The organism is Microbacterium sp. H37-C3, assembly GCF_027157935.1.
In the GTDB taxonomy this organism is placed as follows: domain Bacteria; phylum Actinomycetota; class Actinomycetes; order Actinomycetales; family Microbacteriaceae; genus Microbacterium; species Microbacterium plantarum.
The window spans coordinates 396,713-452,615 of sequence record NZ_JAPVLR010000003.1; the positions used below are offsets into that span (position 1 = coordinate 396,713).

Below are 55,903 nucleotides of genomic sequence, written 5' to 3' on the forward strand. Positions count from 1 at the left end.
CGTCGCGGCCGTGCGGAGTTGCGCGGCGGAGCGGTGACGGTCACAGGGATTCCTTGAGTCGGAGGTTCTTCTCCTCGACCTGCTGCTCGAGGCTGCGGGCGTACTCCTCCAGCCGATCGGCGAGCTCAGCGTCGCCCGCGCCGATGATGCGCGCAGCGAGGAGGCCGGCGTTCTTCGCGCCGTTGATCGACACGGTGGCCACGGGGATGCCGCCGGGCATCTGGACGATGCTCAGCAGCGAGTCGAGTCCGTCGAGGGTCGCGAGCTGCACCGGCACGCCGACGACCGGCAGCGGCGTCAGCGACGCGAGCATGCCCGGGAGGTGCGCCGCTCCCCCCGCGCCGGCGACGATGACGCGCAGCCCTCGCCCGCGTGCCTCGCGACCGTAGCGGAGCAGCTTGTCGGGGGTGCGGTGGGCCGAGACGACTTCGACCTCGTGCGCGACACCGAGGTCGGTGAGCGCCTGCGATGCGTCGCTCATGACGCGCCAATCGGAGTCCGAACCCATGACGACTCCGACGAGCGGAGCGTCCGACGAATGCAGCGGCGAGGATGTCACCGACCCAGGTTAGGCGGGCCACCTGTGGAATCCCCGGAACGGCGCGGTACCCCCGAGGGCTCAGTCGTCGAAGTTCGCCGCCACCACGCGGGCGTCGCCGACGACGGCGTCGAGGTCGTCGCCCGACAGGTTGACGTGTCCGACCTTGCGCCCGGGCCGCGGGGCCTTGCCGTAGGTGTGGACCTTCGCACCCGGGTGGGCTTCGAGAGCGGCGGGGATGCGCGCGGCGAGCGAGTCGGAGACGGGACCGCCCAGGATGTTGATCATGACCGACCACGGCGCTCGTGGAGCCGTGTCGCCGAGGGGCAGATCGAGCACTGCGCGGAGATGCTGCTCGAACTGTCCGGTCACGGCGCCGTCCTGACTCCAGTGGCCGCTGTTGTGCGGGCGCATCGCGAGCTCGTTCACGAGGAGGCGGTCATCGGCCGTCTCGAAGAGTTCCACCGCGAGCATGCCGGTGACACCCAGCCCTTCCGCGATCGCGACCCCGATGTTCTCGGCGACCTCGATCAGGCGCTGACCCGCCCGCGGAGCCGGGGCGATGACCTCCGCGCACACCCCGTCGCGCTGCACGGTCTCGACCACGGGGTACGAACGCCACGCCCCGGAGGGCCGCCGCGCCACCTGCTGCGCGAGTTCGCGCGTGAACTCGACGAGCTCCTCGACGAGCAGCTGTCCCCCCGGCTGGAGGGCGTCGAGCCAGTCAGCGGCGTCGTCTGCGGAACGGACGACACGAACGCCTTTGCCGTCGTATCCACCGCGCGGCGTCTTCACGACCGCGCGCCCGCCGTTGTCGTCGAGGAAGGCTTGCAGGCCGGTGGCATCGGAGATCGCGGCCCACTCAGGCTGCGGCATCCCGAGCTCGGCGAGCCTCGCGCGCATGCGCAGCTTGTCCTGTGCATAGAAGAGAGCGTCGGGACCGGGGTGCACGGCGACGCCGTCATCGACGAGCGCCCGGAGCACCTCCTGCGGAACGTGCTCGTGATCGAAGGTGATGACATCGACGTCGCGAGCGAAGGCCCGGACCGTTTCGAGGTCGCGGTAGTCGCCCGTCGCGGTCGCCGCGATGGCTGCAGACATGCCCGGCTCCTCGGCCAGGACGCGCACATCGAGTCCCAGCTCGACGGCCGGCGCGATCATCATGCGGGCCAGCTGCCCTCCGCCGACGATTCCTACTCGCAACGACATGGCGCCTCCTCCGGGTTCGCATCCATCATCCCGCACACAAAGACGGGGTCGCACGCGCGAGCGGGCGCGATCATGCTCAGGCGTCGGAGCCGATGATCGGCATGCTGTGCGAGTCGCGATGCGCCAGAATCTGGCTCACCTCGACCTGGTCTGCCAGCACCTCGTGGACGAGGGCGACGGCCGGGATGCTCCGCAGCCGCATGGCGGGGTCGACGCCGTTCGAGAGCGTCAGCGTTCCCGTCCCGTTCAGGCGCTGGATCGGGCCGCGCGACTCGTCGATGCCGTAACCACGGATATGGCTGAGCTCCGACCGGCGACGGACGATGAGTCCCGAGGTCTCGATGACCCGACGGGTCGTGATCGTGTACGAATGCGCGAGCCAGCGCAGGTACGGCAGCACGACGAGGAGCACGACCACCAGCCCCGCGGCCGACCACAGCATCACGTTGGTGAAGGGGTCGGGCACGTTCCCGGTGAAGTACCCCGTGACACCCGCGATGACGATGAGCAGCAGCGCCGGCAAGAGGAGCGGCCCGGCGTGCGGGCGCAACCGCGCGACACGAAGCTCGGGGGCCGCGGCACCGAGCGCGGGCGCGACGGGGCGACCGAACGAGGCTGCTGGCTGTGTCACAGCACCATCATGGCCCGCGGGTGCGACAACGCCTCGGCGGCACGCCCGGATGCCGCGAGGCCTCAGCCGACTCCGCGGACATGCACGACGTCGCCGGCTCCGACGACGCTCTCGACAGCGCCCGTCCGCACGACCAGGCGCCCGTCCTCATCGAGGCGCTCCGCCGTCCCCGTCAGCGTCTCGCCACCGGGCAGCGAGACGACGACGTCCTCGCCGATCGTGACGCACGCCGCGGCGACCCGCTCCCGGAGGGCGTCGTCGGCACCGCTCACCGCGAGGTGGGCGATGTGGTCGCGCAGGCCCGTGAGGTAGTCCGCGAGCAGTCGGTCCTCGTCGACCTCCACCCCCAGCACGGCGAAGGAGGTCGCCGTGGCGACCGGCAGGTCGACCTCGGCCATCGTGGTGTTGACCCCGGCACCCAGGATCACGTCGCCGGCCTCGCCCGGCAGGACCTCGGCGAGGATGCCGCTGATCTTCCGCCCGTCGACGAGGACGTCGTTGGGCCATTTCACACCGACCTGCCGTCCGTGCAGTTGCGCGGAGACGGCGTCGCTCATCGCGAGACCGGCGACAAGCGGGATCCAGCCGCGCGAGTGCACCGGCACAGCGCCCACGCGCAGGAGCACCGAGATCGCGAGCGCGGTGCCCGCGGGGGTGGTCCAGCTGCGATCGAGCCGGCCGCGGCCGGCGCGCTGGTCGGTCGTCAGGAGCACCGAGAGGTGCGGGTGGGCATCGGGGTCGGCCTCGACGTCGCGACGCAGGTGGGCGTTGGTCGAATCGGTGTGCTCGACGACGTGCACGCGGGGCGAGACCGCGGCCGCGCGGGGATAGCCGTTCTCGGGGATCGTCATGGCGTCACCCTACGATGCCGGATCGCGGCTCGGCGAGGGGTTGCGCCCGAGGGTTTCCACAGGCGATCGCCGTCGTCGTTGTGGGTGTGCTCCAACGGCTGCGGGGCCGCGCTGGATAGGGTGGAACGCGTGACCGACCAGCCCGACCTGTCCACGACCGCCGGCAAGATCGCCGACCTCCGCGCCCGCTACCAGACGGCCGTCGTCGACGCCGAGACCGCGGCACGCGAGAAGCAGCACAAGAAGGGCAAGCTCACCGCCCGCGAGCGCATCGAGATGCTCGTGGACCCGGGGTCGTTCGTGGAGCTCGACGAGTACGTGCGCCATCGCACCACCGCGTTCGGCATGGACCGGTCCCGCCCCTACGGCGACTCCGTCGTCTCGGGCGTCGGCACGATCCACGGCCGCACCGTCGCGGTCTACTCGCAGGACTTCACGACGTTCGGCGGCTCGCTCGGCGAGTCCGCTGGCGAGAAGATCATCAAGGTCATGGAGCTCGCTCTGCGCGGCGGGATGCCGATCATCGGCATCCTCGACTCGGGTGGCGCCCGAATCCAGGAGGGCGTCGTGGCGCTCGGCAAGTACGGCGAGATCTTCCGCCTGAACACCGCGGCGTCGGGAGTGATCCCCCAGATCTCGCTGATCATGGGGCCCGCCGCGGGCGGCGCGGTCTACTCCCCCGCCCTCACGGACTTCGTCATCATGGTCGACAAGACGAGTCAGATGTTCGTCACCGGCCCCGATGTCATCAAGACCGTCACCGGCGAGGACGTCGGCATGGAGGAGCTCGGCGGCGCCCACACCCACAACACGCGTTCGGGTGTCGCGCACTACCTGGCCCAGGACGAGGACGACGCGATCGACTACGCCCGGTCGCTCCTGAGCTTCCTGCCCGACAACAACATGTCGGACGCCCCGGTGTACGAGACCGGCTTCGAGTGGGAGACCACTGACGACGACCGTGCCCTGAACGTCGTCATCCCCGATTCACCCAACCAGCCCTACGACATCCACCAGGTCATCTCGGGGATCGTCGACGAGGGCGACTTCCTCGAGGTGCAGCCGCTGTTCGCACCGAACATCGTCGTCGGCTTCGGCCGGGTCGAGGGACGGACGGTCGGCATCATCGCCAACCAGCCCTCGCAGATGGCGGGCACTCTGAACATCGATGCCGGCGAGAAGGCGAGCCGGTTTGTTCGGTTCTGCGACGCCTTCTCGGTGCCGATCGTCACCCTCGTCGACGTTCCGGGCTATCTTCCCGGCACGGATCAGGAATGGACCGGCGTCATCCGCCGCGGGGCCAAGCTGCTCTACGCCTACGCCGAGGCGACGGTTCCGCTCGTGACGGTCATCCTCCGGAAGGCCTACGGCGGCGCCTACATCGTGATGGGCTCCAAGCAGCTGGGCGCCGACGTGAACGTCGCCTGGCCGACCGCGGAGATCGCTGTGATGGGCGGCCAGGGAGCGGTCAACATCCTCTACCGCGGTGAGATCAAGCGCGCCGAAGAGGCGGGCGAGGATGTCGCCGCGGTGCGGTCGCGCCTGGCCTCCGAGTACACCTACAACGTGGCCTCCCCCTTCCTGGCCGCCGAGCGGGGCGAGCTCGACGGCATCATCGAGCCGGCGCAGACGCGCGTCTACATCGCGAAGTCGCTGCGCGCGCTCCGGGGGAAGCGGGCCGAGCTGCCCGCGAAGAAGCACGGGAACATCCCGCTGTGAGCGGTCGAGAGGATTCCCGGGACGAGGCGGGCCACGACGAGCGACCCCTGCGCATCGAGGTGCGGCGCGGCGATCCGACCCCGGAGGAGCTGGCCGCCGTCATCGCCGTCGTGAGCGAGTCGTACGCCCAGGAAGCCGCGGAGGCGATCGCCCCCGAGCCGGCCCCCGAGTCCGCCTGGCGGCGCTCGGCACGCGCGTTGCGGACGCCGCTGCGGCGCGGCTTCGGCTGGGGGCGTTTCACCGGTTGACGGGCGAAACTGATTTTGTCCCCCGAAATACCTACAGACAGATCTGGCACGCTGCCGCAGACTGAATGTGCTGGAACGCTACTGCGTTCGGTCACCCGAGCTTTTAGCCGGTGACTGCTGCGAGTCGGTTTTCGGGTAACCACTCGCATGGCGAGGGGCGGGCGGCTTCGCCGCCCCTCGCCCCCAGTACCTTCCGTCCGGTCAGAGACGCGGGCGGGGCCGCGCGATCTCGCGCCAGAGATCGACCGTCTCATCGGCGTCGTCATGGCGCGAGCGGCCGACGACCGTGACCGCCGTGTCGGGATGCGTCGAAGTCCGGATGTAGAGCCGCTCCGACCGTGCCCCGTCGAGCACGGCGGCAAGCTCGGCACGGATGGCGGCGAGTTCGCGCTCGTCGAGGCCGTCGAGGCCGCCCTCGTCGAGGAACGTGACGTGGGCTCCGGCTCGCCGGACGTCTTCGAGCACGCGGCGCACCGCGTCGTCGAGCAGCCGCGGACCGCGCAGCTCATCGCGCAGACGCCCCTCCGCGAGCCGCGCCTGCAGGCGCTCGTCGTCGTCGAGGTCGCCGCCCGCGTTGATGGTGCGCGAAAGCACGGGCCCCGCGACGGCGAGCGCGCGCTGCACGCGGACCCGGCGCTCGCGACGGCGGCCCTCCTGTGTGGCGAGCCATTCGGACGCCTCGCGTTGCAGCGCCGTGAGCTGCGCGGTCTCGACGGCCGCGCGGTCGATCAGCAGGACGATGATCTGCGCTCCGCCCACCCAGATCGCCGAACCGACGGCTCCCAGCGAGAGCGTCGGCTCCGGGCCGATCCACACGACCGACTGCAGGAACAGGACGACGATGCCCGACCAGGCCACGATGGAGCGCCGGCGCACGACGAGGACGGCCATCAAGGCACCGAGCCCGCCGAGGCTCCAGGTCGCGAACGGCTGCAGCCGCCCCTCTTCGCCCGCGGCCCACCAGGTGGCTGACGGGATCACCACGGTGACCGCGAGGGCGAGGAGCGCGATCCACAGGGGCAGCGGCGCCGGACGGCTCATGCCTGCCGTCACGGCACTCATCGCCGGAACCTCCGCGGCCGGCTTCGCCGCCGCATCCATCGGCCGCGTGGGCCAGAAGATGCACAGGCCCGTGACGGCGAGGTAGACGACGAGGTTCAGGATCAGCACGACGGGGACGTCGACGGGGCGGGTCCAGAACATTCCGCCGACCGCCAAGTACGCCGTGAACGCGACCCCGAGTGCCGACAGCACCCAGCGGACCGAACGGTTCATGAGCTCTCCCGCCAGCTGATCGACACGGTCGTCCCGGAGGCATCGGAGTCGACCGTGGCGGATCCGGCCACAGCGGCCACCCGCGCGATGATCGAGGCTCGGATCCCGAGGCGGTCCTCCGCGACGCGCGTCGCCTCGAAACCGGGTCCGTCGTCGGTGACGGTGATCGCGAGCCCCGCCCCATCGGCGTGGAAGGACACACGCAGATTCGCGGCGCCGGCATGCTCGACCGAATTCGTCACCGCCTGTGCCGCTGCGAGGTGCAGCGCTCGGGCGACTCGGCCCGGCACAGACCGGGCATCGGGTTCGATCCGCTGCGAAACCTCGGCGTCCGGAGACAGACGGTGAACGGTCGATTCGAGCTCGGCGCCGATGACGCCCGCGGGGATGGGGGCGTCGGGACCTTCGCCCACCTCTTGGTCGACGTTCGCCAGGCGCGTGAGTGCTTCGCGGGCCATGGCGACCGCCAGCGTCCGCTCGCGGTCGGTCTCCGCGCGTTCGGCCGCGATCAGTGCGGCCAGCACGCTGTCGTGCATGAGCGCCGCGACGGCGACCCGCTCTTTTTCGACCGCGTCCGCCGCGGCCGCCTGCGCGAAGGAGCGGACGGCGCCCTCCCGTCCGCTGTCGATGCTCGCCGCGAGCGACCGGAGGATCCAGCCGACGACGATCAGGACGCTCGCGAGGATGATCGCGAACGCCGAGTCGAGCGCGACGTCGAGCACCGTGGCGGGCGTGAGGGGCAGGAGTACGAGCCGCATCGCGCCGTACAGCAACGGCAGGAGGAATGCCCAGACGATCTGGCCGGCCAGGGGCATGCAGAAGACCGCCGCGACGGTCCCCACGTTGATGAGGAACCACAACCAGGGCTGCTGGTCGACGGTGGTCGACCGGTCGGCCGCGAGCGGCCAGAGGACGGTTGCGACCGGGAAGACGCCGGCGAAGATCGCGGCGAACACGCGGACGGCCCGCGAGGTGATGAGCGCGACGCACATCATCAGCAGCGAGCCCAGGACTACAACCAGCAGAACCGTGTGCCAGACGGAATGCCCGGCGGGGGTGCTGATCGCTCCCACGAGGGCCTGGATGCCGATGACGGCGCTCCCGGTGCCGACGACGATGCCCAGGATGCGGTCGATGCGCGACTGGGTGAAGCGCTGAGTCTGGGCCAGGGCCTCGCGGAACTCCGCAGGACGACGGGGGCGGGTCGTCCCGGTGCCCGGGGTCTCAGCGGGCATCGGACGCTTCGCCGACGAGACCGTCTTCCATCGCACGGCGGAGGAGGTCGACCTTGGTGGGTGCGGGACGGCCGACCTCGACGTACTTCACACGGACCCGGGTGATGTTCTCTTTCGCGGTGGAGTAGGCGATCCCGAGCCGCTCGGCCACCGCTTTGAGGGGCAATCCGGCGGCATACAGGCGAAGCACATCGCGCTCACGTGCCGAGAGCTGGGCATCGGCGAACGCCCGGTCGCCGTCGACCGCGCTGGCCCACTCGACGTTGTCCAGATGTTCACCCCGCGCCACCGTCCGAACCGCCGCGACGACGTCGTCGGTGCGCGCCGACTTGCTGATGACACCCAAAGCGCCCGCGGACAGGGCTTCACGCACCGCCGCCGGACGGTCGGCGACGCTGTGGATGATGACCTGCGAGCCGTCCCAGACCAGCTGTGCGACGTTCTCCGCCACGGTGGCACCGTCGCCGAGCATGAGGTCGAGGACGACGACATCCGCCGGCGACTCCGCCGTGTCCTTTCGCCAGCGCAGATACTCGGCGACAGTGCTTCCAGAGAAGACGACCTCCCCGAATCCCACGCGGGAACAGGCGGCGGCGAGCCCGAGCCGGACCGACTCGTGATCGTCGATGAGTGCCACCCGTGTCATGGGCTCAGCCTAGGACAGGGGGGCCTCGTCGGTGAGTACCGCAACCGCCTCCATGTGGTGCGAATGCGGGAACAGGTCCAGACCCTGCAACGACACCGGCGCGTACCCACCCGCGCGCAACATGCCGAGATCGCGCGCGAGTGCGACCGGGTCGCACGCGACGTAGACGAGGGTTGCGGGCCGCAGCCGCAGCAGCGAATCGACGACGTCGCGACCGGCTCCCGACCGCGGCGGATCGAGAACCGTCACACCGGCGCGCAAGCGAGCGCGTTCGGCAGCCGACGCGGTCTCCTCGATCTGCGCGAGCCAGCGGTCGACCCGGCCGGTCTCGGCACGGGCTCCCACCCACTCGGCCAGGTTCTCCCCGGCGTGGTCGGTGGCGCGGGTGTCGGACTCGACGCTCGTGATGCGGGTCGCGGTGCCGCCCAGCTCGGCGACGGCAGCCGCGAGGAGGCCGACCCCGCCGTACAGGTCGAGGTGCCACGCGTCGGGATCGACGCCGCGGCCGGCGGCTCGCAGGCCGCCGTGGACCGCATCGCGCAGCGCGACCGGCGCGAGCCGGTGGACCTGCCAGAACCCTCCGGCGTCGACGCGGAACTCCCGGTCGCCGACCTTCTCGATCACCGCTTCGCGCAGCGCCGGGTCGGCCGCGGGACGCGGACCGCCCCGACCTCGACGGCGGGGCGTCTCCGGGCGGGCCAGGGCTCGCACCCGCCCGTCGGAGGGCTGCACGAGGTCGAGGCGTCCGGGTGCGGCCGTCCGGCCGCGGCCCACTGCCTCAGCGATCGCCGGGGTGGCGAGCGGCAGGTCGTCGACCTCGACGACGCGGTGCGAGCGCGCGGCGAAGGGCCCGATGCGTCCATCCCCGTCGACGTGGAGGCTCACGCGCGTGCGCCATCCCGTGCCGTCCGGCGTCTCGTCGGCGCCGGCTGCCGCGACGACGACGTCGCTGTCGACACCGCCGAAGCGCTTCAGAGCGTCGCGGAGGACGCGCTGCTTGAGCTCGCGCTGGTGTTCGAGGTCGATGTGCCCGAAGTCGGCCCCGCCCGGGCGGTTCTCCGGCGCGGTGCCGATGTCGGCGGGCGACCAGACGTGCGGTCGCCGATGCCGCGACGCCTCGAGCACGTCGAGCGCCTCGGCACGCCAGAACGACGACTTCGCGGTGTCGGTCAGCCGCGCGCGCACCCTCTCACCGGGGATCGCGTCGGGGACGAAGACGACGCGGCCTTCGTGTCGTGCGACGAAGACGCCGCCGTGGGCGACGTCGGTGACGTCGAGATCGAGGAGGTCGCCGGACTGCATCCCTCGATGCTCGCACACGCGCGCCCGCAGGTAGCGTGAACGGCATGCGCGTGTGCCTCGCCTCGACCTCCCCCGCCCGCCTCATGCTGCTGCGTCAGGCGGGCATCGAACCAGCGACCCGTGCCCCCGAGGTCGACGAGGAGGCCGTCGTCGCCGCCCTCGAAGCCGAGGAGGGTCGCGTGCTGCCGCCGGACGAGCACGTCCTGCTGCTGGCGCGACGCAAGGCGGCCGACGTGGTCGCGACGCTCGCGCGACTCGAACCCGACTTCGACGGCATCGTCATCGGGGGCGACTCGATGTTCGCCTTCGACGGCGAGGTCCTCGGCAAGCCGCTCCGGCCCGACGTGGCGACCGCGAGGTGGGAGAGGATGCGCGGGGGCACCGGCATCCTCCACTCGGGGCACTCGGTGTTCCGCGTGCGCCCGGGGACCGTTGCGCAGGAGGCGTACGCCGTCGCGGACGCCGCGGTGACCTTCGCCGACGACATCACCGCCGACGAGATCGCGGCGTACGTCGGCACCGGCGAACCTCTGCAGGTGGCGGGAGCCTTCACTGTCGACAGCCTCGGCGGCCCCTTCATCACGCGGGTCGACGGCGATCCCTCCACGGTCGTCGGGATGTCCTTATCGACGTTGCGCCGCCTCGTCCGTGAGCTCGGCGTGGCCTGGCCCGACCTCTGGACCACGCGGCTGACATCATGAACGGCGGGCCCGCTTCGTAGGCATCCACTCACGTTCGGCCGGTCACTTTGTGCGAGTGATCCAAAAGACGGGGCCGCGTGCTCGCTAGGCTGGCATTCATGCCTGAGATCGCCAAGGTCCTGATCGCGAACCGCGGCGAGATCGCCGTCCGTATCGTGCGCGCCGCCCGTGACAGCGGGAAGGCGTCCGTCGCCGTCTACGCCGACCAGGACCGCGACGCGCTCCACGCCCGCCTCGCCGACGAGGCGTACGCCCTCGAGGGGTCCACGAGCGCCGAGACCTACCTCTCCATCGAGAAGATCCTCTCCGTCGCGCGACGTTCCGGCGCCGACGCCGTGCACCCCGGGTACGGCTTCCTCGCGGAGAACGCCGAGTTCGCCCGCGCCGTCATCGGCGCGGGACTCACCTGGATCGGCCCCTCTCCCGAGGCTATCGAGGCTCTCGGCGACAAGGTCACCGCGCGGCACGTCGCCGAGAAGGTCGGCGCTCCGCTCGCGCCCGGTACCCCCGGGCCCGTCGACGGTGCCGACGAGGTCATCGCCTTCGCGAACGAGCACGGCCTGCCGATCGCCATCAAAGCCGCCTACGGCGGCGGCGGGCGTGGTCTGAAGGTCGCGCGCGAGCTCGACGAGGTCGCCGAGCTATTCGAGTCGGCCACTCGTGAGGCGATCGCCGCGTTCGGCCGAGGCGAGTGCTTCGTCGAGAAGTACCTCGACAAGCCGCGCCATGTCGAGACGCAGTGCCTCGCCGACGCAGCCGGCAACGTGGTCGTCGTCTCCACGCGCGACTGCTCGCTGCAACGACGCCACCAGAAGCTCGTCGAAGAAGCGCCCGCGCCCTTCCTCACGGACGAGCAGAACGACATCCTCTACTCCGCCTCGAAGGCCATCCTGCGCGAGGTCGGCTATGTCGGGGCGGGAACCTGCGAGTTCCTCATCGGCGCCGACGGCACGATCTCGTTCCTCGAGGTCAACACGCGCCTCCAGGTCGAGCACCCCGTGTCCGAAGAGGTGACCGGGATCGACCTCGTCCGCGAGCAGTTCCGCATCGCCGAGGGCGGCACGCTGGACTACGACGATCCTGCACCGGTCGGACACTCGATCGAGTTCCGCATCAACGGCGAGGACCCGGGACGCAACTTCCTCCCGCAGCCCGGCCGCATCCACGTCTTCAAGACGTTCGGCGGTCCCGGCATCCGTCTCGATTCCGGTGTCACGGCCGGCGACTCGGTCTCCGGCGCGTTCGACTCGATGCTCGGAAAGATCATCGTCACGGGTCGCACCCGCGAGGAGGCACTCGAGCGCTCGCGCCGCGCGCTCGACGAGTTCGAGGTCGCCGGTATGCCCACCGTCCTGCCGTTCCACCGCCGCGTCGTGCGCGAGCCCGCCTTCACGGCGGAGAACGGCACGTTCGGCGTGTTCACGCGGTGGATCGAGACCGAGTTCGTCAACGACATCCCGGCGTGGGACGGCGAGCTCGAGGCTCCCGCCGAGCCCAGCGGCCGCCACACGGTCGTCGTGGAGGTCGCCGGCAAGCGCCTCGAAGTGAGCCTCCCCGACCGGGTCGCCTCCCCTCCGGTCGCGGTGGGCCGCCCCGCCCAGGTGCCGCCCTCGCGGCGCTCGCACGCGGCCAACGCCAGCGCCGCGGCATCCGGGGACGCCGTGAAGTCACCGATGCAGGCGACGATCGTCAAGGTCGCGGTCGAAGCCGGCCAGCAGGTCGTCAAGGGCGACCTCGTCGTGGTACTCGAGGCGATGAAGATGGAGCAGCCCATCCAGGCCCACAAGGACGGCGTCGTCGGCTCCATCGACGCGACGCCGGGCACCACCGTGGGAGCAGGTCACCCCCTGCTCACCATCTCCTGACCCCTAGGGTGGGGGCATGCGCCGCCATGCACGTGTCATTCCCGTCGTCTGCCTGCTGGGGCTCGCTCTCGGGCTGAGCGCCTGCGCTTCCGACACGGTCGACCTCGCGGCGGCCGACGGGTGGCTCGCCGCTGTCGCGGCCGAACAAGCCGGCGCGGATGTCGGCATCGGCACGGCGAGCGGCCGTACGATGCCGTTCGAGAATTCCGGTGACGGGAGCGCAGGGGCCATCCTGACGCTCGCCGAGCCGGCGCCGGCGAGTGTGGTCGAGGTGCGGTGCTTCGGCGGTCACACCGCGACGGTGTTCGTCGAGGCTTCGACGACGTCCGGCTCGCGCGGCGTGGAGACGAGCATCGACTGCGACGAGAAGCCGCACGCTCTCGAGCTCGTTGATGCCACCCGCACGACCGCCGTCAGGATTGCCGTCCGCGCCGAGCCGGAGACGCGCTACTACGCCGATGTGAGGTGACACGGCGACGCATGACCGCGCGTGAGCGTCGGAGAGAGGCGCGTACATCGGAGCGATCGCCAGGATTACTCCGACTTTCGCGCGATTCTCCGACGCTCGTGTGCTCGGCTCAGGAGAGCGGGTCCTCGTCGCGCTGGACGAGGTGCATCGCGCGAGCGGCATCCGTGATGCTGCCCGTGAGCGAGGGGTACACCGCGAAGACCCGCGAGACCTGGTCGACCGTGAGACGGCGCTCGACGGCGATCGCGATCGGGTAGATGAGCTCCGAGGCGCGCGGCGCCACGATGACACCGCCGATGACGGTTCCCGAGCCCTCGCGCGCGATGATCTTCACGAAGCCGTCCTTGACGCCCATCATCTTCGCGCGCGGGTTCGCGGCGAGCGGGAGCTTGTGCACGTACCCGTTGACCAGGCCCGACTCGATGTCCTTCTGCTGCTGGCCCACCGTCGCGATCTCGGGCGCGGTGAAGATGTTCGCGGTGATGCGGCGGCGCTCGAGCGGGATGACGGTGTCGCCGAGCGCGTGGAAGACGGCCTGACGCCCCTGCATCGCAGCGACCGAGGCGAGCGGCACGAACGTGGTGCAGTCACCCGCGGCGTAGATGTTCGGCACGGATGTGCGCGCGACGCGGTTGACCTGGATGTGGCCCGAATCCGTGAGCTGGACGCCCGCCTCTTCGAGACCGATGCCGGCGGTGTTGGGGATCGAGCCGACCGCCATGAGGCAGTGGCTCCCCTCGACCGTGCGCCCGTCCGAGAGGGTCGCCACAACGCCGTTCTCGGTGCGCTCGACCTTCTCGGCGCGAGACTTCGACAGCACCGTCATCCCGCCGCGCTTGAACACCTTCTCGATGACCGCGGCCGCGTCGACGTCCTCGCCCGGGAGCACCTGGTCGCGGCTGGAGATCAGCGTCACCTTCGCCCCGAGGTTCATGTAGGCCGAGGCGAACTCCGCTCCCGTCACACCGGATCCCACGACGATGAGGTGCTCGGGCAGCGACTTCATGTCGTAGAGCTGCGTCCAGGTGAGGATGCGCTCCCCGTCGGGCTTCGCACTGGGCAGTTCGCGCGGCGACGCCCCCACGGAGACGACGAGGGTGTCGGCTTCCACGCGGTCGAAGTCGGTGCCGCCGGGGCCCGTCGCCGCGATCAGGGCGTGCGTGCCGTCGAGGCGCCCGTGGCCGGAGATGATGCGGACACCCGCTTCGACGAGCTGCGCGCGCATGTCGTCGGACTGCTGGCGAGCGAGAGAGAGCAGCCGGCGGTTGACGGCCGCGAGATTGATGGCGACCTCCGGCTTGAGCGGAGTGCCGGAGTCGGACCGCGCGAACAGCTGCACGCCCAAATCGGATGCCTCGCTGATGGCGACGGCCGCATCAGCCGTGGCGATCAGCGACTTCGAGGGGACGACGTCGGTGATGACGGCCGAGCCGCCCACGCCGGCGCGTTCGACCAGCGTCACCTCCGCACCCTGCTGGGCGGCGGCCAGGGCCGCCTCGTATCCGCCGGGGCCGCCGCCGAGGACGGCGACGCTTTGGGTGCGCTCGAAGCTGAGAGGCGACATGGTCTCCATTCTTCCTCAGCCGCGGAGTCGGTCGCGCACGCCTGCGTCTGGAGGGTCGCGAGTCTTAGAGTGGGGGGATGCTTGACTCCTCCGCGCACCCGCTCGACGATCCCGCTGTCGACCCGCTCGATGTGGCCCGCGAGGCTGCGGCCGACATCGCCCGTATCAGCGGCGTCGAGCGCCACGACATCGCGCTCACCCTCGGCAGCGGCTGGGGTCGGGCAGCCGAGCTCATCGGCGAGACCACGGCGACCATCCCCGCCACCGACGTCACCGGCTTCAGCAAACCCGCACTCGAGGGGCACGTCGGGACGCTGCGCAGCATCCTGACCCCCGAGGGCAAGCGCATCCTCGTCATCGGCGCCCGCACCCACTACTACGAGGGGCACGGCGTTCGCCGGGTCGTGCACAGCGTGCGCACCGCCGCCGCCACCGGCGCGAAGATCATGGTGCTGACCAACGGCGCGGGCGGCATCAAGCCGACGTGGCGGCCCGGCCAGCCGGTGCTCATCAGCGACCACCTGAACCTCACCGCCGACTCGCCCCTCGAGGGCGCGACGTTCGTCGACCTGACCGACCTGTACTCCTCGCGACTGCGCGACATCGCGCGCTCGATCGATCCCACGCTGGACGAGGGCGTGTACACGCAGTTCCGCGGCCCGCAGTACGAGACGCCGGCCGAGGTGCGCATGGCTCGCACGCTCGGCGGCGACATCGTGGGCATGTCGACGGCGCTCGAGGCCATCGCCGCCCGCGAGGCCGGCATGGAGATCCTCGGGTTCTCGCTCATCACGAACCTCGCCGCCGGCATCCAGGAGACCCCGCTCAGCCACGCCGAGGTGATCGAGGCCGGGCGCGAGGCCGAGCCGGTGATCTCGGCGCTCCTCGCCCGCGTGATCGAGGCGCTGTGACCGGCGCGGACGAGCCCGTCACGGGCGTGAACGTCGACGCGACGACGCCGGCGGTTCCCTGGGACGCTGCGCGCGCCTGGATGGCCCAGGACCCCGACTCCGAGACCCGCGATGAGCTGGCCGCCGTCATCGCCGCAGCCGAGTCAGGCGACGAAGCGGCCGCGGCCGACCTCGTCGACCGCTTCAGCACGCGCCTGGCCTTCGGCACCGCAGGACTCCGAGGTCGCCTCGGCGCCGGCAGCAACCGTATGAACCGCGTGCTCGTGACGCAGGCCGCCGCGGGGCTCGCGGCGTATCTGCTCGAGAAGGCGGGACCGGATGCTCCGCCCGTCGTCGTCGTCGGCTACGACGGGCGTCGCGGCTCGGCGCAGTTCGCGCGAGACTCGGCCGAGATCTTCGCGGGGGCGGGGCTGCGCGCCATCCTGCTGCCGCGCCTGCTCCCGACGCCGGTTCTCGCGTTCGCGGTGCGGCACCTCGGTGCCGACGCCGGTGTGATGGTCACGGCGAGCCACAACCCGCCCGACGACAACGGCTACAAGGTGTACCTCGGCGGGGCCGACGACGGCTCGCAGATCGTCCCGCCCGCCGACGGCGAGATCGCCGCGCACATCCAGCGGGTGGCGGACGCCGGCGACATCTCGGTCCTCCCCCGCTCCGAGCAGTACGAGACCGCCGACGACACCGTCGTCGAGGCGTACGTCGCCGCGACGGCGACCGTCGCCCCGGCGCCCGCGGGCGCGAACGGGATGCGCTGGGTCTACACCGCCATGCACGGTGTCGGAACAGAGACCATGCTGCGCATCCTCGACGCTGCGGGCTACCCGCACCCCGTCCCGGTCGCCGAGCAGGCCGAGCCGGACGGCCGATTCCCGACCGTCGCGTTCCCGAATCCCGAGGAACCGGGCGCGATGGATCTGGCACTCGAGACCGCCCGCGCGAACGATGCGGAGTTCATCCTCGCGAACGACCCCGACGCCGATCGCCTCGCCGTCGCCATTCCGGATGCTGTCGCCGAGGGCGGCTGGAGGCGACTGACCGGCAACCAGATCGGGCTGCTGCTCGGCTGGCGCGCGGCACGTCGAGCCGCGGAGGGCGGCGTCGCCGAGGGCGCGTCGCTGGCCTGCTCGCTCGTATCCTCGCCGGCGCTCCAGGTCGTCGCCGAGCGCCACGGCCTCGGCTTCCACGCCACCCTCACCGGCTTCAAGTGGATCTCGCGCGCCCCTGGACTCGTCTTCGGCTTCGAAGAGGCACTCGGCTATCTGGTGAACCCCGAGACCGTGAAGGACAAGGACGGCATCTCGGCCGCCATCGCGATCCTCGGCCTCGCCGCCGAGGCGCGCGAACAGGGTCGGACGCTGGGTGACCTGCTCGCCGAGTTCGACGCCGAGTTCGGCAGCTTCGCGAGCGGGCAGGTGTCGGTCCGGGTCGACGATCTCGCGGTCATCGGACGCATCACCGCAGCGCTCCGCGCCGCACCGCCGACCCGCATCGGCGACGCGGCAGTCGTGTCGTTCGAGGATCTCGCCGCTCCGGTGTCGGGTCCGCCACTCGGCGACATCCTGCGCCTGTGGCTCGAGGGCGACGCCCGCATCCTCGTGCGCCCGAGCGGCACCGAGCCGAAGCTCAAGCTGTACCTCGATGTTCGCGGAGACTCGGCCGCCGACGCGGCATCCCGGCTCGCCGCGCTCGAGGCCGGCGTGCGCGAGCTGCTCGCGGCCATCGGCTGATCGCCGCCCTCCGGCCTGCACGGTCCCGCGCTTCTGGCGATACATTCGTCGGACGCGCGGGGCTGATGTCGCCTCGAGCAACCCCGGACACCCCACCAGCACCACCCGTCCGACGTCTGTATCGCGTATCCGCGCCGCTAGGCTTCGGGAGTGCTGCTGACGGAACCTGTGGAGCTCGCTGACGACCACGTGCGGCTCGTCCCGCTCGACCTCGACCACGCCGACGACCTCGCGCGAGCCACGGCCGGCCTCGAGTACGCCTGGTACACCTCGGTTCCCGCATCCGTTCCGGCCGACATCGCGCAGCGTCTCGCCTGGCGCGACGAGGGCCACATGAACCCGTTCGCCGTGCTGCGCGACGATGTCGCGGTGGGGATGACGACGTTCTGCAACATCGACCAGCCCAACCGCCGCGTGGAGATCGGACACACCTGGCTGTCGCCGTCGGTGCAGCGAACAGCCGTCAACACGGCCGCGAAGCGTCTGCTGCTCGGCCACGCGTTCGAGAGCTGCGACGCCATCGCGGTGGAGTTCCGCACGTCGTGGCACAACCGTCAGTCGCGCGCGGCGATCGAGCGTCTCGGCGCGAAGCAGGACGGTGTGCTCCGCAACCACCGGCTGGGCCCGCAGGGGACGCTCCGCGACACGGTCGTGTACTCGGTGCTTCCGCACGAGTGGCCTGCGGTGAAGCTGGGGCTCGAAGCGCGACTCGCCCGCTGAGCGCGAGCGATCAGCCGTCGACGACCGCGACGAGCTCGTCGAGGAAGGCGCCGAAGGTGGTCCCCCGTCGCACGATGCGCTGCACGCTCTCGCGCTCGCTGAACACCTCGACCAGCTGCTCGAAGACCGTCTGGAACGCGGCGCGGTCCGACTCCGAGAAGGCGACCATCGCGACGACCTGCACGCGGCCGTCACCCCATGCGATCGAAGGGTCGGCGATCCCGAGCGAGATGGCCGTACGCGTCGCGGTCATCCCGATGGCGTGCGGGACGGCGAGCGCGTCGGTGAAAGCTGTGGACGAGAGCCGCTCGCGCTCGATCGTGCGCTCGATGTAGTCGTCGTCGATGACGCCTTGATCGACCAGCAGTGAGCCCAGCCGGCGGATCGCGGCCTCTTCTCCCCCGTCGCCGTCGAGCCCGCGGATGAACGCGGACGGATCGAAGTAGCGCTCCAGCTCGGCGCGCAAGCGCGTCAGGCGCCGGGCCCGGCGGAGCCGCGCGGCGGCGGTCTGCACCCGATCGATGTCGGCGTCGGTGAGGAAGGGCTGGATGTGGACGATCCGGTCGCTCATGACCGGAGGCGCGATGGTCGACAGGATGAGGTCGGTGTCGATGGAGGCCCAGTCCGGGTCGACGCGCGTCTCGACGCCCACCACGTCGAGTGCCTGTCCCAGCGAACGGTCGACGCTCGAGCGCAACAGCTCGTGCAGCTCGTAGTACCCGGGGCACACGATCGTCGCTGTCAGCGCCTGCGCGGAGAGCCGGCTGCGTTCCAGGCGCCCGCCGACGTGCATCGCGATGTAGGCGATCTCGTCGTCGAGGAGCGGGATGCCGAGGAGACCCCGCAGTGCGTCGGCGATGTACACGGCGACCTCGAAGATCATCGGATACGTCGTCTTCAGCGATCGTGTGAGCGGGTTGCGCGACCACGCCTGCTCGCGTGCCCGGTGCTTGAGGTTCTGCACGTGCAGCGACAGGCGCAGCACGAAGTCCTCCTGGTCGATGTCGACGAGGAACTCCGCGGCCGCCCGCCGCACGACGTCCCGGACGGCGGTCGCGACGTCCGGGTCGATGCGCTCGCGGATGAGCGCCGCCGGCTCGGTCGCACCGGGCGCCACGACGCGCGTGAGCACGAGGGCGGCGAGATGCTGACGGTCGCCCGACCCCAGCACGACGCCGAGGTGCCGGCGCGTGAGGCGGTCGAGGATGTCGCCGACCTCGGCGCGGAACGCGGCGTCGTCGGCCTCTGCCACGTCGAGAGCCCGACCCCGCGTGATCCGGTCGGCGGCGATGGCGATGTGCATGACGACATCCCCGATGCCGAACTCGTTGACGAAGTAGCCGAGCTCGGTCAGCTCGGTGACCAGGTCGTCCTTGAAGGGGCCGAAGGCGACCGCCCCGACGGACCGTTCGCCGAGAGTGCGACGGAGGCTGTCGAGGTCGAAGGAGCCGTCATCGGTCTCCTCGTGGGCGAGCCTGCTGAGCAGCCGTCGCTGGGCCATCTCGGTGCCGCGCAGCCGTGCCCGCGACGACGTGCGTTCCAGGCTGAGCTCGGTGCCGCCGAGCAGCCCGCGCACCCGGCTGAGATCGGCATCGATCGTGGCGGGGCTGACGAAGAAGGCCTCGGCCGTCTCGAAGACGTCGATTCCGTCCGGCGAATCCAGCAGGGCCCGCACGAGGCGGTGCAGCCGGTCACGCGGGGTGCCGGCGTCGCCCACATGCACCGCCGTCGCGCTCTCCGGCCCCGCGCGGTAGCCCTGCGGTCCGGACTCGACGACGACGCCATCCGGCACCCGCGCGTTCAGGGCCGTGACGTAGCTGCGGATCGAGCGCGGCGTGACCCCGATCGCATCCGCGAGCGCGGCTGCGGTCACCCAGTCGCCGTCGCGCGCGAGAATCGCGAGGACGCGGTCCTGCCGGCTCCTGGTCACGCTCCCATTCCATCATGGCCCGGCCGACCTTCCGCCCCTGCGGAAGCAGGAAGACCTTGTCGCCTCTCAGGGGTCTCACAACAATGGGGAGAGGAGGAGGCGGGTCGATGAGGATCCTGGTCGTATGCGGCGCGGGCGCGTCGAGTACTTTCGTCGCACAGCGAGTGCGCCACGCGGCGCAGGCGCGCGGCCTGGACATCACCGCCACCGCCGGAACCGAGCAGTCACTGCCGATCGATCTCGACGCGGCGGACATCGTCCTCGTCGGCCCCCAGCTCATCCCGAAGCTGGACCGGATCACCGAGGCCGCGGCTGCCCGCGGGACGCGCGTCATCCTGATGCCCGCCGACATCTTCCGAGATCTCGACGGGAGCCGGACGCTCGCGCTGATCACCGCTCCGGCCACCACCACGACACGTTCCAGCACCGACATCCCTTCAACGGAGAGGACCCCCTCATGAGCGAGGCATCGCGTACCGTCCGCATCGGATCGTCCAACGGGCTTCACGCCCGTCCCGCGAAGCTGTTCGCCCAGGCGGTCAAGCAGTCGGGTGCCAACGTCACGATCGCGAAGGGCTCGGGCTCTCCCGTGAACGCCGCGAGCATCCTCGGAGTCATCGCGCTCGGCGTCGAGTACGGCGATTACGTCACCCTGACGGCCGACGGTGACAGCGCCGAGAGCGTCCTGGACGAACTCGCCGACCTGCTCGCCACCGATCACGACGAGTGACCACGAACGACCATCGATACGAACACGGACGATACGAAGGAGATCGAGCAATGAGTGAGCTTCGCGGAGTGGGCATCGGCCTGGGAGTCGCGCAGGGACCGATCGCACGGATGGCGGAGCCGCTTCCAGCGCCGAAGGACGAGAAGTCGGAGCTGTCGCTCGACGAGGAGACGGCGCGCGTGAAGGATGCCGTCGCCGCTGTCGCGCGCGAGCTCGAACAGCGTGGCGCACAGGCGGGCGGCGCCGCCCGCGACGTGCTCGAAGCGCAGGCCATGATGGCCGAGGACCCGAGCCTCGAGGCCGAGGTCTCGACCCGCCTGCAGGCCGGCAAGACCGGCGAGTTCGCCGTGTACGACGCCTTCGCCTCGTTCCGCGACCAGCTGTCCGCGATGGGCGGCTATCTCGGCGAGCGCGCCGCCGACCTCGACGACGTCGCGCAGCGCGTCATCGCTCACCTCCGCGGCGTCCCCGCACCGGGTGTCCCCGAGCCGGGCCACCCCTTCGTGCTGGTCGCCAAGGACCTCGCCCCCGCCGACACCGCGCTGCTCGACCTCGACATGGTCCTGGCGCTGGTGACCTCCGAGGGCGGGCCCACCTCGCACACCGCGATCCTCGCCCGCGAGAAGTCGATCGTCGCCGTCGTCGGCGTCACGGACGCCGCGAGCCTCTCCGAGGGCGAGACGGTCATCGTCGACGCCGCGAAGGGCGTCGTCACGACCGACCCGAGCGAGGACGAGCTCGCCCAGGCTCAGAACCGTGCCGACGAGCGCAAGTCGGCGGCATCCGCCCCGATCACCCCCGGCGCGCTCGCCGACGGCACCGCCATCCCGCTGCTGGCGAACCTCGGCAAGCCCGAGGGCGCGGCACAGGCCGTCGAGCTCGGCGCCGAGGGCGTCGGCCTCTTCCGCACCGAGTTCCTCTTCCTCAGCTCGTCGCAGGCGCCCACCGTCGCCCAGCAGCGCGAGGCCTACACGAAGCTGCTGCAGGCGTTCCCGGGCCAGAAGGTCGTCGTCCGCGCACTGGATGCCGGCGCCGACAAGCCGCTCGCGTTCCTCAACGACGCGCACGAGGAGAACCCGGCGCTCGGCCTGCGCGGTCTTCGCGCCCTGCGCGCGAGCGAGGACATCCTGCGCGAGCAGCTCACCGCGCTCGCCGAGGCGGATGCCGCGACCGAGGCCGACCTGTGGGTCATGGCGCCGATGGTCTCGACCGTCGAGGAGACCGAGTACTTCGTCGGCATCGCCCGCGAGTACGGCATCAAGACCGCGGGTGTCATGGTCGAGGTGCCGTCGTCGGCGCTGCTCGCTGACCACGTCCTCAAGGTCGCCGACTTCGCCTCGATCGGCACCAACGACCTCACCCAGTACACGCTCGCCGCCGACCGGCTGCTCGGTTCGGTGTCGTCGTTCCAGGACCCCTGGCACCCGGCTGTGCTGCGTCTCATCCACGAGACCGGCAAGGCGGGCCAGGCCAACGGCAAGCCCGTGGGCATCTGCGGCGAGGCCGCAGCCGACCCGCTGCTGGCCGTCGTGCTCGTGGGCCTCGGCGCCACGAGCCTGTCGATGGCGCCCACCGCGCTCGCCGACGTTCGCGCCACCCTGCTCAACCACACCCTCGACGACGCCCGCCGCATCGCCGAGGCCGCCCTGACCGCGACCGACGCGGCCTCGGCACGTGCCGCCGCCCAGACCGCCGCCGGCATCTGATCAGCACCAGCACCCGCACCACACACTGCACCAGAAGGAGAACCAGAAATGACAACGACGTCAACACCACCCGCGGGAGGTGGGGTCCGGGTCCGCGTCCAGCGCTTCGGAACCTTCCTCTCGGGAATGGTCATGCCCAACATCGCGGCCTTCATCGCGTGGGGTCTGATCACCGCTCTGTTCATCGACACGGGATGGGTCGGACAGGACGGACCGATCGAGGCCTGGCAGTGGGCCGACTCCCGCATGCTCGGCGGCGGGGTCACCCCTGACGGCACCGAGTGGACCGGCCTGGTCGGTCCCATCATCACCTACCTGCTGCCCACCCTGATCGCCTACACCGGTGGCCGCATGGTCTTCGGTGTCCGCGGCGGTGTCGTCGGCGCCGTCGCGGCGATGGGCGTCATCGTGGGCGCCTCGGGGACCATCATGTTCCTCGGCGCAATGGTCGCCGGTCCCCTGACCGCCCTGGCACTCAAGTGGATCGAGAAGCTGTGGGCGGGCAAGGTCCGCGCCGGATTCGAGATGCTCGTCGACAACTTCAGCGCCGGCTTCGTCGCATTCTTCGCCGCGCTCGCAGCCTTCTTCTGGCTCGCCCCGGTGATGAAGTTCGTCACCGACGTGCTCGGTGGCGCCGTCGGCTTCCTCGTCGACCGCGGCCTGATCCCGCTGGCGAGCATCATCGTCGAGCCCGCGAAGGTTCTGTTCCTCAACAACGCCATCAACCACGGCGTGTTCACCCCGCTCGGAACCCAGGAGTCGCTCGAGACCGGGAAGAGCCTGCTCTTCCTCGTCGAGGCGAACCCCGGCCCGGGTGCCGGCCTCCTGCTCGCGATCTCCGTCTTCGGGGTCGGCATCGCGCGCGGTACCGCACCGGGTGCGTTCATCATCCAGTTCTTCGGCGGCATCCACGAGGTGTACTTCCCGTACGTGCTGGCGAAGCCCCTCCTGATCGTCGCGCTCATCGCCGGCGGCGCCAGTGGTGTTGCCACGAACGCCATCTTCAACTCCGGCCTGGTCGCCGCGGCCTCGCCGGGATCCATCTTCGCGGTGCTCATCCAGACCGCCCCGGGCAGCCACCTCGGCGTCATCCTCTCGGTGATCATCTCGGCCGGTGTGACCTTCGCGGTCTCGGCGGCGATCCTGCTGGCGAGCCGCAAGCGCGATCTCGCTCGCGAGCAGGCCGGTGACGGCACGTTCGAGGACGCGATCGCACGCACCGAGGCGAACAAGGGCAAGAGCTCGGAGGCCCTGTCGGGCCTGCGCGCATCGGGTGCTGCCGCCGCCACCGGTGCTGCAGCCGAGACCGGCGCCGCCACCGCGACGGCGACGAAGCCGATCCAGTCGGTCGTGTTCGCCTGCGACGCGGGCATGGGCTCGTCGGCGATGGGCGCGAGCGTCCTGCGCAACAAGTTCAAGAAGGCCGGCATCGAGGACGTCACGGTCGTCAACAAGGCGATCGCGAACCTCGACGGCACCGCCGACCTGGTCATCACGCAGCAGCAGCTGACCGACCGCGCCAAGGCGCAGAACCCCGACGCGGTTCACGTGTCGGTGGACAACTTCATGAACTCGCCGAAGTACGACGAGGTCGTGGAGATGGTCCGCAAGCAGCACGACGCCGACGCGTAGGCTCGAAACCCAGACCCGGGGCCGGGGCGGTCCATCCGCCCCGGCCCCGTGTCATCCCCCAGCAACATCATTCGAAGGAGACAGACATGGCACGTGAGGTCCTGAACATCAGTCAGATCCGCATCCACTCCGGAAGCGCCACCCGCGAAGAGGCGATGAAGGAGGCCGCTGACCTGCTCGAGTCCGCAGGTGCCGTGACCTCCGCGTACTTCGACGCCATGCAGCAGCGCGAGCAGACCGTGTCGACGTACATGGGCAACGAGCTCGCCATCCCCCACGGCACCAACGAGACCAAGGACGCGATCCTCGACTCGGCGCTGTCGTTCGTCCGCTACGACGGCGGTGTCGACTGGGGCGGGGAGCCGGTCTCGTTCGTCGTCGGCATCGCCGGCAAGGGCGACGAGCACCTCGACATCCTGTCTCAGATCGCCCTCCTCTTCTCCGAGGAGGACGACGTCGCTCGCCTGAAGGCCGCGCAGACCCCCGATGAGCTCTACGCCCTGCTCGCTTCGGTGAACCAGTGAGCACCGCGGTCCACTTCGGAGCCGGCAACATCGGCCGCGGCTTCGTCGGCCTCCTCCTGAACGAAGGCGGCTACGAGCTCGTCTTCTCCGACGTCGCCGCTCCCCTGGTCGACGCCATCAACGCCGCCTCCGAGTACACCGTCCACGAGGTCGGCGAGGGCGGTGTCGACCGCACCGTCACCGGTTTCCGTGCGCTCAACAGCGCGGAGGACCCGCAGGCCGTCGCGGATGCCGTCGCGACCGCGGACGTCGTCACGACCGCGGTGGGTCCGACCGTTCTGAAGTTCATCGCGCCCCACATCCTCGCCGGCCTCGCCCTGCGCGACCCGGCCGCGGCACCGCTGGCCGTGATGGCGTGCGAGAACGCGATCGGTGCGACCGACCTGCTGCGCGACGAGATCCGCGCCCAGGCGGGCGACGCGTGGGAGGCCGTCTCGGGCCGAGCGATCTTCGCCAACACCGCCGTCGACCGCATCGTGCCCGCGCAGCCCGCCGGTGCCGGCGTCGACGTCACGGTCGAGCCGTTCTACGAGTGGGCGATCGAGTCCGGCCCGTTCGGCGGCGAACTGCCGAACATCCCCGGCGCGCACTTCGTCGAGGACCTCGAGCCGTACATCGAGCGCAAGCTCTTCACGGTCAACACCGGTCACGCCACGACCGCCTACTTCGGCGCGCAGGCCGGCACCCCGACCGTGGCCGAAGCCCTCGCCGTGCCGGAGATCGCCGCGAGCGTCTCGGCCGCGCTCGAAGAGACCTCGGCGCTCCTCGTCCACAAGCACGGTCTCGACGCCGGTGAGCTCGCGGACTACCGCGCCACGATCCTGCGGCGCTTCGCCAACCCCGAGCTGCCCGACACCGTCGGACGCGTGGGGCGTCAGCCACTGCGCAAGCTCTCCCGGCACGAGCGCTTCGTCGGCCCGGCCGCGGAAGCAGCCGAGGCCGGCCTGTCGGTCGATGCGCTGGTCGCGGCGATCGGTGCCGCCCTCGCGTTCGACGACCCGGAGGACCCGCAGTCCGTCGAGCTGCAGCAGCGCCTGCGTGCCGAGGACGCGGCATCCTTCACGGCATCCGTTACCGGACTCGAGCCCTCGCACCCGCTGTACCCGCGGGTCGAGCGCGCCGTCTCCGAACGTCAGGCGGCGATCGGCTCCGACGCTCGATGAGCGACGCTGCAGCGGTGCGGGCGACGGGTGACGAGCCCGCTCGCCCGCACCGTCGCTCGCGACGGCGTCGGATCGTCCTCATCGTCGTTCTGTCGGTCGTCGGGATCGTCGTGGCCACGGTGATCGGCATGCTGGTCTGGAGCCAGGTCGGAGTCATGGACGCCGAGGCCGAGCCGCTCGACGCCGTCCGCGCCGACGAGCGCATCGTCATGTCGGAGGCAGGCGGCAGTCTCGTGCTCGAACCGGCTGCGGGACCGGCAGAGGTCGGACTCGTCTTCGTGCCGGGTGCGAAGGTGCAGGCCGAGGCATACGCCGCGATCCTGGCCGATGTCGTCGCCGACGACGACGTCACCGTGGTGATCACCCGGCCGTGGCTGAACCTCGCCTTCTTCGATCCTCGCCCGCTCTCGTCGTTCACCGAGCTCGTCCCCGGTGTGGACACCTGGCTGGTCGGTGGGCATTCGCTCGGCGGCGTACGGGCGTGCCAGTTGGCCGCGGATGCCGACGGGCTCGTGCTGTTCGCGTCGTACTGCGCGACCGATCTGTCGGGCTCGGGGCTGCCGGTGCTGAGCCTGTCCGGCTCGGAGGACGGCCTGACGACCCCGCAGAAGGTCGACGACAACCGCCACCTCCTCCCCGCGGATACGACCTTCATCGAGATCGACGGCGCCAGCCACGCATCCTTTGGCGACTACGGCCCGCAGGCCGGCGACGGGACGCCCACCATCTCCGCCCCCGACATGCGCGCCGAGGTTGCTGCGGCTCTGTCGGACCTCGCGGCCTCTCTCCCGCGCTGACCCCGTGGTCCGGGCGGCGAGGTCCCAGTTCGGCCGGGAACTCGGCGGCTATACCCGGCTCAAGTGGGACCTCGGTGACGCCTCGGGGGGTCAGGGACGCCAGCCAGCGCGGAGAAGGGCGGACCGGACCATATCGACCGCCCGCTGGCCGTCACCGCGTAGGTGGTGGCGCAGGATCCGCACATGCTCCCAGCCGCTCGCGCGGATCGCGTGCCAGCGGTCGGCGTCTCGCGCGAATTGGGCGTCGTCGAAGGCATGCTGGCGCCCGTCGTACTCGACGGCCACCTGCCATCGCCGATAGGCCAGGTCGAGCCGTGCGATGAAGACGCCCGACGCCTGTCGCAACTCCGGATTCAGCTCCGGCTCGGGGAGCCCTGCCCGCTGAAGGACCAGACGCAGACGCGTCTCCTCCGAGGATTCCGAACCGGGCCGGATCTCGGACAGCGCACGGATGAGCCGGCTGCGCCCGCGCGTCGCGTGCAGCTCCACTTCGTCCACCAGCTGGTCGAGGGTCACGAGCCCGCCGCGGCCCACGAGGTAGTCACCGGCCGCGACCAGGTCATCGAGCTGCCAGACGGCCCCGACGTGCCGCCAGGCACGGGCGGGATGCTCGAACGGGATGCCGCTGACAGCCCACACCGCGGGAGAACGCTCGCCCAGGCGGTGCCCGATGACCCCGTCGGCTCGGGGCTCTCGGTTCGGCCGATGGGCCGCCACGTGCAGGACGAGCGGATCGCTCCCGAGAGGGAGCGGCGCCCCGAATCGCGCGAGCGCGGTGTCGTGGCTGAAGAACTGCCATGGCCGCAGCCGTACCGCATACTGGGCGCACCGCTCGGCGACATCCGCGGGGCTGGCTCCGCGCGGTATCCGCACGCCGCGAAACGGGATCTCGAGATCACTCGCATCGAGTCGTCCCGCCGTCACCCCCATCGTGCGGGCGGCTCCGACCGAGAACGGCACGCCGCGCAGCGGCTCAGGAAGGGGCTGGGGTCGACGCATCCCGACAGCCTGGACCTCATCGTCGCTTCAGCGGCTCCTGCCGCCGCGTCTGTGAGCATCCCGGTGCTCGCCGGCCCCTGGGCAGAAACCGCGAGGTCCCGGTTCGGCCGGGAATCAGACTCTGAAACCCGGCCCAAGTGGGACCTCGAGGAGTGAGGACGGGGTCAGGCTCCGAAGCCCTCGGCGATGACCTCGATCAGCTCCTCGCGCTCCTCGACCGAGAGGAAAGCACCGGCGGCGGCGTTCAGCTGGAAGGCCTGGAGGTCGTCGAGGTCGTAGTCGAAGGTCTGCGCCAGAGTCGCGAGTTCGCGCGTGAGCGAGGTGCGGCTCTGCGTGCGGTTGTCGACGTTCACGGTGACCGAGAAGCCCAGCTGATACAGCAGGTCGAAGGGGTGGTCCTCCCACTGCGTGCCCCATCCGGCGATGGCTCCGGTCTGCAGGTTGGACGAGGGCGACAGCTCGAGCGGGATCTCGCGGTCGCGCACCCACCGCGCGAGGTCGCCGAACTGGACGAGCACCTCTTCGCCCTCACGCGAGACGACGTTGAGGTCCGACGCGATGCGCACGCCGTGACCGAGGCGCAGCGCCCGACCGTCGATGAGCGCCGATCGGATCGAGTCGAGTCCCGCAGCCTCGCCCGCGTGCACCGTCACCGGGAAGAACTCCGAGGCGAGGTAGTCGAACGCCTCGCGGTGCTGTGCGGGGAGGAAGCCGTCCTCGGGTCCCGCGATGTCGAAGCCGGCGACTCCGCGACCGCGGTTGTCGACCGCCAGACGTGCGATCTCGAGCGAGCGGTCGGCCTGACGCATCGCCGAGAGGATCTGACCGACGCGGATGTCGTGACCCTTCGCCTCGGCGGCATCCTCGCCCTCCTCGATGCCCTCCTGCACGGCGTCGACGGCCTCCTGGAGCGACAGTCCGCCGCGCAGGTGCTGTTCGGGCGCCCACCGCACCTCGCCGTAGACCACGCCGTCGGCGGCGAGGTCGGTGACGAACTCGCGCGCGATGCGGCGCAGTCCCTCGCCGGTCTGCATGACCCCCAGCGTGACCTCGAAGGTCTTGATGTAGTCGACGAGCGAACCCGAGTCGCTCTGCTCCTCGAACCAGTCGGCGAGGTCGTCGGCGTCGGTCTCGGGCACGTCGAGCCCGAGTTCGTCCGCCAGTTCGACGATGGTCGCGGGGCGGACACCGCCGTCGAGGTGGTCGTGCAGCGACACCTTCGGCAGCGACCGGACGGAAACGCCCTGCAGTTTGACGTCGGCGTGCTGTTCGATCGGCATGACGGGCTCCTCCGGAAGAAACGGGCGGGTGGACGGACGGGGTGTGCCGGCGAGCTCAGGCTGTGATGCGCTCGAGGACGAGCGGCCCCGCGGGCGGGGCGTCGTCGTCGATCTCCCACGCGCCGTGCAGCGCGTCGAGAGCGCGGTCGAACCGCGCACCATCATCGGCCAGCAGGGTGAACAGCGGCTGACCGGCTGCCACCTCGTCGCCCGGCTTGACGTGCAGGTCGATGCCCGCGGCGTGGATGACGGGGTCCTGGGCACGGGCACGGCCCGCACCGAGACGCCAGGCGGCGATGCCGAAGGGCAGCGCCTCGAGGCGAGAGACGACGCCGGCCGTCGGCGCGGTGATTGTGTGCGTCTCGCGGGGCGTCGGGAGTGCGGCATCCGGGTCGCCGCCCTGTGCCTGGATCATGCGGCGCCAGACGTCCATGGCCCGGCCGTCGGCGAGGGCGGCCTCCACGTCGGCGTCGGGCTGACCCGCGAGCGCGAGCATCTCGCGCGCGAGCGCGACGGTCAGTTCGACGACGTCGGCGGGGCCGCCGCCGGCGAGCACCTCCACCGATTCGCGGACCTCGTTCGCGTTTCCGATCGCGAGACCGAGCGGAGCGTTCATGTCGGTGAGGAGCGCGGTCGTCGCGACCCCCGAATCTGCGCCGAGCGCGACCATCGTGCGGGCGAGCTCGCGAGCCTTGTCGACGTCCTTCATGAAGGCGCCGGAGCCGAACTTCACATCGAGCACGAGCGACTCGGTGCCCTCGGCGATCTTCTTCGACATGATGCTCGAGGCGATGAGCGGAATCGCCTCGACCGTGCCGGTGACATCGCGCAGAGCGTACAGCCGCTTGTCGGCGGGCGCGAGGCCCGAGCCCGCGGCACAGATCACGGCGCCGACGTCGCGAAGCTGCGCGAACATCTCGTCGTTCGACAGCGCGGCACGCCAGCCGGGGATGGACTCGAGCTTGTCGAGCGTGCCGCCGGTGTGGCCGAGGCCGCGGCCCGACAGCTGCGGCACGGCGACGCCGAACGCGGCGACGAGCGGCGCGAGCGGCAGCGTGATCTTGTCGCCGACACCGCCGGTGGAGTGCTTGTCGACCGTGCGCTTGCCGAGACCGGCGAAGCTCATGCGCTCGCCCGAAGCGATCATCGCGTCGGTCATGACGCGGATCTCGTCGCGCTGCATCCCATTGAGCAGCACCGCCATCGCGAAAGCCGCCATCTGCGAGTCGGCGACGTACTCGCGCGTGTACGCGTCGATCATCCAGCGGAGCGCGTCCTCAGGGACGGCACCCCCGTCACGCTTGGTTCGGATGACGTCTACGGCGTCGAACGCCTCGACAGCGGATGCGGTGGACTCGGCGCTCATCGGGCGGCCTCCTCGAGGTCGCGGGGCCCGAACGCATCGGGCAGCACCTCGTCGATCGTGCGGATGCCCGAGACGGTCTCGAGCAGCATTCCGGGCAGGGCGAACTCGTTCAGCAGCTGGCGGCACCGACCGCACGGCATGATCGTCTGCCCGTCGTTGTTGACGCACACGAAGGCGACGAGCTGTCCGCCGCCCGACATGTGCAGGTCGCCGACGAGGGCGCACTCGGCGCACAGCCCGACGCCGTACGACGCGTTCTCGACGTTGCATCCCGAGACGATGCGTCCGTCGCTGACGAGCGCTGCCGCGCCCACCCGGTAGCGCGAGTACGGCGCGTAGGCGCGCGTCATGGCTTCGGTCGCGACGGCGCGCAGCTCGTCCCAATCGATGTCTGTCACAGCGGTGTCACCCCTTGATGTACGGCTTGCCGGCGGCGGCCGGCCCACGGATGTGCCCCGCGAACCCGGCGACCGCGAGGATCGTCACGAGGTAGGGCAGCATGAGCATGAACTCGCTGGGGATCGGCGTCCGCAGCACCGTCAGAAGGTTCTGCAGGTTCGTCGCGAACCCGAACAGCAGCGCCGCGAGGGTGGCGCGGATCGGGTCCCAGCGTCCGAAGATCACGGCGGCGAGGGCGATGAAGCCCAGGCCCGCGGTCATCTCCTTGGTGAAGGTCGGCACCGACACCAGCGTGAAGTACGCACCACCGGCGCCGGCGATCGCACCGGCGAGGCTGACGTTCCAGAACCGGGTCGGGTTCACCTTGATGCCGACGGTGTCCGCCGCCTGCGGGTGCTCGCCGACGGCGCGCAGACGCAGACCCCAGCGGGTGCGGTACAGGCCCCACGCGACGAGACCGACCGTGACGTACATCAGGTAGACGATGAACGTCTGGTTGAACAGCACGGGTCCGATGACGGGGATGTCGCTGAGCAGCGGGATCGGCAGGCGCTGGAAGGTCGTCGCGCGGTTGAGCGTCGCCTCGTTCGGCGCGAGGAGCGCTCCGAAGAGGAAGCCGGTGAGGCCGGTCACCAGCACGTTCAGCACGACGCCGACGATGACCTGGTCGACGAGGTAACGGATCGAGAAGACCGCGAGGACGAGGCTCACCAGCACGCCGCCGACCATGGCGGCGATCAGTCCGATGAACGGGTTGCCGGTGATGCTGCCGACGAGCACCGCGCCGAAGGCGCCGAGCAGGAACTGGCCCTCGATGGCGACGTTCACGACGCCGACCCGTTCACCGATCACGCCGCCGAGGGCGCCGAAGATGAGCGGGACCGACAGCGACACCGCACCGAACAGCAGACCGATGACGGGCACGAGCCCCTCGGCCGCGGCCCAGACGAGGAAGGCGAACACCCCCACGAAGCCGGCCACCGCGATCAGCCAGGTGCGAGGGCGGCGATAGGCGAGGGCGTCCCACGCCGCGACGGCCGTGATGACGGCCATCAGGGCGAGCAGCGTCCAGCTGGTCGGCCCCGTCGGGAGGGCGACGTCCGGGATCGGGATCGTCGACCCGCCGTCGGCGAGACGGAACGTGCTCGTGCCGCCGCGCGGGACCAGGGCGAACAGCAGTGCCAGCAGCACGGTGGCGACGCCGAGGGCGATGGCCGGCTTGAGGTGGCGGACCTTCACCGCGGCGGGGGCCGCGGTGGAGGAGGTCAGATCGGTCGTTGCCATCAGGCACCCGCCTTCACAGCGGCGCGGCGCGACGAGTTCTTCGTGCGGCCCGACGCGCGCTTCTCAGCTTCGGTCTTGGGAAGGAAGAAGATCGTCCGCACGAGCGGCGGAGCCGCGATGAACAGGACGATGAGCGCCTGCACCACGAGCACGATCTCAACGGGGATCCCTTCCGAGCCCTGCATCGTGAAGCTGCCCGCCTTGAGTGCGCCGAGCAGGATGCCGGCGGCGAAGACGCCCCACGGACGCGAACGCCCGAGCAGGGCGACGGTGATCGCGTCGAACCCGATGCCGGCGTCGATCGAAGCCGTGAACCCGGTGGTCACCTGCCCCTGAACCTGGTTCATGGCGGCGAGGCCCGCGAGCCCACCGGCGAAGAGCATCGCGTAGATGTACATGCGCTCGACCGAGATGCCCGCGGCACGTGCCGCGTGCGGGTTCTCGCCCACGGCCCGCAGACGCAGACCGAGGCTGGAGCGCTCGATGACCCACCACACGACGACCGTCGCGATGATCACGACGATGAAGCCCCAGTCCAGCAGCGGGTACTGCGGGCCGAGCAGCTCGGGAAACTGAGCGGACTCCGGCGTGCGCAGCGAAATCGACTGGGTCGTGCCCGTCTGCTGCAGCAGCGAGGGGGTACGCACCATCCAGCTGACGAGGTAGTAGGCGATGTAGTTGAGCATGATCGTGAGGATCACCTCGTGCGCGCCGGTGCGCGCCTTCAGCAGTCCCACGAGCCCGCCCCACAGGGCCCCGCCCACGATGCCGGCGATCAGGGTCAGCGGCAGGTGGATGAACATCGGCAGGTCGAGGTTGAACGTCACGAGGGCCGCGAACGCGGCTCCGATGAGGATCTGGCCGCGGCCACCGATGTTGAACAGACCGGCACGGAAGGCCAGTGCCACACCGAGACCCGCTGCGATCAGCGGCGCCGCGAAGCCGAGCGTGTTCGTCAGCGGACGGATCTGCGTCGCGAAGTCGTCGACGCGCGTGTTGAACACGGCACCGCGGAACAGGGCGTCGTACCCGCCCGACACCGACTGCCAGATCGCCCCGAGGGTGTCACCGGGACGTGCGAAGAAGTACCCGGATGCCGCAGCCACCCGCTCGTCCGTGACGGCCATCATGATGCCGCCGACGATGAGCGCGAGCACGATGGCGAGGACGGTGATGACGGCGCTGCTGCGCATCAGCTCGGTGATGACACGGTTCGTCGTCGGCGGCGGGGCCACGTCGGGCTTGCCCGTCAGCGGGCCGCCGACGGGAGGCAGCTGCGAGTCAGCAGCCTCCGCCGGCATGTCGGGCCCGGGACCGGGGGTGGGGGTGGTCATGCTGCTGACTCCTCGGGGACCTCGCCGGCCATCATCAGGCCGAGCACGTCGCGCGGCGTCGTCGCCGGGACGACGCCGACGATGCGACCGCGGTACATCACCGCGATGCGGTCGGCCAGGGCGACCACCTCGTCGAGCTCGGTCGAGACGACGAGGACGGCGACGCCGGAGTCACGGGCCTCGATGATGCGCTTGTGGATGAATTCGATGCTGCCCACGTCGACGCCGCGCGTGGGCTGCGCCGCGACGAGCAGACGCAGCGGGCGGGCCATCTCACGTGCGATGACGACCTTCTGCTGGTTGCCGCCCGACAGGGTGCCGACCGCCGTGTCGGGGCCCTGCGTGCGGATGTCGTACTCGGCGATGCGCTCACGCGCGAACGCCTCGAGGGCGCGGCGGTCGATCGTGCCCGCACGAGTGAAGGCGCGGTCGTCCGAGCGGTCGAGGATGAGGTTCTCCTGCACGGAGAACGCTCCGACGAGACCGTCCTCCTTGCGATCCTCGGGCACGAAGCCGACACCGCGGTCGAGGATCGCGCGCACGCTGCGCCCGCCCAGCTCGTCGCCGTCGAGGCGGATCGAGCCGTGGTCGATCGGCAGCAGCCCGAGGATCGCTTCGACGATCTCCGTCTGGCCGTTGCCCTGGACGCCCGCGATCGCGACGACCTCGCCCGACTGCACCTGCAGGTCGACGTCGTCGACGACGACGATCCCCGAGGGCATGACGACGCGGATGCCGTCGAGCACGAGGCCGCCCTCCCCGACGTTCGGAGCGCCCTTGGCCACGACCATCTCGACGGGCCGGCCGACCATGAGCGCCGCCAGCTCGGCGTTGCTCGCCGTCGGCGATGCCTCGCCGACGACCTTGCCCAGCCGGATGACGGTGATGCGGTCCGCGACCTCGCGGACCTCGCGCAGCTTGTGGGTGATGAAGACGATCGAGGTGCCCTCGTCGCGCAGCTGGCGCATGATCGCCATGAGCTCGTCGGTCTCCTGCGGCGTGAGCACCGCGGTGGGCTCGTCGAAGACGAGCACCTTGGCCTCGCGCGAGAGCGCCTTGATGATCTCGACGCGCTGCTGCACGCCGACGGGCAGATCTCCGACGACGGCGTCGGGGTCGATCTGGAAGCCGAAGCGGTCGGCCACGGCACGCACGTGTGCGCGAGCCGCGGCGAGGTCGAGGACGCCGAGGCCCTTGGTGTTCTCGTGACCGAGCATGACGTTCTCGGCGACGGTGAAGACCGGGACGAGCATGAAGTGCTGGTGCACCATGCCGATGCCCGCGCCCATGGCGTCGCCGGGTCCGCGGAAGTCCTGGACGACGTCGTCGAGGAGGATGTGGCCCTCATCGGCCTGATAGAGGCCGTAGAGGACGTTCATGAGCGTCGACTTGCCGGCGCCGTTCTCCCCGAGGAGAGCGTGGATCTCGCCCGGCCTGACGACGAGGTCGATGTGGTCGTTGGCGACCAGGGTGCCGAAGCGCTTGGTGATGCCCCGGAGTTCGAGCTTCATGTCGGCCAATCTATGCGACGGATGGTGGGTGGACAGCGGTCGGGGCCGGGGAACTTCCGTCCCCCGGCCCCGACGACTCACGAGCTCACGGAGAGTTCGGCGAGTCCACGGTGATGTCACCGGCGACGATCGCCTCCTGCAGGGCGGTCAGCTCGTCGGCGAGACCGGCCGGCAGACGCGACTCGAAGTCGTGGAAGCTCGACAGCTTGACGCCCTCGTTCTTCAGCGTGCCGACGTACGGGTCGGTCGAGAAGTCGCCGCTCTGGGCTGCGACCGTGGCGTCGTAGACGGCGACGTCGATCGCCTTCTGGATCGACACGAGCGTCAGGTCGGCGACGTCGGGAGCCGAGACGGCGAGGTCGCTGTCGACGCCCAGCATGACGACGTCGCGGTTGCCCTCGCGGATCGCCTGCGCGGCGCTCTGGTAGATCGGGCCGCCGACGGGCAGGATCACGTCGACACCCTGGTCGAGGATGCCCTGTGCGACCTGCTTGGCGGTGTCGTTGGCGGTGAAGCCGCCGGTGAAGTTGCCGTCCTGAGCGGTGATGTCCCAGCCGACGACGCCGACGTTCGCGCCCTTGTCCTCGTTGTACTTCTCCACACCGAGCTGGAAGCCGTCCATGAACACGGTGACCGAGTTGAACTTGTCGCCACCGAAGGTGCCGACCTTGTTCACACCGGCGTCAGCCGACCACGCGGCCGCCGCATAGCCGCCGAGGTAGGCGGCCTCAGCGGTGTTGAACACCAGCGGCTTGATGTTGGGCGCGTCGGTCTTGCCGTCGAAGTCGGTGTCGGCGTAGTCGTCGATGATCGCGTAGTCGATGTCGGGGTTCGCGGTGGCCGACGCGACGGTGGCCGGAGCGAGCTTGAAGCCGACGGCGACGATCAGGTCGCAGCCCTCCGAGACGAGCGTCTCGAGGTTCGGCGCGTAGTCGTTCTCGGTGGTGGACTCGACCTCGATCGATTCGACGCCGAGCTCCTTCGCCGCGCGGTCCATGCCCTCCTTCGCCGACTGGTTGAACGAACGGTCGTTCCAGCCGCCCTCGTCGGAGACCAGGCAGGGGGTGAAGTCCGAGCCCGCCTCGGGTGCGGCGGATCCGCCGGCCTCATCGGGAGCGGCTCCGCAACCGGCGAGGGCGACGAGAAGGCCCGCGGCAGCTGTGATGCCGACGAGCTTCTGGGGGGTCGAGAGTGTCAATGCAGCCTCCACATTGAAGGCGCCGCGGACTTCGCGGCGGCTGGAAAGAAGTTACCTACTGTTTCGTCCGGGTTGCACCCCGGACGCACCCTGCCCCGCGAATGGTTACAAAGACGCAATGTGCGCGTCACAGAACGTCGCCGCGTCCCGTCAGCTTGAGGGCGTCGACCACGTGCTTGACGCGCTGCGCGTTCTCGCTCGTGGTCACCAGAAGCGCGTCAGGAGTGTCGACGACGACGATGTCCTTCACTCCGATCAGGCTGATGACCCGCGAGGTGTGGCTGACCACGATGCCGCTGGCCGCGTCCGAGAGGATGCGGGCGTTCTCGCCGAGGATGGCCAGGTCGTTCTTGCGCCCGTTGGAGTTGAGCTTCGCGAGGCTCGCGAAGTCGCCGACGTCGTCCCAGTCGAAGTGCCCCGGCACGACGGCGAGCTTGCCCTTCTCGGCGGCGGGCTCGGCGACGACGTAGTCGATCGCGATCTTCTTCAGCTGCGGCCAGATGCGGTCGACGGCGGGACCGCGCCGGTCGCGATCGTCCCAGGCCTCGGCGAGCTCGAGCAGGCCCGCGTGCAGTTCGGGGCTGTTCGCCTCGATCTCGGCCAGGAGGACATCGGCCCGCGAGATGAACATGCCCGCGTTCCAGAGGTACGACCGGTCCGAGACGTAGGCGCGCGCGGTCTCGAGGTCGGGCTTCTCGACGAACCGTTCCACGAGCGAGGCATCGCGAGCGCCCTCGACGATCAGTTCGCCGCCGCGCTTGATGTAGCCGAATCCGACCGCGGGCTCGGAAGGCGTGATTCCGATCGTGCAGATGTAGCCCTCGCGTGCGACCTCGACGGCGTCGCGGACCGCGAACTCGAACACCCGGCTGCCGCGGATGACGTGGTCGGCCGCGAACGAGCCGATGATGACGTCGGGATGCCGCCGATGCAGGATCGCGGCCGCGAGTCCGATCGCCGCGGCGGAGTCGCGCGGCTCCGACTCGAGGAACACGTTCTTGTCGGGGATGCCGGGAAGCTGCGCCTCGACGGCAGCGCGATGCGCGCGACCGGTGACGACGGCGATGCGATCGGTGCCCGAGAGCGGCGCGAGCCGGTCCCACGTGTCGCGGAGGAGCGAATGGCCCGACCCGGTCAGGTCGTGCAGGAACTTCGGAGCGTCGGCACGCGACAGCGGCCAGAGCCTGCTGCCCACCCCTCCCGCGGGGATGACGGCGTAGAAGTCCGGAATCTCGTCGACCATGCTCCGAGAGTACCCGGGCATCGGCGCGACCCCCGGCGCAAGAACCCGCTTTCTTTAGGGTGCCCTTCGTCGCCCCGTGTCATTTTCCCGGCCTAGAATCGTTGTGCGCCCATGTGACGCCGGGGGTCAACCGCCCCACCGGGGCATCGATCGCCCCCACGAACCGTGTTCGATCCAGGGAGGACGACCGTGTCTGCACCAGCACGCGTCACACCGTCGGTAGCCCAGACCACATCCAAGACCCCGCGCGGCACGCTGTACCGCGGCAACGAGGGCATGTGGTCGTGGGTGCTTCACCGCATCACCGGCGTGGCCATCTTCTTCTTCCTCTTGGTCCACGTGCTCGACACCGCGCTGATCCGCGTGTCGCCCGAGGCCTACGACGCCGTCATCGGCACCTACAAGAACCCGATCATGGGTCTCGGCGAGGTCGCCCTCGTCGCCGCGATCGTGTACCACGCCTTCAACGGTCTGCGCATCATCGCCGTCGACCTGTGGCCGTGGGCGACGCGCCACCAGCGTCAGCTGTGGTGGGGTGTTCTCGCGGTCTGGGCCGTCACCATCATCGGTTTCGCGGCTCGTCACGTGCCCATCGTTCTCTCCGAGATTGGAGGGGGTCACTGATGACCGCCGACACCCTTGCCGCTCCCCGCAGCCCGCAGGTCCGCAAGAAGGGCGCCAACCTCGAGAAGTGGGGTTGGGTCTACATGCGCGCCTCCGGCGTGCTGCTGGTCGTCCTGATCTTCGGCCACCTCTTCGTCAACCTCATGCTCGGCGAGGGCATCAAGGGCATCGACTTCGCTTTCGTGGCCGGAAAGTTCGCCAGCCCGTTCTGGCAGTGGTGGGACGTGCTGATGCTGTGGCTCGCCCTGATCCACGGCGCGAACGGCATGCGCACGATCGTGAACGACTACGTCACGGGTGCGACGGCGCGGAAGGTCCTCGTGTGGGCCATCTGGCTCTCGGCAGGTCTGCTGATCCTGCTCGGCACCCTGGTCGTGTTCACCTTCGACCCCTGCCTCGGAGTGACCGCGGACAGCATGCTCTGGGAGACCTGCCAGGGCTGACCCTGCGCTCCGACGACGTGAATCACAGCAACGAAAGGCTCGCCCCGTGAGCACCCAGACCGAAGAGGTCGTCGTCAAGGACGGCATCCACTACCACCAGTTCGACATCGTCATCGTCGGCGCCGGCGGCGCCGGCATGCGGGCGGCGATCGAAGCCGGTCCGGGTGCCCGCACCGCGGTGATCTCGAAGCTGTACCCGACCCGCTCGCACACCGGTGCGGCGCAGGGCGGCATGGCGGCGGCGCTCGCCAACGTCGAAGAGGACTCGTGGGAGTGGCACACTTTCGACACCGTCAAGGGCGGCGACTACCTCGTCGACCAGGACGCGGCGGAGATCCTCGCCAAGGAGGCCATCGACGCGGTCATCGACCTCGAGAACATGGGCCTGCCCTTCAACCGCACCCCCGAGGGCAAGATCGACCAGCGCCGCTTCGGCGGCCACACCGCCGACCACGGCAAGTCGCCGGTGCGCCGCGCCTGCTACGCCGCCGACCGCACGGGCCACATGATCCTGCAGACGCTGTTCCAGAACTGCGTCAAGCTCGGCATCAACTTCTTCAACGAGTACTACGTGCTCGACCTCATCACGGTGACCGCGCCCGACGGCTCGACCCAGACGGCGGGCGTCGTCGCCTACGACCTGGCGACCGGCGACCTGCACGTCTTCCACTCGAAGGCCGTCATCTTCGCCACCGGCGGCTTCGGCAAGATCTACAAGACGACCTCGAACGCCCACACCCTCACGGGCGACGGCGTCGGCATCGTCTGGCGCAAGGGCCTGCCGCTCGAGGACATGGAGTTCTTCCAGTTCCACCCGACCGGCCTCGCCGGTCTCGGCATCCTGCTCACCGAAGGCGCGCGCGGCGAGGGCGCGATCCTCCGCAACGCGTCGGGCGAGCGGTTCATGGAGCGCTACGCGCCCACCATCAAGGACCTCGCTCCCCGCGACATCGTCTCGCGATGCATGCAGCAGGAGGTCGCCGAAGGCCGCGGCGCCGGTCCCCACCGCGACTACGTGCTGCTCGACTGCACGCACCTGGGCGCCGAAGTCCTCGAGACCAAGCTCCCCGACATCACGGAGTTCGCCCGCACCTACCTCGGCGTCGACCCCGTCGTCGAGCCGGTGCCCGTCATGCCCACGGCGCACTACGCGATGGGCGGCATCCCCACGAACGTCGAGGCCGAGGTGCTCGCCGACAACACCACCGTCGTGCCGGGCCTCTACGCCGCCGGCGAGTGCGCGTGCGTCTCGGTGCACGGCTCGAACCGCCTCGGCACCAACTCGCTGCTCGATATCAACGTCTTCGGCAAGCGCGCCGGCCGCAACGCCGTCGAGTACGTCAAGACCGCCGACTTCGTGCCGCTGCCCGCGGACCCCGCCAAGGACGTGCGCGAACTCATCGAAGGCGTGCGCAACAACCCCGGCACCGAGCGCATCGCGGTCCTGCGCAAGACGCTCCAGGACGAGATGGACAAGGGCGCCCAGGTGTTCCGCACCGAGGAGTCGCTCCTGCACGTCATGGACGTCATCGCCGACCTGCGCGAGCGGTTCAAGAACATCCACGTCGACGACAAGGGCAAGCGGTTCAACACCGATCTGCTCGAGGCGGTCGAGCTGGGCTTCCTGCTCGACATCGCCGAGGTCGTCGTGGTCGCCGCTCGCAACCGCAAGGAGAGTCGCGGCGGCCACATGCGCGATGACTTCCCGACGCGTGACGACGAGAACTACATGAAGCACACGATGGCCTATCTGTCGGGCGACCCCCACTCGTCGCACGCCGAGGACCACATCCGGCTCGACTGGAAGCCCGTCGTGTTCACCAAGAACGAGAACGGCGAACTGCGGTACCCGCCGCTGGAGAGGAAGTACTGATGACGATCGTCGAAACCGATGCCGCGGCCCCTGCCGAGGCGGCGAACGACACCGGCATCCAGTCGTTCCTGGTCACCTTCATCATCCGGCGCTTCGACCCCGAGGTCGACAGCGAGCCGAGGTGGGTCGACTACGACGTCGAGCTCTACTCGACCGACCGGGTCCTCGACGCCCTGCACAAGATCAAGTGGGATGTCGACGGGTCGCTGACCTTCCGCCGCTCGTGCGCGCACGGCATCTGCGGGTCCGACGCGATGCGCATCAACGGGCGCAACCGCCTGGCCTGCAAGACGCTGATCAAGGACCTCGACATCTCGCAGCCGATCTACGTCGAGGCGATCAAGGGCCTGCCGCTGGAGAAGGACCTCGTCGTCGACATGGAGCCGTTCTTCGCCTCCTACCGCGACGTGCAGCCCTTCCTCATCGCCAACTCGAAGCCCGAGGCCGGCAAGGAGCGCATCCAGTCGATCGCCGACCGCGAGATCTTCGATGACACCACCAAGTGCATCCTCTGCGCCGCGTGCACCTCGTCGTGCCCCGTGTTCTGGACCGACGGCCAGTACTTCGGCCCCGCCGCGATCGTCAACGCGCACCGCTTCATCTTCGACTCGCGCGACGACGCGGGCGACGTGCGCCTCGACATCCTCAACGACAAGGAAGGCGTGTGGCGCTGCCGCACGACCTTCAACTGCACCGAGGCCTGCCCCCGCGGCATCGAGGTCACCAAGGCGATCGCCGAGGTCAAGCAGGCGGTTCTCCGCGGGCGTTGAGCCGGCCGGGCTCGCGCCCGATCAGCTCGCGCCACCGCTGCCGATAGATTCGACGACGTGGATCCCGACCCTTCCGCGACAGATGCGCTGCGCGAACGGTGGGATGCGTCTCGGCTGCGCGAGCGGCTCGACCAGCCCATCGAGCGTGCGACGACGATCACGCGTCGCACGCTCGGCTGGTTCCCGATCCGGGTATGGCGCCACTTCCTGCGGCACAACGGCTTCCTCCTCGCCGCGAGCATCAGTTACCAGTCGCTCTTCGCCCTCTTCGCCACCATCTACACGGCGTTCGCCGTCGTCGGGCTGTGGCTCGGCGGATCGCGCATGGCGATCGACGCCCTCATCGACGTCGTCAACAGCTACATCCCGGGGCTGATCTCCGGCAGCGGTCCGGTCTCCCCCGCCGACGTCGCCGACATCGCCCGCAACAGCGGCGGCGTCCTGGCGGTGACGGGTGCCGTGGCCCTGGCGGTCGCGATCTGGACGGCCATCGGGTTCGTGACGTTCACGCGCCGCGCGGTGCGCGACATCTTCGGGCTCCCCTTCGACACGCGCAACTACGTGCTCCTGAAGCTACGCGACTTCGGCGCCGCCCTGCTGTTCGGCCTCGTGCTCGTGCTCGGCGCCGCGCTCGGCCTCGTCGCCGGTGGCATCGTCCGGCAACTGTTCGACCTCTTCGAGATCCCCTACGAGTCGACGACGATCGACGTGCTGAGCCGGCTCGCGTCGGTGCTGGTCGCGATCGTCATCAACGCCGCCGCCCTCACGGCGCTCATCCGATTCCTCACCGGCACCGCGCTGCCGTGGCGGAAGATCATCCCCGGATCGATATTCGGCGGCACCGCGCTGAGCGTCCTGCAGCTGGGTGCCGGCTTCCTCGCCGTCTACTCCCCCACGAACCCGCTCCTCGCGACGTTCTCGGTGCTCATCGGGTTCCTCCTCTGGCTGCGCCTCGCCGGAATCGTCATCCTCGTCGCGGCCTCATGGGTCGCGGTGTCGGCCGCGGATGACGACATCCCGCTCGAGGTCAAGACCGAGGAGGAGCGCCGCGCCGACGAGCGACGGGCCCTGCGCGTGGTGGCCGAGGCGCAGCTGCGCGACGCCGAGCATGCTCTCGCCGAGGCCGGGTGGTGGAAGCGCGTTCCCGCGCGGCGTGACGTGAATCGGGCTCGCGAGCTGCTCCGACGCCTCGATGCGGAGCAGCGCGCCGCGCGGTGAGCCCTGTCGGAGGTCGCGGTTACGCTGGCAGACGTGTCACGTCGTCTTCGCATCGCCTCGGTCAACGTCAACGGCATCCGCGCCGCCGCCCGCAAGGGGATGCACGAGTGGCTCGAGACCGCGGACGTCGACATCCTGACCCTCCAAGAGGTCCGTGCCCAGGCCTCCGATCTCGCCGCTGCCCTGCCGAACTGGCACTTCGTCTCCGACGAGGCGCTCGCGAAGGGGCGCGCAGGTGTCGCTATCGCCGCCCGTGAGCCCCTCGACGTCTGGCGCATCGAGCTGGGCGACGACGATCTCGACTCGAAGGGACGCTGGGTCGAGGCCGACATCGAGGTCGCGGGCGAGCACCTCACGGTCGTCAGCGCGTACGTCTTCACCGGCGAGGCCGACACCGAGAAGCAGGTCGCGAAGTACGCCTTCCTCGATGCGATGGAGAAGCGGATGCCGCAGCTCGGTGAACTCGCTGTCATCACCGGCGACCTGAACGTCGGCCACCGTGAGTTCGACATCCGCAACTGGCGCGGCAATCGCAAGAAGGCCGGCTTCCTCCCGCGCGAGCGGGCCTATTTCGACCGGTTCACCGCGCCCGCCGGCGTCGAGATCGACACCGTCGACGGCGAGCGGGGCACCGGCCTCGGGTGGGTCGACGTGGGACGTCGGTTCGCCGGCGAGATCGACGGTCCCTACACGTGGTGGTCCAACCGCGGAAAGGCGTTCGACACCGACACCGGGTGGCGAATCGACTACCACCTCGCCACGCCGCAGCTCGCGGAGCGCGTCACCGACTACCGTGTCGTGCGCGCGCCGTCGTGGGACACCCGGTGGAGCGACCACGCCCCCGTCGTCGCCGACTACGTCTTCCCGGGCTGATCGAGGCGACGGGGCGACGGCCCGCGGGGCGACGCCCGTAGACTCTTCTGGTGACCAAGCCCCGCCTGTACTCCGGAATGCAGCCGTCCGCCGATTCGCTCCAGATCGGCAACTACATCGGGGCTCTCATGCAGTGGCGCGACCTGCAGGAGACCTACGACGCGTTCTTCTCCGTCGTCGACCTGCACGCCCTCACTCAGCCGAATGACCCCGCCGAGCTGCGGGCGAAGACCCGGCGCACCGCGGCGCAATACATCGCGGCGGGCATCGAACCCTCGCGCTCGACGCTGTACGTGCAGTCGCACGTCCGCGCGCACGCCGAGCTCGCCTGGGTGCTCTCGACCATCACCGGGTTCGGCGAAGCCGGCCGGATGACGCAGTTCAAAGACAAGTCGCAGCGCTACGGCGCCGACGCCACCAACGTGGGGCTCTTCACCTACCCGGTGCTCATGGCCGCCGACATCCTGCTCTACCAGACCGACATCGTGCCCGTCGGCGACGACCAGAAGCAGCACGTCGAGCTGACGCGCACCCTGGCCGAGCGGTTCAACTCGCGCTACGGCGAGACGTTCCGCGTGCCGATGCCGGTCATCCAGCAGGACACCGCGCGCATCTACGACCTGCAGAACCCGACCTCGAAGATGTCGAAGTCCGCCGAGTCGGATGCCGGCGTGCTGTGGCTGCTCGACGACCCGAAGGTGTCGGCGAAGAAGGTCATGCGGGCCGTCACCGACTCCGAGGGCTCGGTTCGCTACGACCGCGAGAACAAGCCCGGCGTCTCGAACCTGCTCGTCATCTACGCCGCGCTGACGGGCCGCCAGATCCCCTCGATCGAGGACGAGTACGCCGGTCGCGGCTACGGCGACTTCAAGAAGGGCCTGGCCGAGGTCGTCGTCTCCGAGTTCGGCCCGGTCCGCGAGCGTGCCCTCGAGCTGCTCGACGACCCGGCCGAGCTCGACCGGGTGCTCGCGTCGAACGCGGCGCGCGCCGACGAGGTCGCCGACCGCACGCTCGCTGACGTCTACGACAAGTTGGGACTGCTGCGTCGTGTCTGACAACGAATCGACCGCGCCCGACGCCGGGCTGTCCGCTGCGACCGACGGCAGCCAGAACGCCGCGCCGGCGACCACCGCATCGGAGATGCCGGTCGAGCCCTCGGCGAAGCTGATCACGGCGCTCGATGAGGCGGCGGCGGCGTCGAAGGCCTCCCCCGCCGACGCCGCCGTGCAGGAGCGACTCTGGCGCGCCGCCTTCGCGCTCGACCGCTGGCTCTTCATCGCCCGAGGCTCCGACGACGAGCCCACCCCGTTCGCGCTGCGCTCGGACGAGGGCGCCGTGATCTTCGCGTTCTCCACCGCCGACCGCGCCCATGAAGCCGCCCTCGGTTTCGGCCTGCCCGAAGAGGAGGCGTCGCGCCTCCTCGCCGTGCCGCTCCCGTCGGCCGCGGCGTGGGTCGCGTCCTACGCCGAGGCCGGCGTCGAAGCGATGGTCTTCGACGCACCCGGCAACGGTGCGATGGCTCCCCTGACGAACCTCGCCGCGATGGCGGTCTACATCTCGCAGAACCCCTCTGCCTGACCCCGCCTCGGTAGGGTCGGGGGATGGAACCGGTGACCCTCCGAACCGCGCGGCTCGAGCTGTCGGTGCCCACTCTCGACGACGTCGACGCGATCACCGCTGCGGCGCAGGATCCCGAGGTCCCGCGCTGGACCACCGTGCCCTCTCCCTACACGCGCGAGCACGCCGAGGGGTTCATCGCGAAGGCTGCGGCCTGGTGGGACGAGCAGTCCGAGCTGACGTGGGGCATCCGCCGGGACGGCCAGTGGATCGGCATGATCGGCCTGCACCGCGTGAGCCCGGAAGGTGCCGCGGAGATCGGGTTCTGGATGAGTGCACCGGCGCGCGGGCACGGCTACCTGAGCGAGGCGGCCCGCGCGGTCATCGACTTCGGCTTCGCCGAGCCGCTGGCACTCGCGCGCATCGAATGGCGGGCGATCGTCGGCAACGAGGCATCCGCGCGTGCGGCGCGCGGCCTGGGATTCCGTTACGAGGGGATGCTGCGCCAGGGCCTCTCGGACCTCCGAGGCCGCCACGACGGCTGGATCGCCGGCATCCTGCCCGACGACGACCGCGCGCCGCAGCCCTGGCCGATCCTCACCGACTGAACCAGTCTCGAACCAGGCCGCGGCCCGGGCACAAGCCCGTGCCGCGTGGGGGTGGTGCGTGCCAGGATGACGCCATGCCCGAGATGCCGGAAGTGCAGGGACTCGTCGACTACCTCGGCGGTCGCCTCGCCGGACGCCGCATCACGAAAGCCCGGGTCAGCGCGATCTCCGCGCTGAAGACGTACGACCCGCCGATCGAGACGCTCGAGGGCGCGACGGTGACCGCTGCATCCCGTCACGGCAAGTTCGTCGACCTGGCCACCGACGGCGGCACGCACCTGGTCTTCCACCTCGCCAAGGCGGGGTGGCTGCGCTGGTACGACGCGCTGCCGTCGACCGTCATCCGCCCCGGCAAGACCCCGATCGCGCTCCGCGTCGGCTTCGACGACGACTCGGGGTTCGATCTGACCGAGGCCGGCACGAAGAAGTCGCTCGCGGTCTACGTCGTCCGTGATCCGGCCGAGGTGCCGGGCATCGCCCGGCTCGGTCCCGACCCGCTCGATCCCTCGTTCGACCGCGACACCCTGGCGGGCCTGCTGGCGGGCCGCCGTACCCAGATCAAGGGTGTGCTGCGCGATCAGTCCATCGTCGCGGGGATCGGCAACGCCTACTCCGACGAGATCCTCCACGCGGCGAAGATGTCGCCCTACGCGCTGGCCGCGAATCTGGACGACGCGGAGGTCGACCGGCTCTACACCGCGCTCAGCGCGACGCTGGCCGAGGCCGTCGCTGCGGCATCGGGCAAGCCTCCTGCAGACCTGAAGGACGCCAAACGCCGCGGGATGCGGGTGCATGGGCGCCGCGGCGAGGCGTGCCCGGTCTGCGGCGACGAGGTGCGCAGCGTCTTCTTCGCCGACAACAGCCTGGAGTACTGCCCGACGTGCCAGACGGGCGGCAAGCTGCTCGCGGATCGCCGACTCTCCCGCCTGCTCAAGTGACGGCGGAAGTCGGGAATGCCGCAGGCAGCGCCGCGTTGAGTACGATCGGAGTATTGAACGTGCTCCGGGGTCGGTGAGAATCCGAACCGGCGGTGAGAGTCCGCGACCCTCGAGGCCCTCGGGCCGAGAGGTTGATCCGGTGGAATTCCGGGACCGACGGTGATGCGACGCGAGTCGCTAGTCCGGATGAGAGGAAGCACGGCAGCGTTCGCGCTGCGCGCGCCCGCCCGCGTCCCCGGAGACTGACCGAAGGACGAAGGATGCCGGGCACCACCGACCGCGAGATCGCCGCGATGCGTCGCGCTTTCGAGCTCGCCGGCAACGGTCCGCGCGGGCTGAACCCGCAGGTCGGCGCCGTGCTCCTGGCACCCGACGGGTCCGTGCTCGCCGAGGGCTGGCACCGTGGCGCGGGCACTCCCCACGCCGAGGTCGACGCACTCACTCAGCTCTCCGCCGGCGCGGCCCGCGGCGCCACCGCCGTGGTGAGCCTCGAGCCCTGCAACCATACCGGCCGCACCGGCCCGTGCGCGCTCGCGCTCATCGAGGCCGGCGTGGCGCGGGTGGTCTACTCCGCGTCCGACCCGGGCGACGCATCGGCCGGCGGCGCGCAGCGCCTGCGTGCTGCCGGGGTCGACGTCGTCGGCGGGGTGCTCGCCGACGAGGGTCACGCGCTCATCCACGACTGGCTCACCGTACAGCGCCTCGGCCGCCCGCACGTCACCGTGAAGTGGGCGCAGTCGCTCGACGGTCGCGCCGCGGCCCCCGACGGCACGAGCCAGTGGATCACCGGCCCCGCCGCACGAGCAGACGTCCACCGCCGGCGCAGCGAGGCCGACGCCATCGTCGTGGGCACCGGCACCCTGCTCTCCGACGATCCCGCCCTGACGGCGCGGCGTCCCGACGGCACTCTCTACGAGCGGCAGCCGATGCCCGTCGTCCTCGGTCAGCGTGCCGTGCCCGACGACGCGCTCGTGCGTCGACACCCGCTGCCCCTCCTGCACCGCGACGGCGAGAACCTCGGCGGCGAGAGCGCGAACGAGCCCTCGCTGATGACGCAGTTGCGTGAGCTCGGGGTGCAGCGCGTCTTCGTCGAAGGCGGCCCGACCATTGCCAGCGCCTTCATCCGGGCAGGGCTCGCCGATGAGATCCTCGCCTACATCGCCCCGACCCTCATCGGCTCCGGCACGGTCGGCGACGACCGCCCGGCGCTGCGTTCGCTCGGCGTCGAGACGATCACCGACCAGCGACGTCTGCGCGTGCGCTCGGTCGAGACCCTGGGCGACGACCTGCTGATCGTCGCCTCCCCCGCGCCCCCGACATCCCCGTCCGAAGGAGACGCCTGATGTTCACAGGAATCATCGAAGAGATCGGCGAGGTCGTTGCCGTCGAGCCGTCGGGCGACGGCGTGCGGATCACCGTGCGCGCGCCGAAGGCGGTGTCGGATGCCGGCCACGGCGACTCGATCGCCGTCAGCGGCGTCTGCCTCACGGTGGTCGACCAGGGTGACGACTGGTTCACGGCAGACGTCATGCGCCAGACCCTCGACGTGTCGAGCCTCACCGGGATCGAGCCGGGCCGGGCCGTCAACCTCGAACGCGCGCTCGCGGCGCACACCCGGCTGGGCGGGCACATCGTGCAGGGACACGTCGATGGACTCGGCCACGTCCTGGAGGTGCGCCCCGGCGAGCAGTGGCGCGTCCTGCGCATCTCCGTGCCCGCCGACCTCGCCCCGCTCGTCGTGGACAAGGGGTCGATCACGGTCGACGGCGTCTCCCTGACCGTCAGCGCCGTGAGCGCCGCCCACGTCGCGGAGGCCTGGCTCGAGGTCTCCCTCATCCCCGAGACGCTCGCCGCGACGACCCTCGGCGACCGGAGCGCCGGCGACGCGGTCAACCTCGAGACCGACATCCTCGCCCGACACGTCCAGCGGTTGCTGGCATTCACCACCCACTCGAACGAAGGAGGCTCCCGATGAGCCTTTCTCCCCTCTCCGAGGCGCTCGACGCGCTGCGGGCCGGAAAGCCGATCATCGTCGCCGACGATGAGAACCGCGAGAACGAAGGCGACGTCATCCTGTCGGCCGCGCTCGCCACACCCGAGTGGATCGCGTGGACGGTCCGTCACTCGAGCGGCTTCATCTGCGCGCCGATGCCCGCCGAGTGGGCCGACCGGCTGGATCTCCCGCCGATGGTCGAGACGAACGAGGATGCCCGCGGCACCGCCTACACCGTCTCGGTCGACGCCGCCGACGGCGTGACCACCGGCATCAGCGCGGCCGATCGCGCCCGCACCCTCACGGTGCTCGCCGATCCCGCGTCGACGCCGGGCAGCGTCATCCGTCCGGGCCACATCCTGCCTTTGCGCGCCGTCGAGGGCGGTGTGCGCGAGCGCAGCGGTCACACCGAAGCGGCGGTCGAGCTGATGCAGCTCGCCGGTCTCGAGCCGGTCGGCGCGATCGCCGAGATCGTCGCGGACGACGGCTCGATGATGCGGATGCCGGGCCTGCTCGAGCTCGGCGAGCGCGACGGCATCCCGGTCATCACGATCGAGCAGCTCATCGCGCACCTCGACGAGACCGACCCCCGTCCCGCCGGGGGCGCCGCTTCGAACCGGCGCCGCGTGAGCCTGCGTGCCGAGGCGCAGGTGCCGACGTCGCACGGCACGTTCCGCTTCCTCGCGTACAAGGACCGCGTCACCGGCACCGACCACATCGCCGTCGTCTCGGGCGACCTCGCAGATGCCGCCCCACTCGTGCGTGTGCACTCGGAGTGCCTCACGGGCGAGGCGTTCGGCTCGCTCAAGTGCGAGTGCGGCCCGCAACTGGATGCCGCCCTCGACGCGATCGACCGCGACGGCGGGATCGTCATCTACATGCGCGGTCATGAAGGTCGCGGCATCGGGCTGATCAACAAGCTCCGCGCCTACCAGCTGCAGGAGCGCGGGCTCGACACCCTCGACGCGAATCTCGCGCTCGGGCTTCCCGCTGACGCCCGCGACTACGCCGCGGCTGCCGGCATCCTCGCCGATCTCGGCGTGGGCAGCATCCGCCTGCTGACGAACAACTCCGACAAGGTGTCGCAGCTGCGCGCGCTCGGCCTCGACATCGCCGAGCAGGTTCCGCTGCTCGTCGGCGTGGGCGCCAACAACCACCAGTACCTCGCCACGAAGCGCGACCGCATGGGCCACATCATCGACGACGCCGAGCTGAGCGCGGCGCTCGCCCGCGGCACCGTGGCGGCCCCCGCGGACGAGACCACCGACCCTCGACAGAACTCGGAGAACATCGCATGAGCGGACACGGCGCTCCCGAACGCCAGAAGATCGACGCGGGCGACCTGAAGGTCGTCGTCGTCGCCGGCCAGTGGCACGACGTCATCACCGACGGTCTCATCGCCGGCGCCGAGCGCGTGCTCGAGGAGTCGGGTGCGGCCTGGCGGCTCGTGCGCGTGCCGGGATCGTTCGAGCTCCCGGTCGTGGCAAAGGCCGCGCTCGATTCCGGAGCGGATGCCGTCGTCGCCCTCGGCGTCATCATCCGCGGCGGAACGCCCCACTTCGACTTCGTGTCGTCGGCGGCCACCGACGGGCTGACGCGCGTCGCGATCGACACGGGCAAGCCGGTCGGTTTCGGCGTGCTCACCCTCGACGACGAGCAGCAGGGCATCGACCGGGCGGGTCTGCCCGGCTCGAAGGAGGATAAGGGCGCGGAGGCGGCGGATGCTGCACTGCGCACGGCGCTGACGCTGCGCTCGCTTCGCGGCTGACACTGTGTCGGCACCCCATACCTTCAGCTAGGCTGAGGGTATGGAAACCCTCCGCGGAATCGTCCTCGTCGTCCACCTCATCGGTTTCGCCACGCTCTTCGGCGCCTGGCTCGTCGAAGCCCTCGGCGCCCGCCGCATCACGCGGGTCATGAGCTACGGCCTCCTCGTCGCCGGTGTCGCCGGGCTCGCCCTGGCAGCACCGTGGGGAACCGACCACGAGTTCAACTACGTCAAGATCACCGTCAAGCTCGTCATCCTGCTCGTGATCGGTGCGCTGCTGGGCATCGGCTCGGCCCGCCAGAAGCGCGCCCAGGCGGTTCCCGCCGCCATCTTCTGGCTGATCGGAATCGGCACGGTGGCCAACGTCGCGATCGCGGTGCTCTGGCGCTGACACCCCCGGACTGCGGTCCACCACGCGCGGATGCCGCGACTCGGAACACCGGGTCGCGGCATCCGCCGTAGAATGGACGATCGTGCGTCGCCGACACCGTCGACGCCGCCGGTGATCCCCGCGTCGAACGTCCGCCGCACCACCCCGCCTCGGACGTCCGCCCACCGGCACGCTCCCACGAGGGCGCTCACCCGTTCTCCCAGACAGGCATCACACCGCACATGTCATCCGCCACCGCGGCTCCCACCGCGCCCGCGAACCCCCGTTCCCGCGTCATCACCGCCAGCCTCGTCGGCACCACGATCGAGTTCTACGACTTCTACGTCTACGCGACCGCGGCGGTCCTGGTCTTCCCGATCCTCTTCTTCCCGAGCGACGACGACACCGCGTCGCTCCTCGCCTCGTTCGCGGTCTTCGGCGCCGCGATGATCGCGCGTCCCATCGGCGCCGTCGTCTTCGGCCACTTCGGCGACAAGTTCGGCCGCAAGGCGACCCTCGTCGCCTCGCTCCTCACGATGGGCATCGCGACGATCCTCATCGGATGCCTCCCCACCTTCAACGACATCGGCTGGTGGGCGGCGCTGCTGCTCCTCGTGCTGCGTCTCGCGCAGGGCTTCGCCCTCGGCGGCGAATGGTCGGGAGCGGCGCTCGTCGCCACCGAGAACGCCCCGAAGGGCAAGCGCGCCTGGTACGGCACCTTCCCCCAACTGGGCGCGCCGATCGGTTTCATCATCGCGAACTCGGTCTTCCTCGTGATCTACTTCGCGCTGCCGCACCCCGACGGCCCGGCCCAGCGTTCCGAGGAGTTCCTCGCCTGGGGCTGGCGCGTGCCGTTCCTGTTCTCGGCCGTCATGGTCATCGTCGGCCTGTGGGTGCGCCTCAAGCTCGTCGAGAGCGAGACGTTCTCGAAGGCGGAGAAGACCGGCGCCATCCGCAAGTTCCCGCTCGGATCCGTCATCCGCGGACACTGGCGCGCGCTGATCCTCGGCACCTTCATCATGCTCGCGACCTACGTGCTCTTCTACCTGATGACGAGCTTCACCCTCGCGTACGGCACCAAGCCGACCCTCGAGACCGCGCAGGCGACCGCCGAGGCATCGGGCGCGGCCTTCGACGCCGCGGCCTACGTTCCGGGCCTCGGGTTCGGGTTCACCGACTTCGTCATCATGCAGATCGTCGGCGTGATCTTCTTCGGCATCTTCACGCTGCTGTCGGGCCCCGTCGCCGACTCGATCGGCCGCCGCAAGCTGCTGCTGTGGGTCACCGGCGTCATCGCGGTGTTCGGCCTGCTGTTCGCGGTCTTCCTCGCACCGCAGCTCGACCCGAAGTTCACCGGGGCGCTCGTCCAGGCGTTCCTCGTGCTCGGCTTCATGCTCATGGGCGCGACGTTCGGCCCGATGGGCGCGCTGCTCCCCGAGCTGTTCCCGACCAACGTTCGCTACACCGGCTCGGCCATCTCGTACAACGTGGCGTCGATCCTCGGTGCCGCCGTCGCGCCCAGCATCGCGACGACCCTGTGGGCGCTCGCGGGCGGCTCGACCTGGCTCGTCGGCGTGTACCTCACGGCGTCCGCCGTGCTCACCTTCATCGCCCTGTGGCTATCGAAGGAGACCAAGGACTCCGAGTACGACGCGAACATCGGCGAGGCGGCAGCCACACGCTGATCCCCGCCTCGGACGACGGATGCCGCGGGCCCTCGGGCTCGCGGCATCCGTCGTTGTCAAGGTCTCCCCACCCCCTCATTCGCGGTCTACTGTCTGACTCACATTGAGGTGAGGAGCCCGTCATGAAGAAGGTCACCGAGGCATCCGTCGTCGAATACGAGCAGCCCGGCGGGCCCGAGGTCCTGCGTCTCGTGAAGCGCCCCCTCCCCGCGCCCGAAGCCGGGGAGGTGACGGTCGAGGTCATCACGATGGGGCTCAACCACATCGACGGCTTCGTGCGCTCGGGCGCCGAGAAGGAGTGGGACGACCCCTATCCGCGCCGCTCGGGCAGCTGCTTCGCGGGAACCGTCATCGCGGCAGGCCCCGGCACCAGCGGGTTCCCCGTCGGCACCGATGTCGTCGGTCACCTCCGATCGGGCGCGCACGCGAGCCACGTCACCGTCGCGGTGGAGCGGCTGGTCCGCAAGCCTCGCGGTGTGACCTTCGAGACCGCGGGAGGGCTGTATCTCGCGGGGACCACCGCGCTCGACATCCTCGACGAGCTCAAGATCGACGCCGACGACACCGTCGTCATCTCCGCAGCGGCCGGCGGCGTCGGCAGCATCGAAGCGCAGATCGCGATGCATCGCGGCGCCCGGGTCATCGGCACGTGCGGCGAGCGCAACTTCGACTACCTGCGCCAGCTCGGGGTCAAACCGGTGCGCTACGGCGAGGGGATCGTCGAGCGCATCCGCGCTCTCGCTCCCGGGGGCGTGACCGCGTTCATCGACAACTTCGGTCAGGATGGGCGCGAGGTGGCCGAGACTCTCGGCGTGCCCGCGGGGAGATTCCGTTCGAGTGCTGACCGGCGCGACCGTGAGGTCGCCCTGCTCTCCGACAGTCCGGATGCTGTCGCCCACGGCACGACGCAACTGCGGAAGGTGGTCGAGCTCGCCGAGAAGCGGGTCGTCTCGCCGCTCGTGTCGGGCTTCTACCCGCTCGCGGACGTCGCGGAGGCGTACGACGACCTCCAGAGGCTGCATTCGCGCGGCAAGGTCGTGCTCGCGACGCATCCGGTCAATCCGCGCCGCATCGGCAAGGCCCGCGAGGTCATCGAGTCGTAGCGCCGGGCGCGGTCAGTCGAGGAACAGGGCGCGCAGCCGCTTCGTGGTGAAGACCAGACCGAGGCCGATCATCACGACGAAGTAGAGCACGTGCCACAGCATTCCGGCGGAGAGGATGCCGGTTGTCAGCCCGCGGATCAGCTCGACGCCGTGCCACAGCGGCAGCGCCTGCACGATCACCTGCACCCACTCGGGATAGACCGTGATCGGGTAGAAGGTCGCCGAGAACAGGAACATCGGCAGCAGCACGAAGTTGATCCAGTCCATGTGCTGGAAGGTCTTCATGTAGCTCGTGACGGCCATGCCGATGCTCGCGAACCCGAAGGCGATGAGCAGCACCGCCGGGAGGGCGAGCACGGCGGTCCATGCGAGGTTCAGCCCCAGCACCTGCATGATGATCATGAAGCCGGTGGCGTAGACGAGACCGCGAAGCAGCGCGTACAGGATCTCGCCGAGGGCGACGTCGAGCGGCCCGAGCGAGGTCGACAGCATCCCCTCGTAGAGCTTGCCGTAGTTGAGCTTGAAGAAGACGTTCCACGTCGAGTCGTACACGGCACCATTCATCGCCGAGACCGCGAGCAGCGCGGGAGCGATGTACGCCGCGTACGGGACCTCGGCTCCCGACGAGGTCTCGATCTCGCCGATGAGGGCGCCGAGCCCGATGCCGAGAGACGCGAGATAGAACACGGGCTCGAAGAAGCCCGAGAGCACGACGATCCAGCTCGACGAACGAGCCGCGATGAGACCGCGCTGCACGACCGCGCCCGGGTTGCCGGCCCACAGTGCGCGTACGCCCCCGCGGCGGCCCGTCGGCGTATCCGGCGCGATCACGGCGCTCATTTCGCGAGCCTCTCGGTGAAGACACGGCGGCCCCAGAGGTAGCCGACGGCGGCGAGTGCGAGCAGGTAGAGCACGTGCACGGCGATCATCCCGGCACCGATGTCGGCCCCGTAGGTCGCCGCGCGCCCCAGCTCGGCGCCGTGCCACAGGGGCGAGATCCACGCGACCCACTGCAGGCCGATCGGCAGGGTCTCCACGGGGTAGAACGTGCCGGAGAAGAGGAACATCGGCATGAAGATGAACCGCTGCACCAGAGCGAACTGACCTTTGTCGTCCTGGATCGACCCGGCATACGCCATGAGCGGGATGCCGAAGGCGACTCCAGCCGCGACGCCCGCGAGGATCGACAGCCAACCCGTGGTGGGATTCGGCACAGCCCCGAAGGGCAGGAGCCAGATGAAGAGGTAGTAGGCGGAGACGGCGACGATCATCCGCGCGGTGGCCCCGATGATGACGCCGTTCGCGATCTGGGGGCTCGACAGCGCCGACGCGTTGAATCCGTAGAAGTAGCGGCGCCACTTGAAGCCCGCCATCATGGGATAGGTCATCTCCTCGGAGGCCACGGCGATCGCGGCGGTGACGAGCAGCGCCGGCGCGACGAACGGGAGATAGCCGACCTCCTGGCCGTGGGAGGAGATCGGCGCGGTGATGAGGGCGGCGAGGCCCACCGCGAGCCCGAGCAGATACATGATCGGCTGCCCGACGGCGCCGACGACGATCGTCCAGCCGTAGGCGCGCATCGCACGGACCATGTGCTCGGCGACGTACCAGGTGCCGTAGCGCCGGGGCTTGCGCCCACCGGCCATCGCCTCGGCGCGCAGCTCGTCGAGCGTGGGGTGCGCGGTCTGGGTGCTCATTCGATCAGCGACCGTCCGGTCAGGCGCAGGAAGACGTCTTCGAGGCTCGATCGGCGCACGAGGCTCGTCAACGGCGTGAGCCCCACCGCCGAGACACGCTCGAGAGCCGCCTCACCGTCGTGCGCGTAGACGAGGATGCGGTCGGGCAGCACCTCGACGCGGTCGCCGATGCCCCGCAGCTGAGCGGCCGCCGACTCGTTGCGGTCGGACCCGAAGCGCACCTCGAGGACTTCACGGCTCGAGTGCTCGCGGATGAGCGAGGCCGGCGTGCCCTCGGCCATGATCCGCCCCTTGTCGACGACGATGAGTCGGTCGCACAGCTGCTCGGCCTCGTCCATGTAGTGGGTCGTGAGGACGAGCGTCGTGCCACGCTCCTTCAGACGGAACAGCCGGTCCCACAGCACGTGGCGGGCCTGAGGGTCGAGGCCCGTCGTCGGTTCGTCGAGCAGCAGGATGCGCGGGTCGTTGATGAGGCCGCGCGCGATCGTGAGGCGCCGCTTCATGCCGCCCGACAGCTGATCGACCTTGTTCTTGGCCTTGTCCTCCAGCTGCGCGAACGCGAGCAGCTCGTCGGCCTTCTCGTGGCAGACCTTGCCCGGAAGACCGAAGTACCGCCCGTAGATGTAGAGGTTCTCGCGGGCGTTCAGCTCGCCGTCGAGGTTGTCCTGCTGGGGCACCACCCCGAGCCGGGATCGGATCTCGGGGCCGTAGCGATCGGGATCGAGCCCGAGGATCTGCAGGTCGCCGCCGCTGCGGGTGGACACCGCGCCGATCATCTTCATCGTGGTCGACTTTCCCGCGCCGTTCGGGCCGAGCAGCCCGAAGGACTCTCCGGGCGCCACCTCGAACGACAGGTCATCGACGGCGACGAAGTCGGGCTTGCCCTTCACGGCATAGGTCTTGCGCAGCCCACGGGCGGAGATGACGGATTCTGGCACGCGACAACACTAGCGACGACGTCCGACGACGACCGGGGCCGCGGTGCGCGAGAATCGCACGCATGGACCGCATCCTCACCACTGCCGCTGAACTCCGGACCGCCATCGGGGCGGGCCGCTACCCCGACGGCGGCCTCGTGCGGGTGCTCGACGTCAGGTGGTGGCTCGACCGCCCCGACGGACGCCCGGCGTTCCGCGCGGGCCACATCCCCGGCGCGCGCTACGCCGACCTCGACACCCAGCTCGCCGAGCACGGCGAGCCGACGGAGGGCCGGCATCCGCTGCCCTCCCCTGAGACGCTGCAGGCCGCCGTGCGCGACTGGGGCATCGACGAGGGCGACACCGTCGTGGTCTACGACGATGTCGCCAACCTGGCGAGCGGCCGCGCCTGGTGGGTGCTGCGGGATGCCGGCATCGCCGACGTCCGGGTGCTCGACGGCGCCCTCGCCGCCTGGATCGACGCGGGGTTCGACCTCGAGGAGGGCGACGCGGCAGACGTGCGCCCGGGTACCGCGGTCGTCTCGCCCGGCGAGTTGCCGGTGCTCGGGATCGACGACGTCCTCGATCAGGCCCGCACCGGTCTGCTGCTCGACGCCCGCGCCGGCGACCGGTTCCGCGGCGAGGTCGAGCCGATGGACCCGCGCGCCGGCCACATCCCGGGCGCGGTGTCCGCCCCGACGACGCAGAACAGCGATGAGTCGGGGCGGTTCCGGAGCTCGGACGAGCTGCGCGAACGGT

At 70.2% G+C, this 55,903-nt stretch carries 56 protein-coding genes and 1 riboswitch (2 of these 57 cut by a window edge); of the genes, 33 read left to right on the forward strand and 23 right to left on the reverse strand.

The annotated features are described in order from the left end of the window. From O1W71_RS10905 to O1W71_RS10925, 5 genes are all read right to left on the reverse strand, one after another. Positions 1-44: the 5' portion of an LCP family protein gene (locus O1W71_RS10905; protein ID WP_269267863.1), read on the reverse strand. 1,399 nt of this gene lie to the left of the window's left edge; the window shows 44 of its 1,443 coding nt (coding positions 1-44); its start codon is at positions 42-44; its stop codon lies off the left edge, out of view. Next, positions 41-508 carry a 5-(carboxyamino)imidazole ribonucleotide mutase gene (purE, locus tag O1W71_RS10910; protein WP_269268041.1) on the reverse strand — a complete coding sequence of 156 codons (468 nt, stop codon included), beginning with the start codon at positions 506-508 and terminating at the stop codon, positions 41-43. The genes O1W71_RS10905 and purE overlap by 4 nt, the downstream gene beginning before the upstream one ends. A gap of 111 nt (positions 509-619) precedes the next feature. Next, complete coding sequence (locus O1W71_RS10915; protein WP_269267864.1) at positions 620-1,747, reverse strand: 5-(carboxyamino)imidazole ribonucleotide synthase; 1,128 nt, start codon at positions 1,745-1,747, stop codon at positions 620-622. A 76-nt stretch (positions 1,748-1,823) separates the two neighbouring features. Further along, positions 1,824-2,378: a PH domain-containing protein gene (locus O1W71_RS10920; protein WP_269267865.1), complete on the reverse strand. Its 555-nt coding sequence runs from the start codon at positions 2,376-2,378 to the stop codon at positions 1,824-1,826. Between the two features lie 62 nt (positions 2,379-2,440). Then, positions 2,441-3,229 carry a biotin--[acetyl-CoA-carboxylase] ligase gene (locus O1W71_RS10925; RefSeq protein ID WP_269267866.1) on the reverse strand — a complete coding sequence of 263 codons (789 nt, stop codon included), beginning with the start codon at positions 3,227-3,229 and terminating at the stop codon, positions 2,441-2,443. Between the two features lie 129 nt (positions 3,230-3,358). Here O1W71_RS10925 and O1W71_RS10930 point away from each other — a divergent pair, with 129 nt between their 5' ends. Continuing rightward, positions 3,359-4,948: an acyl-CoA carboxylase subunit beta gene (locus tag O1W71_RS10930; RefSeq protein ID WP_181574233.1), complete on the forward strand. Its 1,590-nt coding sequence runs from the start codon at positions 3,359-3,361 to the stop codon at positions 4,946-4,948. After that, positions 4,945-5,196, forward strand: a complete 252-nt coding sequence (locus O1W71_RS10935) for an acyl-CoA carboxylase subunit epsilon (protein ID WP_181574234.1) — start codon at positions 4,945-4,947, stop codon at positions 5,194-5,196. Before O1W71_RS10930 ends, O1W71_RS10935 begins: the two co-directional genes overlap by 4 nt. A 201-nt stretch (positions 5,197-5,397) precedes the next feature. Here the strand turns inward: O1W71_RS10935 and O1W71_RS10940 are convergent, their stop codons facing one another. From O1W71_RS10940 to O1W71_RS10955, 4 genes are read right to left on the reverse strand one after another with little or no spacing between them, the layout of a single operon-like run. Beyond that, positions 5,398-6,471: a hypothetical protein gene (locus O1W71_RS10940; protein ID WP_269267867.1), complete on the reverse strand. Its 1,074-nt coding sequence runs from the start codon at positions 6,469-6,471 to the stop codon at positions 5,398-5,400. Then, complete coding sequence (locus O1W71_RS10945; protein WP_269267868.1) at positions 6,468-7,706, reverse strand: sensor histidine kinase; 1,239 nt, start codon at positions 7,704-7,706, stop codon at positions 6,468-6,470. The genes O1W71_RS10940 and O1W71_RS10945 overlap by 4 nt, the downstream gene beginning before the upstream one ends. Further along, positions 7,696-8,352, reverse strand: coding sequence for a response regulator transcription factor (locus O1W71_RS10950; protein WP_269267869.1), 657 nt, complete (start codon positions 8,350-8,352; stop codon positions 7,696-7,698). Before O1W71_RS10950 ends, O1W71_RS10945 begins: the two co-directional genes overlap by 11 nt. 9 nt (positions 8,353-8,361) lie before the next feature. Further along, complete coding sequence (locus O1W71_RS10955) at positions 8,362-9,654, reverse strand: class I SAM-dependent RNA methyltransferase (protein ID WP_269267870.1); 1,293 nt, start codon at positions 9,652-9,654, stop codon at positions 8,362-8,364. Positions 9,655-9,698: 44 nt separating this feature from the next. Between O1W71_RS10955 and O1W71_RS10960 the strand changes: the two genes are divergently transcribed. The 3 genes from O1W71_RS10960 (at position 9,699) to O1W71_RS10970 (ending at position 12,689) form a co-directional block, all read left to right on the forward strand. Next, entirely contained in the window at positions 9,699-10,355 is a 657-nt protein-coding gene (locus O1W71_RS10960) for a Maf family protein (RefSeq protein ID WP_112617593.1), read from the forward strand. Between the two features lie 98 nt (positions 10,356-10,453). Then, positions 10,454-12,220 carry an acetyl/propionyl/methylcrotonyl-CoA carboxylase subunit alpha gene (locus O1W71_RS10965; RefSeq protein WP_269267871.1) on the forward strand — a complete coding sequence of 589 codons (1,767 nt, stop codon included), beginning with the start codon at positions 10,454-10,456 and terminating at the stop codon, positions 12,218-12,220. Between the two features lie 16 nt (positions 12,221-12,236). Further along, the gene (locus tag O1W71_RS10970) at positions 12,237-12,689 is read left to right on the forward strand and encodes a hypothetical protein (RefSeq protein WP_269267873.1); all 453 of its coding nucleotides are present in this window, start codon (positions 12,237-12,239) and stop codon (positions 12,687-12,689) included. Between the two features lie 109 nt (positions 12,690-12,798). Here the strand turns inward: O1W71_RS10970 and O1W71_RS10975 are convergent, their stop codons facing one another. Next, positions 12,799-14,262: an NAD(P)H-quinone dehydrogenase gene (locus O1W71_RS10975; RefSeq protein ID WP_114588564.1), complete on the reverse strand. Its 1,464-nt coding sequence runs from the start codon at positions 14,260-14,262 to the stop codon at positions 12,799-12,801. Between the two features lie 68 nt (positions 14,263-14,330). Here O1W71_RS10975 and O1W71_RS10980 point away from each other — a divergent pair, with 68 nt between their 5' ends. The 3 genes from O1W71_RS10980 (at position 14,331) to O1W71_RS10990 (ending at position 17,611) form a co-directional block, all read left to right on the forward strand. Then, positions 14,331-15,164, forward strand: coding sequence for a purine-nucleoside phosphorylase (locus O1W71_RS10980; RefSeq protein WP_269267875.1), 834 nt, complete (start codon positions 14,331-14,333; stop codon positions 15,162-15,164). 80 nt (positions 15,165-15,244) lie between these two features. Then, complete coding sequence (locus O1W71_RS10985) at positions 15,245-16,891, forward strand: phospho-sugar mutase (protein ID WP_269268042.1); 1,647 nt, start codon at positions 15,245-15,247, stop codon at positions 16,889-16,891. A gap of 150 nt (positions 16,892-17,041) precedes the next feature. Continuing rightward, a complete protein-coding gene (locus tag O1W71_RS10990; protein ID WP_269267876.1) occupies positions 17,042-17,611 on the forward strand; it encodes a GNAT family N-acetyltransferase in 570 nt (189 codons plus the stop codon). Positions 17,612-17,621: 10 nt separating this feature from the next. Here the strand turns inward: O1W71_RS10990 and O1W71_RS10995 are convergent, their stop codons facing one another. Next, on the reverse strand, positions 17,622-19,541 hold the full coding sequence (locus O1W71_RS10995) for a BglG family transcription antiterminator (protein WP_269267878.1): 1,920 nt from the start codon (positions 19,539-19,541) through the stop codon (positions 17,622-17,624). A gap of 107 nt (positions 19,542-19,648) precedes the next feature. Here O1W71_RS10995 and O1W71_RS11000 point away from each other — a divergent pair, with 107 nt between their 5' ends. From O1W71_RS11000 to O1W71_RS11030, 7 genes are all read left to right on the forward strand, one after another. Then, positions 19,649-20,002, forward strand: a complete 354-nt coding sequence (locus O1W71_RS11000) for a PTS sugar transporter subunit IIB (RefSeq protein WP_269267879.1) — start codon at positions 19,649-19,651, stop codon at positions 20,000-20,002. Continuing rightward, positions 19,999-20,271, forward strand: a complete 273-nt coding sequence (locus tag O1W71_RS11005) for an HPr family phosphocarrier protein (protein WP_023955516.1) — start codon at positions 19,999-20,001, stop codon at positions 20,269-20,271. Before O1W71_RS11000 ends, O1W71_RS11005 begins: the two co-directional genes overlap by 4 nt. Before the next feature lie 50 nt (positions 20,272-20,321). Next, positions 20,322-21,977: a phosphoenolpyruvate--protein phosphotransferase gene (ptsP, locus tag O1W71_RS11010; RefSeq protein WP_112617402.1), complete on the forward strand. Its 1,656-nt coding sequence runs from the start codon at positions 20,322-20,324 to the stop codon at positions 21,975-21,977. A gap of 48 nt (positions 21,978-22,025) precedes the next feature. Continuing rightward, entirely contained in the window at positions 22,026-23,609 is a 1,584-nt protein-coding gene (locus O1W71_RS11015; RefSeq protein ID WP_269267880.1) for a PTS mannitol transporter subunit IICB, read from the forward strand. A gap of 86 nt (positions 23,610-23,695) precedes the next feature. Beyond that, entirely contained in the window at positions 23,696-24,133 is a 438-nt protein-coding gene (locus O1W71_RS11020) for a PTS sugar transporter subunit IIA (RefSeq protein ID WP_269267881.1), read from the forward strand. Further along, a complete protein-coding gene (locus O1W71_RS11025; RefSeq protein WP_269267882.1) occupies positions 24,130-25,296 on the forward strand; it encodes a mannitol-1-phosphate 5-dehydrogenase in 1,167 nt (388 codons plus the stop codon). The genes O1W71_RS11020 and O1W71_RS11025 overlap by 4 nt, the downstream gene beginning before the upstream one ends. After that, a complete protein-coding gene (locus tag O1W71_RS11030; RefSeq protein WP_269267883.1) occupies positions 25,293-26,093 on the forward strand; it encodes an alpha/beta hydrolase in 801 nt (266 codons plus the stop codon). The genes O1W71_RS11025 and O1W71_RS11030 overlap by 4 nt, the downstream gene beginning before the upstream one ends. 90 nt (positions 26,094-26,183) lie before the next feature. On the opposite strand, the gene O1W71_RS11035 is transcribed toward O1W71_RS11030, so the two are convergent. From O1W71_RS11035 to O1W71_RS11075, 9 genes are all read right to left on the reverse strand, one after another. After that, entirely contained in the window at positions 26,184-27,092 is a 909-nt protein-coding gene (locus O1W71_RS11035) for a hypothetical protein (RefSeq protein WP_269267884.1), read from the reverse strand. Between the two features lie 164 nt (positions 27,093-27,256). After that, positions 27,257-28,372: an adenosine deaminase gene (locus tag O1W71_RS11040; RefSeq protein ID WP_112617408.1), complete on the reverse strand. Its 1,116-nt coding sequence runs from the start codon at positions 28,370-28,372 to the stop codon at positions 27,257-27,259. A gap of 55 nt (positions 28,373-28,427) precedes the next feature. After that, positions 28,428-29,738, reverse strand: a complete 1,311-nt coding sequence (locus O1W71_RS11045; RefSeq protein WP_114588570.1) for a thymidine phosphorylase — start codon at positions 29,736-29,738, stop codon at positions 28,428-28,430. Then, on the reverse strand, positions 29,735-30,136 hold the full coding sequence (locus O1W71_RS11050) for a cytidine deaminase (protein WP_023955526.1): 402 nt from the start codon (positions 30,134-30,136) through the stop codon (positions 29,735-29,737). The genes O1W71_RS11045 and O1W71_RS11050 overlap by 4 nt, the downstream gene beginning before the upstream one ends. A 7-nt stretch (positions 30,137-30,143) precedes the next feature. After that, complete coding sequence (locus O1W71_RS11055; RefSeq protein ID WP_269267885.1) at positions 30,144-31,421, reverse strand: ABC transporter permease; 1,278 nt, start codon at positions 31,419-31,421, stop codon at positions 30,144-30,146. After that, the gene (locus tag O1W71_RS11060) at positions 31,421-32,755 is read right to left on the reverse strand and encodes an ABC transporter permease (RefSeq protein WP_269267886.1); all 1,335 of its coding nucleotides are present in this window, start codon (positions 32,753-32,755) and stop codon (positions 31,421-31,423) included. The genes O1W71_RS11055 and O1W71_RS11060 overlap by 1 nt, the downstream gene beginning before the upstream one ends. Beyond that, the gene (locus tag O1W71_RS11065; RefSeq protein WP_269267887.1) at positions 32,752-34,266 is read right to left on the reverse strand and encodes an ABC transporter ATP-binding protein; all 1,515 of its coding nucleotides are present in this window, start codon (positions 34,264-34,266) and stop codon (positions 32,752-32,754) included. Before O1W71_RS11065 ends, O1W71_RS11060 begins: the two co-directional genes overlap by 4 nt. 85 nt (positions 34,267-34,351) lie before the next feature. Continuing rightward, on the reverse strand, positions 34,352-35,464 hold the full coding sequence (locus O1W71_RS11070; protein ID WP_269267888.1) for a BMP family lipoprotein: 1,113 nt from the start codon (positions 35,462-35,464) through the stop codon (positions 34,352-34,354). A 127-nt stretch (positions 35,465-35,591) separates the two neighbouring features. Then, positions 35,592-36,707, reverse strand: coding sequence for a mannose-1-phosphate guanylyltransferase (locus tag O1W71_RS11075; protein ID WP_269267889.1), 1,116 nt, complete (start codon positions 36,705-36,707; stop codon positions 35,592-35,594). Between the two features lie 189 nt (positions 36,708-36,896). Between O1W71_RS11075 and sdhC the strand changes: the two genes are divergently transcribed. The 17 genes from sdhC to O1W71_RS11160 all read left to right on the forward strand — a co-directional run bounded on the left by sdhC (position 36,897) and on the right by O1W71_RS11160 (position 52,530). Further along, positions 36,897-37,331 (forward strand): succinate dehydrogenase, cytochrome b556 subunit, encoded by a 435-nt coding sequence (gene sdhC / locus O1W71_RS11080; protein WP_023955538.1) that lies wholly within the window; start codon positions 36,897-36,899, stop codon positions 37,329-37,331. Then, entirely contained in the window at positions 37,331-37,774 is a 444-nt protein-coding gene (locus O1W71_RS11085; RefSeq protein ID WP_023955540.1) for a succinate dehydrogenase hydrophobic membrane anchor subunit, read from the forward strand. Before sdhC ends, O1W71_RS11085 begins: the two co-directional genes overlap by 1 nt. A 46-nt stretch (positions 37,775-37,820) precedes the next feature. Beyond that, a complete protein-coding gene (gene sdhA, locus O1W71_RS11090) occupies positions 37,821-39,647 on the forward strand; it encodes a succinate dehydrogenase flavoprotein subunit (protein WP_112617416.1) in 1,827 nt (608 codons plus the stop codon). Beyond that, positions 39,647-40,417 (forward strand): succinate dehydrogenase iron-sulfur subunit, encoded by a 771-nt coding sequence (locus O1W71_RS11095; RefSeq protein WP_094260201.1) that lies wholly within the window; start codon positions 39,647-39,649, stop codon positions 40,415-40,417. Before sdhA ends, O1W71_RS11095 begins: the two co-directional genes overlap by 1 nt. Positions 40,418-40,474: 57 nt before the next feature. Next, a complete protein-coding gene (locus O1W71_RS11100; RefSeq protein ID WP_269267892.1) occupies positions 40,475-41,635 on the forward strand; it encodes a YihY/virulence factor BrkB family protein in 1,161 nt (386 codons plus the stop codon). Between the two features lie 33 nt (positions 41,636-41,668). Further along, complete coding sequence (locus tag O1W71_RS11105; protein WP_269267893.1) at positions 41,669-42,508, forward strand: exodeoxyribonuclease III; 840 nt, start codon at positions 41,669-41,671, stop codon at positions 42,506-42,508. 50 nt (positions 42,509-42,558) lie between these two features. Next, positions 42,559-43,563, forward strand: coding sequence for a tryptophan--tRNA ligase (trpS, locus tag O1W71_RS11110; protein WP_112617419.1), 1,005 nt, complete (start codon positions 42,559-42,561; stop codon positions 43,561-43,563). Then, on the forward strand, positions 43,556-44,086 hold the full coding sequence (locus O1W71_RS11115) for a hypothetical protein (RefSeq protein ID WP_269267894.1): 531 nt from the start codon (positions 43,556-43,558) through the stop codon (positions 44,084-44,086). The genes trpS and O1W71_RS11115 overlap by 8 nt, the downstream gene beginning before the upstream one ends. A gap of 23 nt (positions 44,087-44,109) precedes the next feature. After that, complete coding sequence (locus O1W71_RS11120; RefSeq protein WP_269267895.1) at positions 44,110-44,673, forward strand: GNAT family N-acetyltransferase; 564 nt, start codon at positions 44,110-44,112, stop codon at positions 44,671-44,673. 74 nt (positions 44,674-44,747) lie between these two features. Beyond that, a complete protein-coding gene (locus O1W71_RS11125) occupies positions 44,748-45,611 on the forward strand; it encodes an Fpg/Nei family DNA glycosylase (protein WP_269267896.1) in 864 nt (287 codons plus the stop codon). 56 nt (positions 45,612-45,667) lie between these two features. After that, a riboswitch (FMN riboswitch) is annotated at positions 45,668-45,814 on the forward strand. A 57-nt stretch (positions 45,815-45,871) separates the two neighbouring features. Continuing rightward, a complete protein-coding gene (ribD, locus tag O1W71_RS11130; RefSeq protein ID WP_269267897.1) occupies positions 45,872-46,954 on the forward strand; it encodes a bifunctional diaminohydroxyphosphoribosylaminopyrimidine deaminase/5-amino-6-(5-phosphoribosylamino)uracil reductase RibD in 1,083 nt (360 codons plus the stop codon). Next, on the forward strand, positions 46,954-47,586 hold the full coding sequence (locus tag O1W71_RS11135; protein ID WP_269267899.1) for a riboflavin synthase: 633 nt from the start codon (positions 46,954-46,956) through the stop codon (positions 47,584-47,586). Before ribD ends, O1W71_RS11135 begins: the two co-directional genes overlap by 1 nt. Next, complete coding sequence (ribA, locus tag O1W71_RS11140; protein ID WP_114588578.1) at positions 47,583-48,902, forward strand: GTP cyclohydrolase II; 1,320 nt, start codon at positions 47,583-47,585, stop codon at positions 48,900-48,902. The genes O1W71_RS11135 and ribA overlap by 4 nt, the downstream gene beginning before the upstream one ends. After that, positions 48,899-49,372 carry a 6,7-dimethyl-8-ribityllumazine synthase gene (ribH, locus tag O1W71_RS11145; RefSeq protein WP_112617425.1) on the forward strand — a complete coding sequence of 158 codons (474 nt, stop codon included), beginning with the start codon at positions 48,899-48,901 and terminating at the stop codon, positions 49,370-49,372. The genes ribA and ribH overlap by 4 nt, the downstream gene beginning before the upstream one ends. Before the next feature lie 40 nt (positions 49,373-49,412). Further along, positions 49,413-49,763, forward strand: a complete 351-nt coding sequence (locus O1W71_RS11150) for a Fe-S protein (RefSeq protein ID WP_269267902.1) — start codon at positions 49,413-49,415, stop codon at positions 49,761-49,763. Between the two features lie 221 nt (positions 49,764-49,984). Then, complete coding sequence (locus tag O1W71_RS11155; RefSeq protein ID WP_269267903.1) at positions 49,985-51,427, forward strand: MFS transporter; 1,443 nt, start codon at positions 49,985-49,987, stop codon at positions 51,425-51,427. Positions 51,428-51,549: 122 nt separating this feature from the next. After that, positions 51,550-52,530, forward strand: a complete 981-nt coding sequence (locus O1W71_RS11160) for an NADP-dependent oxidoreductase (protein ID WP_269267904.1) — start codon at positions 51,550-51,552, stop codon at positions 52,528-52,530. A gap of 12 nt (positions 52,531-52,542) precedes the next feature. Here O1W71_RS11160 and O1W71_RS11165 read toward each other — a convergent pair whose 3' ends face one another. Genes O1W71_RS11165 through O1W71_RS11175 form a run of 3 tightly spaced genes read right to left on the reverse strand, consistent with a single transcriptional unit; the run spans position 52,543 to position 55,165 of the window. Then, positions 52,543-53,370 carry an ABC transporter permease gene (locus tag O1W71_RS11165; protein WP_269267905.1) on the reverse strand — a complete coding sequence of 276 codons (828 nt, stop codon included), beginning with the start codon at positions 53,368-53,370 and terminating at the stop codon, positions 52,543-52,545. After that, entirely contained in the window at positions 53,367-54,227 is an 861-nt protein-coding gene (locus O1W71_RS11170) for an ABC transporter permease (protein ID WP_269267907.1), read from the reverse strand. The genes O1W71_RS11165 and O1W71_RS11170 overlap by 4 nt, the downstream gene beginning before the upstream one ends. Then, positions 54,224-55,165 (reverse strand): ABC transporter ATP-binding protein, encoded by a 942-nt coding sequence (locus O1W71_RS11175; RefSeq protein WP_112617431.1) that lies wholly within the window; start codon positions 55,163-55,165, stop codon positions 54,224-54,226. Before O1W71_RS11175 ends, O1W71_RS11170 begins: the two co-directional genes overlap by 4 nt. A 62-nt stretch (positions 55,166-55,227) precedes the next feature. On the opposite strand from O1W71_RS11175, the gene O1W71_RS11180 reads away from it, so the two are divergent. Further along, positions 55,228-55,903 carry the 5' portion of a sulfurtransferase gene (locus O1W71_RS11180; protein WP_269267908.1) on the forward strand. Its footprint extends 176 nt past the window's final position, so the window shows 676 of its 852 coding nt (coding positions 1-676); its start codon is at positions 55,228-55,230; its stop codon lies beyond the right edge, outside the window.

Excerpts from the sequence above, each read along its gene's own strand:
- O1W71_RS11020 (WP_269267881.1), top strand. The coding sequence starts at position 23,696 with ATGGCACGTGAGGTCCTGAACATCAGTCAGATCCGCATCCACTCCGGA.
- ptsP (WP_112617402.1), top strand. The coding sequence starts at position 20,322 with ATGAGTGAGCTTCGCGGAGTGGGCATCGGCCTGGGAGTCGCGCAGGGA.
- O1W71_RS11075 (WP_269267889.1), bottom strand. The coding sequence starts at position 36,707 with ATGGTCGACGAGATTCCGGACTTCTACGCCGTCATCCCCGCGGGAGGG.
- O1W71_RS10915 (WP_269267864.1), bottom strand. The coding sequence starts at position 1,747 with ATGTCGTTGCGAGTAGGAATCGTCGGCGGAGGGCAGCTGGCCCGCATG.
- ribD (WP_269267897.1), top strand. The coding sequence starts at position 45,872 with ATGCCGGGCACCACCGACCGCGAGATCGCCGCGATGCGTCGCGCTTTC.
- O1W71_RS11015 (WP_269267880.1), top strand. The coding sequence starts at position 22,026 with ATGACAACGACGTCAACACCACCCGCGGGAGGTGGGGTCCGGGTCCGC.
- O1W71_RS11040 (WP_112617408.1), bottom strand. The coding sequence starts at position 28,372 with ATGCCGATCGAACAGCACGCCGACGTCAAACTGCAGGGCGTTTCCGTC.
- O1W71_RS11160 (WP_269267904.1), top strand. The coding sequence starts at position 51,550 with ATGAAGAAGGTCACCGAGGCATCCGTCGTCGAATACGAGCAGCCCGGC.
- O1W71_RS11150 (WP_269267902.1), top strand. The coding sequence starts at position 49,413 with ATGGAAACCCTCCGCGGAATCGTCCTCGTCGTCCACCTCATCGGTTTC.
- O1W71_RS10940 (WP_269267867.1), bottom strand. The coding sequence starts at position 6,471 with ATGAACCGTTCGGTCCGCTGGGTGCTGTCGGCACTCGGGGTCGCGTTC.
- O1W71_RS11125 (WP_269267896.1), top strand. The coding sequence starts at position 44,748 with ATGCCCGAGATGCCGGAAGTGCAGGGACTCGTCGACTACCTCGGCGGT.
- O1W71_RS11155 (WP_269267903.1), top strand. The coding sequence starts at position 49,985 with ATGTCATCCGCCACCGCGGCTCCCACCGCGCCCGCGAACCCCCGTTCC.
- ribH (WP_112617425.1), top strand. The coding sequence starts at position 48,899 with ATGAGCGGACACGGCGCTCCCGAACGCCAGAAGATCGACGCGGGCGAC.
- O1W71_RS11060 (WP_269267886.1), bottom strand. The coding sequence starts at position 32,755 with ATGACCACCCCCACCCCCGGTCCCGGGCCCGACATGCCGGCGGAGGCT.
- purE (WP_269268041.1), bottom strand. The coding sequence starts at position 508 with ATGGGTTCGGACTCCGATTGGCGCGTCATGAGCGACGCATCGCAGGCG.
- O1W71_RS11000 (WP_269267879.1), top strand. The coding sequence starts at position 19,649 with ATGAGGATCCTGGTCGTATGCGGCGCGGGCGCGTCGAGTACTTTCGTC.
- O1W71_RS11065 (WP_269267887.1), bottom strand. The coding sequence starts at position 34,266 with ATGAAGCTCGAACTCCGGGGCATCACCAAGCGCTTCGGCACCCTGGTC.
- O1W71_RS11045 (WP_114588570.1), bottom strand. The coding sequence starts at position 29,738 with ATGAGCGCCGAGTCCACCGCATCCGCTGTCGAGGCGTTCGACGCCGTA.
- O1W71_RS10945 (WP_269267868.1), bottom strand. The coding sequence starts at position 7,706 with ATGCCCGCTGAGACCCCGGGCACCGGGACGACCCGCCCCCGTCGTCCT.
- O1W71_RS10950 (WP_269267869.1), bottom strand. The coding sequence starts at position 8,352 with ATGACACGGGTGGCACTCATCGACGATCACGAGTCGGTCCGGCTCGGG.
- O1W71_RS11055 (WP_269267885.1), bottom strand. The coding sequence starts at position 31,421 with ATGGCAACGACCGATCTGACCTCCTCCACCGCGGCCCCCGCCGCGGTG.
- O1W71_RS11170 (WP_269267907.1), bottom strand. The coding sequence starts at position 54,227 with ATGAGCACCCAGACCGCGCACCCCACGCTCGACGAGCTGCGCGCCGAG.
- O1W71_RS11085 (WP_023955540.1), top strand. The coding sequence starts at position 37,331 with ATGACCGCCGACACCCTTGCCGCTCCCCGCAGCCCGCAGGTCCGCAAG.
- O1W71_RS11120 (WP_269267895.1), top strand. The coding sequence starts at position 44,110 with ATGGAACCGGTGACCCTCCGAACCGCGCGGCTCGAGCTGTCGGTGCCC.
- O1W71_RS10975 (WP_114588564.1), bottom strand. The coding sequence starts at position 14,262 with ATGGAGACCATGTCGCCTCTCAGCTTCGAGCGCACCCAAAGCGTCGCC.
- O1W71_RS10985 (WP_269268042.1), top strand. The coding sequence starts at position 15,245 with ATGGCCCAGGACCCCGACTCCGAGACCCGCGATGAGCTGGCCGCCGTC.
- O1W71_RS10965 (WP_269267871.1), top strand. The coding sequence starts at position 10,454 with ATGCCTGAGATCGCCAAGGTCCTGATCGCGAACCGCGGCGAGATCGCC.
- O1W71_RS10960 (WP_112617593.1), top strand. The coding sequence starts at position 9,699 with ATGCGCGTGTGCCTCGCCTCGACCTCCCCCGCCCGCCTCATGCTGCTG.
- O1W71_RS11095 (WP_094260201.1), top strand. The coding sequence starts at position 39,647 with ATGACGATCGTCGAAACCGATGCCGCGGCCCCTGCCGAGGCGGCGAAC.
- O1W71_RS11030 (WP_269267883.1), top strand. The coding sequence starts at position 25,293 with ATGAGCGACGCTGCAGCGGTGCGGGCGACGGGTGACGAGCCCGCTCGC.
- O1W71_RS11135 (WP_269267899.1), top strand. The coding sequence starts at position 46,954 with ATGTTCACAGGAATCATCGAAGAGATCGGCGAGGTCGTTGCCGTCGAG.
- O1W71_RS11165 (WP_269267905.1), bottom strand. The coding sequence starts at position 53,370 with ATGAGCGCCGTGATCGCGCCGGATACGCCGACGGGCCGCCGCGGGGGC.
- O1W71_RS11035 (WP_269267884.1), bottom strand. The coding sequence starts at position 27,092 with ATGCGTCGACCCCAGCCCCTTCCTGAGCCGCTGCGCGGCGTGCCGTTC.
- O1W71_RS10925 (WP_269267866.1), bottom strand. The coding sequence starts at position 3,229 with ATGACGATCCCCGAGAACGGCTATCCCCGCGCGGCCGCGGTCTCGCCC.
- O1W71_RS11005 (WP_023955516.1), top strand. The coding sequence starts at position 19,999 with ATGAGCGAGGCATCGCGTACCGTCCGCATCGGATCGTCCAACGGGCTT.
- ribA (WP_114588578.1), top strand. The coding sequence starts at position 47,583 with ATGAGCCTTTCTCCCCTCTCCGAGGCGCTCGACGCGCTGCGGGCCGGA.
- O1W71_RS10980 (WP_269267875.1), top strand. The coding sequence starts at position 14,331 with ATGCTTGACTCCTCCGCGCACCCGCTCGACGATCCCGCTGTCGACCCG.
- O1W71_RS10970 (WP_269267873.1), top strand. The coding sequence starts at position 12,237 with ATGCGCCGCCATGCACGTGTCATTCCCGTCGTCTGCCTGCTGGGGCTC.
- O1W71_RS10955 (WP_269267870.1), bottom strand. The coding sequence starts at position 9,654 with ATGCAGTCCGGCGACCTCCTCGATCTCGACGTCACCGACGTCGCCCAC.